This window comes from Streptomyces sp. NPDC057253 (assembly GCF_042669125.1).
Taxonomy (GTDB): Bacteria; Actinomycetota; Actinomycetes; order Streptomycetales; family Streptomycetaceae; genus Streptomyces.
On sequence record NZ_JBHUXV010000016.1, the window covers coordinates 85,382 to 128,017 of the forward strand.

General features: G+C 70.3%; 34 protein-coding genes, 2 tRNA genes and 2 pseudogenes. 22 read left to right on the forward strand and 16 right to left on the reverse strand.

Features of this window, described 5'->3' with window-relative positions:
- Positions 1 to 176: 176 nt before the first annotated feature.
- The 9 genes and pseudogenes from ACFULQ_RS11740 to ACFULQ_RS11780 form a co-directional block, all read left to right on the forward strand.
- Positions 177 to 545: a hypothetical protein gene (locus ACFULQ_RS11740; protein ID WP_383541555.1), complete on the forward strand. Its 369-nt coding sequence runs from the start codon at positions 177 to 179 to the stop codon at positions 543 to 545.
- Between the two features lie 428 nt (positions 546 to 973).
- Positions 974 to 1,153, forward strand: coding sequence for a hypothetical protein (locus tag ACFULQ_RS11745; RefSeq protein ID WP_383541557.1), 180 nt, complete (start codon positions 974 to 976; stop codon positions 1,151 to 1,153).
- A complete protein-coding gene (locus tag ACFULQ_RS11750) occupies positions 1,150 to 1,356 on the forward strand; it encodes a hypothetical protein (RefSeq protein ID WP_383541559.1) in 207 nt (68 codons plus the stop codon). The genes ACFULQ_RS11745 and ACFULQ_RS11750 overlap by 4 nt, the downstream gene beginning before the upstream one ends.
- A 137-nt stretch (positions 1,357 to 1,493) precedes the next feature.
- Positions 1,494 to 1,931, forward strand: coding sequence for a hypothetical protein (locus tag ACFULQ_RS11755; RefSeq protein WP_383541562.1), 438 nt, complete (start codon positions 1,494 to 1,496; stop codon positions 1,929 to 1,931).
- 62 nt (positions 1,932 to 1,993) lie between these two features.
- Positions 1,994 to 2,599 (forward strand): hypothetical protein, encoded by a 606-nt coding sequence (locus tag ACFULQ_RS11760; RefSeq protein ID WP_383541565.1) that lies wholly within the window; start codon positions 1,994 to 1,996, stop codon positions 2,597 to 2,599.
- Between the two features lie 179 nt (positions 2,600 to 2,778).
- A tRNA-Ile gene (locus tag ACFULQ_RS11765) sits at positions 2,779 to 2,853 on the forward strand.
- Positions 2,854 to 2,908: 55 nt separating this feature from the next.
- A complete protein-coding gene (locus ACFULQ_RS11770; RefSeq protein WP_383541567.1) occupies positions 2,909 to 4,102 on the forward strand; it encodes a DUF932 domain-containing protein in 1,194 nt (397 codons plus the stop codon).
- A gap of 63 nt (positions 4,103 to 4,165) precedes the next feature.
- Positions 4,166 to 4,396 (forward strand): hypothetical protein, encoded by a 231-nt coding sequence (locus ACFULQ_RS11775; RefSeq protein ID WP_383541570.1) that lies wholly within the window; start codon positions 4,166 to 4,168, stop codon positions 4,394 to 4,396.
- Positions 4,397 to 4,609: 213 nt separating this feature from the next.
- Positions 4,610 to 4,912: pseudogene (locus ACFULQ_RS11780) on the forward strand (transposase); the annotation flags it as partial.
- 93 nt (positions 4,913 to 5,005) lie between these two features.
- Here ACFULQ_RS11780 and ACFULQ_RS11785 read toward each other — a convergent pair.
- Positions 5,006 to 5,734 carry a hypothetical protein gene (locus tag ACFULQ_RS11785; protein WP_383541652.1) on the reverse strand — a complete coding sequence of 243 codons (729 nt, stop codon included), beginning with the start codon at positions 5,732 to 5,734 and terminating at the stop codon, positions 5,006 to 5,008.
- Between the two features lie 625 nt (positions 5,735 to 6,359).
- On the opposite strand from ACFULQ_RS11785, the gene ACFULQ_RS11790 reads away from it, so the two are divergent.
- The 3 genes from ACFULQ_RS11790 (at position 6,360) to ACFULQ_RS11800 (ending at position 7,638) form a co-directional block, all read left to right on the forward strand.
- Positions 6,360 to 6,839: a hypothetical protein gene (locus ACFULQ_RS11790; protein WP_383541573.1), complete on the forward strand. Its 480-nt coding sequence runs from the start codon at positions 6,360 to 6,362 to the stop codon at positions 6,837 to 6,839.
- A 69-nt stretch (positions 6,840 to 6,908) separates the two neighbouring features.
- Positions 6,909 to 7,169 carry a hypothetical protein gene (locus ACFULQ_RS11795; RefSeq protein ID WP_383541576.1) on the forward strand — a complete coding sequence of 87 codons (261 nt, stop codon included), beginning with the start codon at positions 6,909 to 6,911 and terminating at the stop codon, positions 7,167 to 7,169.
- A gap of 94 nt (positions 7,170 to 7,263) precedes the next feature.
- Positions 7,264 to 7,638 (forward strand): hypothetical protein, encoded by a 375-nt coding sequence (locus ACFULQ_RS11800; RefSeq protein WP_383541578.1) that lies wholly within the window; start codon positions 7,264 to 7,266, stop codon positions 7,636 to 7,638.
- 18 nt (positions 7,639 to 7,656) lie between these two features.
- Here the strand turns inward: ACFULQ_RS11800 and ACFULQ_RS11805 are convergent, their stop codons facing one another.
- The 8 genes from ACFULQ_RS11805 to ACFULQ_RS11840 all read right to left on the reverse strand — a co-directional run bounded on the left by ACFULQ_RS11805 (position 7,657) and on the right by ACFULQ_RS11840 (position 18,654).
- Positions 7,657 to 8,532, reverse strand: coding sequence for an NlpC/P60 family protein (locus ACFULQ_RS11805; protein ID WP_383541579.1), 876 nt, complete (start codon positions 8,530 to 8,532; stop codon positions 7,657 to 7,659).
- A gap of 81 nt (positions 8,533 to 8,613) precedes the next feature.
- Positions 8,614 to 9,630, reverse strand: a complete 1,017-nt coding sequence (locus ACFULQ_RS11810; RefSeq protein WP_383541582.1) for a replication-relaxation family protein — start codon at positions 9,628 to 9,630, stop codon at positions 8,614 to 8,616.
- 35 nt (positions 9,631 to 9,665) lie between these two features.
- Positions 9,666 to 12,884, reverse strand: coding sequence for a helicase HerA domain-containing protein (locus tag ACFULQ_RS11815; RefSeq protein ID WP_383541584.1), 3,219 nt, complete (start codon positions 12,882 to 12,884; stop codon positions 9,666 to 9,668).
- Positions 12,885 to 12,920: 36 nt separating this feature from the next.
- On the reverse strand, positions 12,921 to 14,804 hold the full coding sequence (locus ACFULQ_RS11820) for a VirB4 family type IV secretion system protein (RefSeq protein WP_383541587.1): 1,884 nt from the start codon (positions 14,802 to 14,804) through the stop codon (positions 12,921 to 12,923).
- Positions 14,801 to 15,889 (reverse strand): PrgI family protein, encoded by a 1,089-nt coding sequence (locus tag ACFULQ_RS11825; protein WP_383541589.1) that lies wholly within the window; start codon positions 15,887 to 15,889, stop codon positions 14,801 to 14,803. The genes ACFULQ_RS11820 and ACFULQ_RS11825 overlap by 4 nt, the downstream gene beginning before the upstream one ends.
- Positions 15,886 to 17,775: a hypothetical protein gene (locus tag ACFULQ_RS11830; protein WP_383541592.1), complete on the reverse strand. Its 1,890-nt coding sequence runs from the start codon at positions 17,773 to 17,775 to the stop codon at positions 15,886 to 15,888. The genes ACFULQ_RS11825 and ACFULQ_RS11830 overlap by 4 nt, the downstream gene beginning before the upstream one ends.
- Entirely contained in the window at positions 17,772 to 18,131 is a 360-nt protein-coding gene (locus ACFULQ_RS11835; protein WP_383541595.1) for a pilin, read from the reverse strand. Before ACFULQ_RS11835 ends, ACFULQ_RS11830 begins: the two co-directional genes overlap by 4 nt.
- 223 nt (positions 18,132 to 18,354) lie before the next feature.
- Entirely contained in the window at positions 18,355 to 18,654 is a 300-nt protein-coding gene (locus ACFULQ_RS11840; RefSeq protein WP_383541597.1) for a hypothetical protein, read from the reverse strand.
- Positions 18,655 to 20,199: 1,545 nt separating this feature from the next.
- Here ACFULQ_RS11840 and ACFULQ_RS11845 point away from each other — a divergent pair.
- Positions 20,200 to 20,991, forward strand: a pseudogene (locus ACFULQ_RS11845) (recombinase family protein); the annotation flags it as partial.
- 833 nt (positions 20,992 to 21,824) lie between these two features.
- Here the strand turns inward: ACFULQ_RS11845 and ACFULQ_RS11850 are convergent.
- Positions 21,825 to 21,900 (reverse strand) — tRNA-Arg (locus ACFULQ_RS11850).
- 323 nt (positions 21,901 to 22,223) lie between these two features.
- On the opposite strand from ACFULQ_RS11850, the gene ACFULQ_RS11855 reads away from it, so the two are divergent.
- The 5 genes from ACFULQ_RS11855 to ACFULQ_RS11875 all read left to right on the forward strand — a co-directional run bounded on the left by ACFULQ_RS11855 (position 22,224) and on the right by ACFULQ_RS11875 (position 29,002).
- On the forward strand, positions 22,224 to 23,831 hold the full coding sequence (locus ACFULQ_RS11855) for a dynamin family protein (protein WP_383541600.1): 1,608 nt from the start codon (positions 22,224 to 22,226) through the stop codon (positions 23,829 to 23,831).
- A 3-nt stretch (positions 23,832 to 23,834) separates the two neighbouring features.
- Positions 23,835 to 26,183 (forward strand): GTPase, encoded by a 2,349-nt coding sequence (locus ACFULQ_RS11860; RefSeq protein WP_383541603.1) that lies wholly within the window; start codon positions 23,835 to 23,837, stop codon positions 26,181 to 26,183.
- Between the two features lie 238 nt (positions 26,184 to 26,421).
- Positions 26,422 to 26,883, forward strand: coding sequence for a single-stranded DNA-binding protein (locus ACFULQ_RS11865; protein ID WP_383541606.1), 462 nt, complete (start codon positions 26,422 to 26,424; stop codon positions 26,881 to 26,883).
- Between the two features lie 307 nt (positions 26,884 to 27,190).
- Entirely contained in the window at positions 27,191 to 28,603 is a 1,413-nt protein-coding gene (locus ACFULQ_RS11870) for a Cys-Gln thioester bond-forming surface protein (RefSeq protein ID WP_383541609.1), read from the forward strand.
- Positions 28,604 to 28,636: 33 nt separating this feature from the next.
- Entirely contained in the window at positions 28,637 to 29,002 is a 366-nt protein-coding gene (locus ACFULQ_RS11875; RefSeq protein WP_383541612.1) for a hypothetical protein, read from the forward strand.
- A gap of 5 nt (positions 29,003 to 29,007) precedes the next feature.
- Here the strand turns inward: ACFULQ_RS11875 and ACFULQ_RS11880 are convergent, their stop codons facing one another.
- On the reverse strand, positions 29,008 to 29,841 hold the full coding sequence (locus tag ACFULQ_RS11880) for a hypothetical protein (protein WP_383541615.1): 834 nt from the start codon (positions 29,839 to 29,841) through the stop codon (positions 29,008 to 29,010).
- Between the two features lie 251 nt (positions 29,842 to 30,092).
- On the opposite strand from ACFULQ_RS11880, the gene ettA reads away from it, so the two are divergent.
- From ettA to ACFULQ_RS11895, 3 genes are read left to right on the forward strand one after another with little or no spacing between them, the layout of a single operon-like run.
- A complete protein-coding gene (gene ettA, locus ACFULQ_RS11885; RefSeq protein WP_383541618.1) occupies positions 30,093 to 31,757 on the forward strand; it encodes an energy-dependent translational throttle protein EttA in 1,665 nt (554 codons plus the stop codon).
- 2 nt (positions 31,758 to 31,759) lie between these two features.
- Positions 31,760 to 32,173, forward strand: a complete 414-nt coding sequence (locus ACFULQ_RS11890) for an acyl-CoA thioesterase (protein WP_383541620.1) — start codon at positions 31,760 to 31,762, stop codon at positions 32,171 to 32,173.
- The gene (locus ACFULQ_RS11895) at positions 32,170 to 32,838 is read left to right on the forward strand and encodes a hypothetical protein (RefSeq protein WP_383541622.1); all 669 of its coding nucleotides are present in this window, start codon (positions 32,170 to 32,172) and stop codon (positions 32,836 to 32,838) included. Before ACFULQ_RS11890 ends, ACFULQ_RS11895 begins: the two co-directional genes overlap by 4 nt.
- A gap of 27 nt (positions 32,839 to 32,865) precedes the next feature.
- Here ACFULQ_RS11895 and ACFULQ_RS11900 read toward each other — a convergent pair whose 3' ends face one another.
- From ACFULQ_RS11900 to ACFULQ_RS11915, 4 genes are all read right to left on the reverse strand, one after another.
- Positions 32,866 to 33,819, reverse strand: coding sequence for an ABC transporter ATP-binding protein (locus ACFULQ_RS11900; RefSeq protein WP_383541625.1), 954 nt, complete (start codon positions 33,817 to 33,819; stop codon positions 32,866 to 32,868).
- Between the two features lie 367 nt (positions 33,820 to 34,186).
- Positions 34,187 to 36,952 carry an FtsX-like permease family protein gene (locus ACFULQ_RS11905; RefSeq protein WP_383541628.1) on the reverse strand — a complete coding sequence of 922 codons (2,766 nt, stop codon included), beginning with the start codon at positions 36,950 to 36,952 and terminating at the stop codon, positions 34,187 to 34,189.
- Between the two features lies 1 nt (position 36,953).
- On the reverse strand, positions 36,954 to 40,148 hold the full coding sequence (locus ACFULQ_RS11910; RefSeq protein WP_383541631.1) for an FtsX-like permease family protein: 3,195 nt from the start codon (positions 40,146 to 40,148) through the stop codon (positions 36,954 to 36,956).
- Positions 40,149 to 40,335: 187 nt separating this feature from the next.
- Positions 40,336 to 40,749, reverse strand: coding sequence for a globin (locus tag ACFULQ_RS11915; protein ID WP_383541633.1), 414 nt, complete (start codon positions 40,747 to 40,749; stop codon positions 40,336 to 40,338).
- A 68-nt stretch (positions 40,750 to 40,817) separates the two neighbouring features.
- Here ACFULQ_RS11915 and ACFULQ_RS11920 point away from each other — a divergent pair, with 68 nt between their 5' ends.
- On the forward strand, positions 40,818 to 41,801 hold the full coding sequence (locus tag ACFULQ_RS11920) for a methyltransferase domain-containing protein (RefSeq protein WP_383541635.1): 984 nt from the start codon (positions 40,818 to 40,820) through the stop codon (positions 41,799 to 41,801).
- 12 nt (positions 41,802 to 41,813) lie between these two features.
- Here the strand turns inward: ACFULQ_RS11920 and ACFULQ_RS11925 are convergent.
- Positions 41,814 to 42,636: FHA domain-containing protein (locus ACFULQ_RS11925; protein WP_383541638.1), on the reverse strand; the 823-nt coding region annotated here is incomplete at its 5' end.

Genomic DNA, 42,636 nt, shown 5'->3' on the forward strand with positions numbered 1-42,636 from the left:
GTTCCGGTCTCCGGCCCCGCGCCGGCCCCCCCCCCCCCCCCCCGCACCCCCGCCCCCCCGCCCCCCCCCGGCGCGCGGGGCCCCCCGCGCCCGGCCCCCCCACCCCTCTGGTCTTGCAGCCCGCAGGACTCCCGCCATGCCGGGCGGGACCGTGACCAGCATGGAGAGGACTGGTCATGAACGCTCTGACCACACCTGCCGTGGCCACCCTGTACGACGCGCTGTTCCTGAAGGGCGGGTTCACGATCGTGACTCGACCTGACGGCAGTGCGTATGTCCCAACCGACGGCTACGCAGTGAGCATCACCGCAAGTCAGCACACGCTCTCGGCTGCTGCGCCGTTCAAGGAGTTCGTGGAACTGGTGCGCAGCGTCACGGGTCGATATGAGGACGCCAACGGACTGGGAGGTTGGCTGTCCGAAGGCCTGATCTACATCGACCCGGTTGAGGTCGTCCACGACCAGGAAACGGCCACCTTGGTCGGGAAGCAACGACAGCAACTGGCGATCTTCGACCTGGCAGCAGGCACGGAGATCGCGTTATGAACACCGGTGCACCGAAGGTGTACCCGGTCGCAAGGTGAGCCATAAGGCGGCCGCGCAGCTGCCGTCGGACGGACTGGAGGGGCCGGGCAGCTCCGGCTCCCCTTTCCGTGGATGAGGGCCCCAAGCCCGCCCACGGGGATGCCGCCCCGTGGCGTCCGCATCTCGACGCGGACGCCTGGCGCCTTGGTGGCCCTCACAGTCCCGGTCTTTGGAGAGGACAGGACTATGCCCAAGTTTGCCACGCAATCAAGGGTCGCGCGAAGGGCATGGGCCGCGTGCGAACTGTGCGGGCCCTACGGCATGTTGTACGCCTCCACCGCGGGTGGTTGCGTCGCCGGGTGGCTTCCCGAGCGCTGCGGCCGCCGCCGTCGGCGGCCCGCGTCGCACGACATCAGCCCCAATGCCTGCTCGTCGAAGCCGGCGTGATCATGAGCTACACGATCGAGATCACCCGCCACGTCGTGAGCTACCGCACTCGTACTGGCGTCTCCCCGCCCGGGGGACCATGCGGCGGCGAGTGGCTTGACGGCGACTTCCGGACGATCGAGCCGCCGTCGACGACTCACGAGTCGTACGGCGGGTGGGGCGCGGACGAGGTGCCGACGTGATCATCTGGGCGATCGACGCGATCGATCGGACCGGCGTGACCGAGTCGTCCGGAGACACCGCTCCCGAGCACGCCTGGCTCAGCGGCCGGTACGAGGACCCCTACGAAGGCGACAGCAAGGTCACAGAGACCTCCGCGCGGCTCACCGGCGATTGGTCGCCGCACCAGTGGGCCGACGTCTTCCGCACGGTCAACTGCATCTGACTCGCCCTCCGCCGAACTCCGGCCAGTCTGCCCGACGCGCTGGTCGGTTCAGATTCCTAGACCTTCGCACCAGTACGTCGCGGCTGACGAGGTCTGATCCGGAAACGGCTTGGCCACCTCAAGAGAAGGAAGAGTTGATGATGAACGAGCTGTACGACATCAAGGTCGGTCGCCGTGTCCGCCACGTGGATGGCGACGGCAGAGCCGGGATCGTCAAGCGGTTCTACGCCTACCCCTTGGTGACGGTCGAGTGGGAGAGCACAGGGCGTGAGTCGACCGAGAACATGGCCTATCTCCTTCCCGTGTTCCACAGGATCACGGTGTACGAGGTGACGACCGGCAGAGGGCACGCCCTCCGGATCGTGGCGCATGTCGACAACGATTTCCAGGGCGAACGCGTCGTGATCGAGAAGTGGCTCACACCGGCCAGGGCACCAGACGGCTCCCCCGAGCACCCCCTCGGGACTCTCACGTACCGACGAATCTGCGGCCCGGACGACTCCGTCGAGGAGTTGGAACCCGAGCGCGTCGTGGCCGAGGGCGAGCTCTACCCGGACGTCGCCGCACTCCTCTGACGGTTTGCCGGACAGCCGCCGAGAAGCCGCAATCCACCTGCTCGCTCGGAGGGAGGTACATCATGATCTCCGCCAACGCATCGGAGGAGACCCGCGAGCAGTACATATCCAACGTCCTCGCCACCTGGCGGGCCGCCACTCCGGAGCAACTGGAGCGAGGGCGTACCTGGTACCGCACTGCCCACGATCTGGCATCGCTGATTTCCGACGGCGACCCGCGTGCTGGTGCCGGCGTGATCGCCGCCCTGTCTGCCAACAAGTCCTGGTCGGAGAACACCCGGTTGGCACATCGGGCATACGAATTCGGCGTGCCAACCGGCCACTTCCAGGACGCACTGACCAAGGTCACCAGGATCATGGCCGGGGCGGACCCCGCGGAGGTTCTGCCCATGGAGCGCAAGACGGGGATGTTCTTCCGCTGCATCGCGAATCCGTGCGACCCGGACGCGGTCGTGGTTGACCGCCATGCCCACGACATCGCGGTCGGCGAGATCTACGGGCAACGCGACCGGGGACTCAGCAGTGCCCGCCGGTACGCGCTTCTGGCGCACTGCTACCGCGAAGCCGCCTTACGCCTCGGAGAGCTCCCCAGCACGGTGCAGTCCGTCACATGGGTCGTCCACACGGAACGTATCGCGAGCGCTGGTCGTCGCGGTCGTCGAATTTGACCTTGCGCGCTGGCAGTGCAACTCCGTGCGAGACAAAAGAGTTTGGCGCTGATCGGTAATTGGGCACCTCCGCGCACCGTATTTGAGTAGGTGGGCGCCGAACGTGCTGCCCCCCAAGCCCCCAGGCACTCTCGTACCTCTCCCCAGTTCGGGGGTGCCTGGGCCCATCTTCCCACTCTGGTTGCGTAGCTCAGTTGGTAGAGCGCCGGTCTTATAAGCCGTTGAGGTCGCGGGTTCGAGCCCCGCCGCAACCACTGGGTGGCCCCTCGTGGGCTATCTCCACCAAACAAATGAACAAGGAGAAGATTAATGGCGAGTGACGTCAATACCGCTTTCGCGCGCGAAAAGAGCGACCAGCTCGAAGCCGCGCGTGCGGAAGCCCGCGCCTTTCAGGACCGCATCGATCGGGGCGACATCGCACCGATTGGAGGTGATCGCTACCGCGTCATGACCGGCTGGGACGCGGGGGAGACCTTCACCGTGCAACGGGACGCCGAAGGGCGGATCGAGGAGCTTCTCGCCCAGCACGGGCTGGACACCACATCCGGGGGTGCCGCCCTGTACACGAGCACCCCGGCATGGCATGGTCTGGGCGCCGTGATCCCCGGCGGCATCACGGAAGTCGATGAGGTGCTCAAACTGGGCCGCATCGACTGGGCAGTTGACAAGAGGCCGGTCCTGTACGAATGGGACGACGGCATCCGCGCCGCCGACGATCGCTATGTAACCGTCCGCAGAGATACCGGTGGCGCCCTCGGCACAGTGGGAGGACGCTACGAGATCTTTCAGAACGAGCGCATTTTCCAGTTCCTACAGGATTTGGTGCAGCGCTACGACGCCGTCTGGGAGTCGGCCGGCGCGCTGCGCGGAGGCCGGAAGGTCTTCGTGACCATGCGGATACCCCACTCGATCGTCATTGACCGCGGTGGCCTCGATGACGAGATCGTCCTCTTCCTCGCCGCGATCAACTCCCACGACGGGACCTCCGCGGCCGAGTCCGTCGTCACGCCCTGGCGGATCGCGTGTGGCAACACCGAGCGCTTCGCGATCCGAGATGCCGTCCACCGTTGGGGCATTCGGCATACCAAGGGGGGTCTGACCACGCTGTCCGAAGCCCGCCGCAGCCTCGGTCTGACGATGGCCTACGCGAAAAAGTTCGAGGCCGAGGAGAACAGGCTCGTTCAGACCGGCCTGATGGTCGACGACTTCCACAAGCTGATCGACACCCTCTGGACAGTCGACGAGGACGCCGCCGACCGAGCCAGGACCGCCGCCTGCAAGCGGCACGAGGAACTGGACGGGATGTTCCGCGACCAGGCCGGGCAGCTGGGGCGCAACGCCTACGCGGCCGAGCGGACCATCACCGACTACCTCGACCATCGGATGAGGGTCGTCCCCCGCACCCTGAGTGAGGAACTGGCCCGCGCCCAAAGGTCGTTGGAAGGCGGCACCGACGATCTGAAATCCAAGGCTCACCGGGAGCTGCTTGTCCTGACGCGTTGAGATCGGCTCGAATCCAGTGCTCCCGCTCAACTCCAAAGACACTCACCCACGGAGGAGTTCCTCATGCAGACCTACACGTTCGTCCTCGATCAACCTCGACACCAGGACATTGCCAGGCCGGCTTTCGTGGTCGCTGAGGGCGACACCGCGGAGCTGGCCGAGATACGGGCCAGGGACCACCTCAGAGAGATCATCAAGACCGTGCATGGCTTCCGTCGCACATTGATCTTCAAGGGGGTTCCTCTCACGTCCCCAGATATCGACGGCGGGGCCTGGATCGACGCCCGAGACTGATCGGCTTGCTGAGTGACCGCGTTAGGCCAGGAGAGGCTTCAGCCTCGGCGTGGTGAGGCACCGTACGGTCGAGACCCCTTTGATAGCTCACCCGAACCAAGCTCCGGTAGCGGCTTCGTCTGCATTCCCCGCCACCGGTCCCGCCCCCTAGCGGGCGGAGCGGCCCTGGTGGCCGTGTCTGCCGGGTGGGTTGAGCGCTGTGCGGTTCATGGCCTGTCGCCGTGGGGCGTGGCGGATGAGCTGTGGGAGCGGATTGAGCCGCTACTTCCGAAGAAGGAACGACGGTTCCGGCATCCGGGCCAAAAGCCTTTGCCGGACCGGCAGGTGGTGTGCGGGACCTTCTAGTGCTCCGCACCGGGACTCAGCGGGATTACCTGCCCGGCAAGCTGGGCTTCGGCTCGGTCATGACGCGCTGGCGGCGCGCCTGCGGGACTGGAACGAGGTCGGCGTCTGGAGCGTCTGCATGAACTGCTCCTGGCCGAGCTGAGCGCAGCCGCTCGGCTGGACTGTTCCCGCCGACCCCGACGCGGCGGCCTGGGGTCACCTGGTGGCGGCGATGGCCATGCGCCCGCTGCCGCACCTGCGCTCCAACTGGGCCCTGCCCGGCGGTCAACTGGGGGTCTCGCCGTTGAACGCAGCGCCCAGCTTCACCTCTGCCCAACGGGCGTCCGTTTGCGGAACTACTCCGCCGCCAGCTCGCCAAGACTTGACGCACAGCCAGAGACTGCACTTGCCATCCTTGGTGACCATGGTCATCTCGCCAGACTCTGCGAATTTCGGCAGCTTCGGGCGGGGATTTCCTTGCGGGTCCGCCCCGAAGGCTACCTCTCTGGGTACGAGCCGGATCTGTCCGCGCTCCTGGGATTTCGCGGTGATACCCGGACCTTTGAAGGCGATGAAGCTTCCGCCGACGCCCTCTTCGCTCCATCCGACGACACCCTCGTCTTTGTGCCCCAAGCCGAGGACTCCGTACCCAAACCCGTGTCCCGGCAGAGAGACCTCTCCTACGACACCAGCTGCTGTTTTCAGCTTGAGCTGAGGATCCGTGTCAACTGCAGCCACATTGGCTGTTGCTCCCCAGACGCCGGCAGAGGCGGCAACTACGAAGTGCGATGAAGATGGAGGGGATTGCTCGACGTCGTCGAAAATTCCCACGACCCCACGTGCGCCGAAAGCCCATCCCCTTCCGACCACTCCATTACCTGTATGGCTCTGGCCGAAGACTCCGTGACCTGAGCCATTTGTCTCCCCGACTACGCCGTTGCCGTTAACGTCGTTTCCGCCGTAGACCCCGGGGATCCCGTCCTGTTGCGACTTGCCAACGAGGTTGTCCGCCATGGTCCCGTCATTCCTTTCTGCGGGTATCCCCCATTTCTTCGGTACGGCCGCAAGCAGCCGTCGGTTCGCCGTCGGCCGGGGATGTGTCCCTGCCACCAGTATCGGACCTAACTGGCCCCGTCGCACCCGGAGGCTGTCGGCGGTGCGGAGGAACCAGTGCGGGCGGCACGAGCTCCAAGGTCTTTGACGGGGGTGGGAGTTATCTCGTGAGGGCCAGGCTGTGCAGCCGGACGATGCTGAGCATGGCGGTGTGAACGCCCCCGCGTTTTAGACGGCAACCGCGAAGGGTCTTCCAGCCTTCATCTGCGTGAAGGCATGCTCGGCCTCGACGCGCGGATGGTGCCGTGGTGCGCCGGCGAGCTGCTACTGCCCGTAAACCCGGAGCAGCCGCCCACCGTGAGCTGCTCAACCGGGACAGGCTGCCCGGCCCTCGTGCCCCATGGTGAGCTCGGTCGGCGCGTGTGGGGTGGCACGAGTTGTCAGCTCTGGTGGTTGCGCTCAAAGCAACGGAGTTGCGGGCCGAACGAGCACAGGCCGCATAACGCCACCGCCCTCAACTGTCGTGCAAATAGCCTTACTCGATGTTTTCCCAATGGCTAGCTCTCATGAGAATGGAGGGAATTTCGTGGTGTCGTTTGCGCTTGATGAGGAGAAGGTGTTCTCTTGGCTTACTGAAATCGTGATTGACTATGAATTTTCCAGAGCATTTGACGAGGAAATTCAAAGCCGCAGTGGGGTGTTGCCGCCGCCGATTGGGATGGACTGGCAGCCCATTGAGCCCGGACGGGAAGACGATGTCTATCTACTGGTCCGTGCGGCGCAAGATGCGGACGTGATCACGAGTACAGAAGGGATGGTCATCACTTTCGAGTTCATCGACGACGGAGACAGGGGGTTCTTCCGGTGGATGCTGGACGTCGTCGCGCCGACCCCGCTCAAGCTGGCGACGCCGTCCGAAGGGATGCCGATGCTCGCGGAGTCGGACGTGTTCGGAGTCGAAGTGGCAGTGGTCATCCTGCGGGAGGCCGTCCAGGCGGCTAACCTCCTCGTGCAGCAGCTGTTGGAACACGTCGCGGCCAGGAAGACGCCAGGCCACAGCAGCTGATGGCCGTGCCGAAACACCTTCGGGCGTTCCGAGTGCGGGAGACTGCCGGAGAGCCTGGAGGTCGGACCCTTGCAGATCGACTTGAGCGCGGTACGGGAGACGGTGAGGGAACTTGCCGAACGGCTGGAGGAGCTCGACGGCACGGAGGTCGACGAAGCGCCGACGCGAGCCGGCGCCCGTCAGCGCACCGAAGTCAGCCGTAACCTCCAGTACCTCGCCCACCTCGGAAGCAAGAGCTCAGTGGACGTCATGGATGCCTTCTACGCGTTCAGGCAGTGGGACGGCGACCGACCGACCGGCAGGCGGGCATCGGATGAACCGCGCGACTGAGGCTCTGCTGCGTGAGGTCACGCGCCGACTTGAGCGGGCCGTCCACGAAAGGGACTGTCCGGCGATCGTTGCGCTACAAGGGGACCGGACCCTGGTGCTCTCCGACTACGACTACCTGCAGGACGACCCGACCGCCCACGCCTTCGAGCGCCGTGCAGCGGAAAGGGCACATGAGATCGAGGCCGTCCGATTCGCCTTCGCTGTTCCCCAGGTGTGGCTCTGGACCTCGGAAGCCGTGTACGGCCGAGCAGTTGCCAACCTGCCTCTGCGGGAAGGCGAGCAGGAACTAATCGCCTGGATGGGGTTCGATGAGGCTGACGGTGTGGACTACGGCTACTTGCCGTATGCACGCCGCCCGAGCGGTGACCCTGTCTTCGACGACGGCGACCACACGGTGATCGCGGTGCCTGCTCAGCCGTACGACAACTACCCAGGCCTCCACTTGCTCCATGCCCTGACGCAGGACTGACGTGGGCAATGGGAGGAACTAAGGCTGACGGAAAGCGGCCGGTCTGGTCGCGCCCGCATAGTCGTTCCCTGTGTACAGATATGGCTCGATCCGGATCTTGGTGCCCGGCCTGGGCGCGTCGATCATCTGTCCGCCTCCGATGTAGAGGCCGACGTGGTGGATGCCCTTGTCGGGGATACCGTAGAAGACCAGGTCTCCGGGCCGGAGTTGCTCCTCGGTGGGTATGTGAGGACCGAGGTCGTACTGCGATTGTGCGGTGCGGGGCAGGGAGATCCCGGCTGCGGCGTAGGCAGCCTTCGTCAGGCCGGAGCAGTCGAAGCCCGAGTCGCCGGTTTCCGGTCCGTCGCCGCCCCATTCATAGGGGAGCCCGAGTTGCCCCTGGGCGTAGTTGATTGCCTGAAGGGTGGTTGAGGTGGGGTTGGTGTCCGCTCCGAAGGCTGTGCCGCCGGCGTAGGACTGCGCTTGGGCGAGGACTTCCGAGACGTACCAGTCAGCGTGGTTGTAGGCCTTGATGGCGCGGGGGACGTCGCCCTCCCGGGCGCCGGAGTCGCAGAGGTACGCGGCCGCGGCGTAGATCGCGTCATGGGCGTCGTACGGCGAGGCCGCCGTCGCACCCTCGCTCGGGGGCGAATGCCGGGTGACGACCGACTGGAAGGTGGCTGGCAAGAACTGCATGGGACCACGGGCCCCGGCTTCGTTGCTGCCGCTGTGGACGCCAGGGAGTCCCGAACGGCCGTGATCGGACTCGACCTTGCCGATCGCGGCCAGCACGGTCCAGCTCAGGCCGGGGCAGGTGGTGGACGCCTCCATGTACAAGGACAGGAAGTCGAGCGGGATGTCCGAGAGGGCGGCCGCGCTGGGCTGCGTCGTGCTGTTGCCGAAGGAGGAGAGCATGCCTCCCGCTCCGGCTGCGCCAATAACTGTGATCGTCAGGAGAAGTCCGAGTACCGCCGCCGTGACCCTCCCCATGCCAAATCACCGCCTTGCACGTCGAGGCGAGGCGGGCGGTGGGACCGGTGGTGCGGGCGGAAGCCCGTTGGAGGGATTCGGGTCGAGTGAGTGCGTGGGGTCGAGCGGCGGTAAGTGGGGCCAGGCGATCGGGAGTTCGGTGAGGCGGAGCCTCCGGGACGTAGGTCGCCGGACGTCGAGCGGCTGCCAACACACGTTGGCGGGGTAGTGGAGGTCTGCGCTGGAGGTGGCCAGGGGGACCAGCGACGGGTCGTCGAGGTCGGCCAGGGCCGTGGTGAGGGCGTGGCGGACGTGGGTCTCGCGGTTGGCGGTGGGCATCCAGAGCAGGACGGGTGTGGTGATCCCCGTTGTTGTGGCCAGCTTGGCGTAACCGGTGAGTTTTCGGGCGACGCGCTCGGGGCGTTCGGTGCCGAAGTCGAACTCCAGGAACCATTCGAGGGCAGCGTGGCAGTTTTCGTCCTGCCAGATGCCATAGGCGTCGGGTCGGACGATGTCCCCGAAATGCCGTGTGCAGCGGCACTCCGACCACCAGGTGGTGAGGTGTCCAGATGCGTCAGCTCGGCGAGAGTGCGCGACGAGGCTGCTGAAGAAGCCGTTGGTGCCCACGGTGTGGGCCAGATGGAGAGAGTAGGCGATGCCGAGTGCTCGGTCGTGCCGGTAGCCCACTTCGCGTGGCTCAAGTCCTTGCTCGCGGGCGAGCAGGGTGGCTCCGGTGACGTCGAGGACGTAGTGCATGGGGGCGCTGCCGTAGGTGACGAAGGGCTGGAAGCGGTCGATCACCCGCCATTCGTACAGCCGCCGCAGCCGTATGTTCGCCGCGCGCGGCGAGGGCCACGCCATCTCGGTGATCTGGTGGGTGGTCAAGACTCGGTGCTCGTGGAGCATGCGAACCAGCCACCGGTCGCGGTCGGTCAGATGTGTGGCGAGGTGGGCGGCATAGCTGCTGGTGGCGGCCGTGTGTTGGCTGGGGCGTTGGGGGCGGTGCCCGCGCAGGGTGCGTTGGGGGGTCGGGTTGGTGATCAAGGGAGGATGCTCCGATCGCGTCGGGTGTGGTGACGTCAGGGGCGGCGGGGATCCCCTGGTTGGCCCGGGGAGGGCTTTCGAACGGTGGAGGGCTGGGGGCGGGCGTTGCGCTGCGCGGCGGCACGGATCTGCTTGGCGCGACCAGGGACGGCTGGTGGGAGGGGCTCGGTGACGACTGTGAAGGCCGGGGCCTCGGCGCCGTGCAGAACCGGTCGTACAACGGCGTGGAAGGCGTCGAGGTTGGACAGGTCGTGGGCGGTCAGCCGTGGTTCGATGTGGCGGACCAGGTGACGTGCGTCCTCGGGAGAGGCGTTGAAGAAGATCTTGGTGCGGGCGTTGGCGCTGATGCCCTCCTCCAACTCCTTCGGCAGCTGGCGCAGGTACTGGTGGGCGAGGGTCATCGACAGCCTGTAGCCGCGAGCCTCGGCGAGCATGTCCTCCATCGCGTACGGGAGGTTGAGGAAGTTGTGCGCCTCGTCCACGTACAGACCAGCGTCCAGGCGCTGGGTCTGGGGGAGGCGGGCTCGGCTGGTCGCGGCCTGCCAGGTGCGGGCGACGACGATGGAGCCCATCAGCCGGGAGGTCTCGGTGCCCAGCGCGTCCTTGGCGATGCGGACGAGGCAGATTCCACCGTCGAGGACCTGATCCATGTCGACGGTGGAGGCGCCGCCGGCGAGTGCAGCCCGTACGAAAGGCCGTAAGAGAACGCCGCGGAGTTTGTTCATCAGCGGTGCGGTCACCTGGGCGCGGAACGGGGCGGAGAGACTGTCGTACCAGGCCCAGAAGTCCCGGAGGATGTCGTCGCTTATGTGGCTGACGGCGCGTTGCCGGAAGGCGGAGACGGCCAGGAGCTTCGGCAGATCGGTGAGGACGGGCACTCCGCCCTGTGCCCGCAGGGTAAGGAGTCCGGCCCGCAGGATGTCGTCGGTGCGCGGTCCCCATGAGGACGCGTAGACGCGGGAGAAGATCGAGACAAGGTTGTCGACGACGCGGGCGGAGTCGGCACCTTCCAGGGGATTGAGGACGGGCGGTCGAGACCTGCTGCCGGCGTCGAACAGGATCACTCTGGGCCCGAGTTGCTCAGGAAGGCGCATCAGGAGGTCTGTGATCAGATCGCCTTTGGGGTCCACGACGACTACGCCGCGCCCGTCCTCGGTGTCGGCCAGGATCATCCGGGCCATCAACTCGGACTTACCCGACCCCGTGGCGCCGAGGATGTGTACGTGTTGCCGGGCATCTGCCACCCGGAGTCCGACCGGTCGGGGGCGACCGGTGTCGGTGAGACCGATGGGCCGAATGGAGCGGCCTGAGGTGGCGATGCCGGGCGGAGGCGGTACGGCGCGAGCGCCGGCGCGCTGCAGCCCGGGTACGGCTTCATCCCAGGGTAGATGTGCTACGGCGGCCAGCTCTCGAACCGACAGCAAGTCGCCCTTGCCCAGACGGCGTTGATTGAGGGGCAGAAGGGGGCGACGGCGCCGGGCGCGGCGGTAGTAGTTGTGCTCGGTGAACGTAGCGAAGGAACTGGCGATGGCATGACCGCGACCTCGTAACCGGTCGCGTGTCACGGCGAGTTGCTCGTCACCCACATCGGTGGGCACGGTCGCCGCTACTACGTAGCGGACACGAGTTTCGTACGGTGCGCTGCGCTGCTTCGCGACGATCGCGCGATCCTCGACGGACGTCTCCATCACGGTCTGCCGATTGGTGGAAGATGTGCGAGTGCGCGTGCTCGGGTGGGGGTAGCCCGGTGTCAGGAAGTCGAGCAAACGGCTCACCGGGCGGCCGGAGCGGCCGCGCGACCTCCGTGCGGCACGGCGGGCCCGCGCGACCCGGTGTCCGGTCACGGGCCGGGCCAGCACCTGGACCACCGCCTGCTCGTGTGCACCGAGGTCGACGGGGGCACCGAGCAGGGCACGGATCGGGTCGGCGGGGAAGTCGGTGCGAATCGGCAGGGCCTCCGAGCGGGCCAGACACAGCTCGCCTCCGGCAGCCTCAACGCTCTCTGCGGTCTGGAAAGCCGCCGAACGCGCCGATGCGGTGCGGGTGCGCGCGCCGGGCCACGCGGCCTCGATCGCACGCTCCACCATTCCCGGCGGAACGGTGCCCGGGATCCACAGCCGGATCCGGATCGCCTCGCGATCGAAGGCGTACTCCCACGCCACGTGCGGCTGGCCTGTCATTACACGACGCCAGGCCGGCCGAAGCAGCCCGAGCAGGTTCGCCCACAGCGCCTCAGCGCCCGCGGGATCCACGGTGGGCGGCGGGAGTACGGTGATGATCCGGGCGTTGATGGCGAGCGCCCGGCGACAGCGCCGTCGCCACCATCTGGCCGTCGCGCAGCAGGCGGATGCGACGACGAGGAGGCAGGCGGTCAGGACTGGCCACCAACTGCCCAGCCAGTGAGCAGTGTTGGCGAGGACCTGAGAAGTGGTGCCACCCGGGTCACGCAAGTAGTGGGGCAGCGGAGAAACGGAGCCGCTCAGCAGCGTGGTCGCCGTGCTGGCACGCAGTCGGCCGACGCGGCGCTCTGTGTCGACTTCCGCCTGCCACGAGCGGAACGTCCGGTTGCCCAGCTTCTTGAGGAAGTGGGGGATGCGGTTCGCGGCGATGCCCACGAGGCGCGGGCCGAGCACGGCCAGCAGATCGTTGCCCTCCTGTGAGTGCCACCCCGCAGAGGTGATTGCCGCCTCGTCGGGAAAGACATCCGCGATCCGGTCGCGCTCGCCGTCGAGCAGAGAGTCCTGACGTCCGCCGAAGCTGTAGACCCACTGGAAGTTGTCGGGTGGGTCGGGTTCGACCAAGGCACGGAACCGGTTGACTTCCTTCGTGTAGGCGTAGAAGTTCGTCTCCGGCCGGGCCCGCATGATCCGCAGCCAGGCTGACAGATAGACGTCGGTGAAGAAGTCTCCGGAGTTGTGCACGCGCACCCATGTGCCGTGGAACTTCCGCTTCCCGAGCTCGGAGATCATCGCCTGCTCCCACCCGGGCAGGTCGTCGAGGACGAAGCGGAGGTTGGCGAGGTGCTTGGCCCGGACTGTGCGCCACGTGTAGGTGCCGTGCCGCGCGTAGCAGACCTCGCGGCAGATGCCGGCGGACGGGCACGTGTTGTAGGTCCTGCCGTCCGGGAATCGACCCGCCCAGGCGGGCAGCGTCCAATTCCAGACGCCGATCGGCTTCAGTTCGCGGTTCCGGGTGAGGAGTTGTGCGGGGCGTGTGGGCGCAGGGGAGGGTAGCCCCGGCGGATGAGACGACATGAATGTCCTCGCGGGGAAAGAAAGAGGCGAACGGATTCAGATGGAGTCGAGGTCGATCTCGTCGCCGGAGAAGGTCTCTGAGGTTCCGGAGGGGAACTGGTCCCCGGGATCGAGGAAGACGTCCTGGTCCTGCGCGGTGGCGTCTTCCTCGGCGTAGGCCGCGAGTTCGGCTGGGTCGGTGGTCACCAGGTAGTGCTCGGTGGGGGAGGCGACGGCCTCGAAGGCCACGCGGTGGGTGCTCGTGGACAGCAGACCCTGTCCTCGGTCGGCGCTCAGCAGGAACTGCCGTTCGCCTGCGGAGAGATCGAAGACGCGCGTGATCTCCTCGATGGCCTGCGGGGCCTGACGCAGGAGGATCTGAGTCGCGGCGTTGGCCACGACCGCTTTACCGAGGTCGGAGCCCAGCAGATCAGCGGTGTCCTGCGTGGCCACGGTCAAGCCCGCCCAGCGTTTCCGTGCGGCCTTGGCCATCCGGAACAGGAAGTCCGCTCCCGCCGGCTCCTTCATGAGCAGCCACGCCTCGTCCACGGTCACGAATCGGGGGCGGCGAGCCGTGGGATTGGACACCTGCCGCCATACGGCGTCGAGCGTCAACAAGGTTCCAACTGGCTTGATTTCGTCGGCCAGATCTCGCAGGGAGAACACCACGAGATGGCCCTCTGACCGGGTGGTGGTGGGCCCGGCGAAGAAACCCGAGAAGGTGCCTTCGACAAACGGGTGCAGCCGAGCCGCCAGGTCCCCGGCAGCGCGATTCTTGGAACGGCGCAGTACGGAAACGAGATCGGTGAGCAAAGGCGCGGCCCGGGTCCAGGTACGCGGGTCCGAGGTGATTCCCGCCCGTTGGTAGGTCGCGGCGATCGCCCGGTCCAGCACAGCCCGCTCGTCGGCGGGCAATGCCGAGCCGAGCAGGACGGCAACGACGGTGTGCAGGAAGAGAGCCCGCCTGACCAACGCGTCCTTGGCCGCCGTACGACGTCCGTCGGGCCGTACATGCACTGGCAGGTCGAAGGGATTGAGACGTACGTCCTCGGCGCCTACGGGTACATATGTTCCGCCGACTGCGGCCGCGAGACGGGCGTATTCGTCCTCAGGATCGATGACGTACGCCTCCACACCCCGGTAGAGCGAGCGCAGCAACTCCAGTTTGACCAAGTAGGACTTGCCTGCACCGGAGCGACCCAGGACGACGGAGTTGTGGTTGTCCAGAGTGAACCGGTCCCAGTGGACCAAGCCCTGGCTACCGAGGTTGTAGCCGTAGAGCACACCGGCGGGAGCGGCGACCGAGGCAGGGTCCGTCGGCGGCAGATCGGGACTGGTGAAGGGGAATGCCGCCGCCAGCGCCGCCGTGTCGAACGTACGGCGCATGCTGATGAGGTCCAGGCCCATGGGCAGGCAGGTCACCCAGCCCTGGAGACTGCGGTACGTGGTCGGTTTGGCGTCCAGCAGCAGACTGGCCGCCAGGGCCCGCACCGCGGCGGCTTCGTCGGCGAGCTCCTCACGGCTGCCCGCGTGCACGGTCAGGTACAGGCCGAGGCGGAACAGCTTGCCCTCGCCACGGGCGACCCGCGCGGACAGGTCGTGGGCGTCCTCGGTCGCGGCTTCGACCTGTGGGTCGACCAGACGTCCGTGGTCGGTGTCACGGCGTCGGCCCGATTCGAGCTTGGCGAGCTGACGCTTGAGCCGGTTGGCGGCGGTGACAGGGTCGATCGGCTCGACGTGCAGGCTGACATCGAGGCGGCCGGCGTGTGTGAGCAGCGGTTGCAGCCAGCCCGGATTCACCTCGCGGGGATATCCGGTGACGGCGAAGGACGCCACCCATTCGCCGCCCACCTCCAGATGGCGGGGTGCGACGGCGAGGGCGTCCGGGGCGAAGGCGCTGGCGGCCGACGTGTTGCCGGGGGCTCGAGGGCGGCGTTTCACAATGCTGTCCGCGCACTGTGCCGGGCGTCCGTAGCTTCTTCCGCCGGTGCGCCGGTGGTGATGACCTCGTCGGCCCCGGCCAATGCGGAGGAGGCGGGCAGCAGACTGTCGGGATTGCAGGCGCCGGCCAGGACGGCGGTCGCCTGTCCGGCGTCCAGCAGCGTGATCCGCACGCCGACAGGACCGAGGAGACCGGCCGCCTCCTGGACACGGCGCAGCACACGAGTCTCGTCCGCACGTCGTACGGCCGGATCGGCGGCTTCGCCGGTTCGGCGGGTCTTGCGGCGCCGGGCGAGGGATGCCAGGGGTGAGGTGCCGTCGAGCGAGGCGTCGAGGCCATGATGTTGCGCAGGTTCGCGGAGGATGAGCAGGACCTGACGGCACAGAAGGGCGCTGCCGAGCGCCAACTGGTCGAGGAAGTCGGCGTGTTCGCGGGCGGCGGCTTCCAATGCAGGATGGGGGAGGGATACCGCGCGCCGGCGCAACTCACTGATCTGCGCAGACACATCCAGACGCACCGAACGTACGAGGATCTGGACAGGTGCGGTGAGTGAATGCAGGTACCGGCCGAACACGGCGACCAGAGCGTCCTGTTCAGTGGGGGTGCGCAGCGCGAAATTCACGGTTCCGCACACAGCGACCATCGCGATGCCGTCCGATCCGAGATCGATGACACCGGCCTCGCTCACGCCCTCGGCCGGGAGCCGTAGCGGGGCTGAGGCGGTGCCCTCGGCGCCTTGGTCGATGCTGTCGGTCTGCCGGGTGAGCCAGCTGGGCGGCGGAAGGATGCCGTCTGGGGCGGCGACCTGGATCCGGGGCACCGTACGTTGACGAAGCGCGGCCATTACCAATCGGTCCAGCGAGACCCCGTCACGTTTGCCCAGCGTCAGGAAGGCGGCGGTGGCCGCGATGGGCACGGCAGGAATCAGGAACACCAGCAGGGGCACGAACGCCCGGGTCATGGACCACAGCCCGTACAAGACGATGCCGGTGGTCGCCAGGATCGTCAACTGCCGAGCGGTCAGGTTGGCCACAAGGGTGTCCTCGCGGTCGATGTCTGTGGGGATGCGTACGGGCTGGGTCATGACCGGTCCTCTCCTGATCGGCTGCGCCTGGTGCGGCGTTGGGAAGGAAGCGGAGACCTGAAAGTGGTCGGTGGAGGAACGCTCGTACTTGGGCCCCGAACGGTGCCGGCCGGGGGTGTGCCTACGGGCGGGCGGAAGGCGGCAGGCGGAGGTGGTTGAGCGGCGCGGCGGGGCGGAACGCGCGGCTGGGACGTGGACTGTTCGAAGTGAGGATGGGTTGGCAGCGGGGGCCTGACTGTCATCCTGACCGGAGGCGTAGGTGATGCGGCGCCTGGGGCCTGGAACGTCGGCCTGCCGGGCGGCCGAGCCGGTCGCGGCCAGCGCGTGGCTTCGTTCGAGGCGCCGGCCCCGGGAGCCTGGAAAGTTGGCAGCGGGGGAGGTCCGGCGGCAGGACCGAGGGGCGTGCTCTGGCCGGCCACTGGGCGTATCGGCGGGAGAAACGTCGGCGATCCCGGGCTGCCGGTCGACCTGGACGGCGTACCGCCCATGTTCCGCCCGGAACCACCAGAAGGCGGGCTCGAGTTGGAAGGGCGGGGCGGGAGGGCCGGCCCGCTCGGCCCCGCGGAAGGCGGCGTTCGGCCCGCTCCTCCGACCGAAGCGGTGCGCCCGGCATGCGAGCCTCGAAGGAATCCGAAGGTCTTGTACATCACGTAGGAGCGCACCGCGCTGCCGACGAACGAGCGGCCGTGGCCGAGACGGACCGACCCCAGGATCCAGAATGGGATCTTGAAGACGATGTACATCAGTGCCAGCGTGATCAGTACGTTGACCAGCCCGCTGTCGTCGAGCCCGAACAGCCCGGCCACGCCGGAATCGCCGGGGGACAAGAACACTCGCGCCCCGGTGATCAGAGCGAGGGACTGGGCGACCTGCACGGCCAGCACACCGCCGAAGGCTCGCCACCACCAGCGGGCGACGCCGTCGGTCTGTGGCAGGACATGGCAAATCAGAGCCAGGGGAGCGGCGACGACCAGGATGATCGTCAGGGTCACACGGACCACGAAGGTCAGCAGCAGCGCGACCAGGACGCCGATGACCACCAGCCATACCAGGTTGAGGAAGATGTTGCTGTTGCCGGAGCTGAAGGCGCTCAGGACGAAGTTGCGGAGTGCGGGACCGGCGGTGTCCGCGTCGACTCCACCGGACATGGCGGCGCGGGACAGGGCGTTGGCCAGGTCCACTGCCTTGCCCGTGAGGAACAGCGACAGTGCGGCGGCGATGAAGGCCAGTGGAATCCGCGGAGCGATCTCCTTGATCGAGTGCCGCGTCTGGACCGTCTCGTGCCCCATCACCACGATCCCGGCGACGGCAATCAGCGAGGCGTAGCAGGCGAGGGCGATCTGCCAGGAATTCGTCCACAGCTCGCCCACACGCGGCAGTGAGCTGGGAGACGGCGTGGTCAGCAAGGTGTCGCTCAGCAGATCGAGCAGCGGATTGAGGGCGCCCGAGATCACCGACTTGAAGAAGCCCGTGATCGCGCCGCTGATGCCCTTGGCGATCCACCCGGATATCCCACCGGTGCCGTCACCTTCGGGTACCTCGGGCGGCGGCAGGGTGCGGGGAGTCGAAGCCGGCGAGGACGGAGTGCTGGGCTGCGGGATGCAGTCCGACGTCGGGCACGAGAACCCCTTGTCCGACGGTGCTGGGGTGGGGTCGGTAGATGTGGTGGGGGCAGGCGCCGGCCCCGGGCTCGGGACCGGGCTTGGGTCCGCGTAGGCGGAGAACACCGAGGCGAGTACTGCTAAAACCAAGGTCCCGAGCACCAGGGCACGGCGCCAGCGGAACCCTCGGCCACGGGTACGGGACGAGCCCGGCCGACGAACCGTGTCCGTCGGCGCGAGCTGCCGCAGCGAGGTGGCGACTTCGGTCTCGACCGTGGACATCATGCCCCCACGATTCCTTTGAGGATCTCGACGACAAGCGGAGCCAGTGCGGCCAGCCCGTATCCCCAACCGGCGCTCTTGAAGGCGATCTTGGCCTTCTCGACTTCGCCGGGGTCATTGCCCGCCATGACGTAGCGCACTCCGCCGAGGGTCAGGAACACTGTGGCAAGCCCCGCCAGGATGCCCATGATCCAGTTTCGGATGTTGTTCAGCACCTCGTTGACGGATGCGGCCAGCGCCAGCACATTCGCCACCTCTGCTGCCTGAGCTGAAGCTGCTCCCAGGAGGCACACGAGCAGCAGGGTGAATCCGGTGAGCAGCAGCCCCCCGCCGAGCCACCAGCCCGCGCCGTTCCTCAAGAAGGCATGGTGCAGCCTGCCTCGGAGGCGGAGGACGACACGCCTCGAAAGTCGGGAAACGGATGTCCGGCACATCAGCGCACCTCCGAAGACGGCGGGGACATTGCGGCGGGCGCTGAACTCCCGCATGCCAAAAAGCCGGGATCCGGGCCGGTTTTGGCCACGTCGAATGAAGGATTCTGGGATCGTCCGGGGAGCGGCTCTGTGTCTCCTCGGTCGCTCATCACGACGAACTCCCAAGTGACGCCACGGCGTTGCGGCGAGCGGGAACCGTTGAGGAGCACGGCAGTTCACCCATGACGGAACGGGCGACCGGGTCGTCGGAGGTGATGCTCCTGGCCTCGTCGCGGAGGAACGCGATCAGGCGTGCCTCGGCTCGACGACGGATCTTGTAGGTCGCGTTGGAAGTGGTCCGGTGCTGGGCGGCCCAGTCGGAGACGGTGATGTCGTCCAGCCGAGTCGCACCGATCAGATCGGCTTCGGTCCTGGTCAGGACCGACTCTCGGACTGCACGTGCCAGCACCAGATCCGGGTGTCCCCACGGCGGTCGCGGCGCGGCTGAACGGAACCCCGGGGAGACCGGAGTGGGGGCGCCGAGTGCGTCCCTCAGAGCGGCGGACCCCTGCCGGTAGGCCGCCCACCGTAGTCGTGCCAGTACCCGGGGGCGTGTCACGTCAATGGTCGTCAGTCCGCTCAAGAACCCCGCCAGCACTTCGGCTTGGATGTCGAATGAGTCGCCGGGAAACCCTTCGGTAAGCCGTCGCACCACTCCAGCCAGTGCGGGGAGCGCCATGCCTGTGCACCCCAGAGTCCAACTCGCCCCCTCCCGGCGGGAAAGGCTGACCAGGTGCATCCAGACCGCGTCACGTGTCAGACGGGGGCAGCTGGGACGCAATAGCCGGTCCCGCAACTCGTTCAGCGGGATCATCCGCTGCGGTAGACCACGGAAGGCACGGCCGTCCAGAGACAACGGCTCGGGGCCAGCGACCAACAGCGCGAAGCACTCCCGGGCTGTGTCAAGCGGTCGCACGCGATCCGGCTCGCGAACGGAACGGACTTGCCCGTGATGGTGAGCAGCCATGATCGGGCGCCTCCTCACGTAGGGAAGAGATGACGCCCTCAGAGAGCCAGGCTCTTTGCAAGAAACGACCAAGGGGAAAATAAAGTCGACCAATTGCTCAAACGGCATTCGGACTCAGCACGGTCCAGCGAGGCGAACGCTCCTTTAGTGCTGTTCTAGTAGCTGTTGACCTGAGGATTTAGTGATGATCTAGGTCTCGCTTGCCGTGCGGTCGAGCTGCTACGCCCTGAGAAATATCTTGAATTCGCTGTGGCCAAAACGGACCCGGATCCCGGTTCTTTTGGGTGTTGGCCATCCCCAGTCATCCCTGCCCGTGACCGCGCCCCGGAGTTCGCGTGGTCTGATGACGTCATCTCGCGGAGGCAGCCCCGTGCATCCGGACGATCCCAAGGCCGAACCACCCCGTGAAGCCTGCGACATCGAGACGGGGACGTCCCTCGATGCGGCGCTGGCTGGTCCGCCGAACACCCCTCATGACCAGGGGGTTTGGCGGTACACTAGTGATAGTGAGCGCGGCCATGTCCGGCAGTACGCCGGACATGTGACGTACCTCGGTGGTGCCGCAGGGGAGCGCTTGAGAGGCGAGCTGGCCGCAGTTCTTCATGATCTGCTCGTATGGGCCAACGACGCCCGAAAAGCCGCCGGGGATCCTCTTGAAAATCATGGGGAAGACACGGCATGACGACCTCAAGCAACAACTCTCCTGAAAGCAATCCGCCTGCTCCAGCGCTGGCAAGCCGGGCACTGCCATCTCAGCCGTCGGCGACCTCACCCCGCTCGGGACTCTCAGACCTGGCCGTCTCTCCTTTCGGTATGCCCACCGCCTTGCTCCGCGGCGAGGTCCGCGTGGCCTGGGTCGGGCGGACCTCCACAGAAGAACAGCAGGACCCGCGGCAGTCGCTCATCCGCCAGTTGGAGCGGAGCAAGTCGGCACTGCCCGCGGCCTGGGCGATCGTCTGTCACTTCTATGACGTCGAGTCAGGCCGCATGGAACTCGCTGCCCGCGGCCGCGGCACGCACTACGAGCGGTTCGACATCCCCATCGCGAGGGACGGCGGGATCACCGATCTGCTGGCCGAAGCCGCCCACCCCAACCGGCGATTCGACGTCGTGATCTGCGAGAGCACCTCGCGTGTCGCCCGGCGGATGTTCGAGAACCTCTCCGTCGAACGAGAGCTGGAACGGGCCGGTGTGGCGTTGTTCGCCTGGAACGAGCCCATCAAGCTCGACGGCGGTCGGGCGCAGCAGATCCTTCAGCGCCGTATCAACCAGTCCGTCGCCGAGTACGAGGTGTTCAACTCCCTGGAAACCTCCTGGGGCGGTCTGTGCACCCATGTGCGCGAGGGTTGGAACATCGGCAAGCCCCCACACGGGTACTGCGCCAAGCACTACCGGCACCCCAATCCCGTAAAGGCCGCGCGCGGAGCGACCAAGTCGCGCCTGGAGCCCGACGGCGTTGACGCCGAGACCGTCACTCAGATCGCCCACTGGCGCTACTACGAGCGCCTCGGCTACGCCACCATCGTCGACCGCCTCAACGCCGATCCCGACAGGTACCCGCCACCAGTCCCGCCCGGTGGTGCCTCCAAGGCGCGTGGTGCATGGAGCAAGTCGGCGGTGCGGGAAATCCTGTGCAACCCGAAGTACACGGGCTACCAGGTCTTCAACCGTCGCGCTCGTCGAAGCCGGAGTGGCGCCCACAACGACCCGGCACTGTGGGTGTGGTCCCCGGAACCAGTGCATGAGCCGCTGATCCCGAAGTGGATGTACGACGAACTCGGCGACCGGCGGCAGGCCAAACGCGGCTCCCGGGACGGCAACGCCCCCAACATCCATCCGCAGACACGCCGCACATACGTCCTGCGCGGCATGCTGCTGCATGCCTGCGACCGGCGGATGTTCGGCAAGCACCGCGACGGCATCACCTACTACAGCTGCCAGCCGCAGGCCAACAACCGAGGACGTCCCGACGCCTACGCCGGCCATCCCAAGACCGTCTACCTGCGCGAGGACGCCATCCTCGAAGCGATCTCCGCATTCCTCTCGGACCGAGTCTTCGGGGTGGAGCGGCGAGAGTTGCTCGCGGCGGAACTCGCCTCCGTCGACGACCGAGCAGCGAGACGACGGGAAGCCGATCGAGACCAGTTGCAGCGCACTCTCGACGGACTCTCGCGTCGTCAGGAGAACATCCTCCGCCAGGCCGAGACCGGCGATCCCGACGACCCTTTCGCCAAGGGGTTGCGCGAGAGCTACAACCGGCTGGAGGTCGAGCGGAAGTCAGCCCTCGTCGCCCTCGCAGAACTGGACGCGGACGCCGACGCAGGGCCGGCCCGGCCGACCCAGGAGGACGTGGAACTACTGGACGAGCTGCCTTACCTCGCCCTCAACCTCGTCCACGCTCCGGAGAAGCTTCTGAGACGACTGTTCGAGGTGGTCCAGCTCACGATCCGTCTGCACTACGACCCGACCGAGGCGACGATCACTATCACGTTGCCCGCCGACATGCTGCCCAAGATCGCCTGTACGGCTGAAAGGATGCCGATGACGAAGCCGGTTGCTCTGCAGACGCGAGCCCGGCGATCCGTTGTGCGAAGAGCAGGTACAGATGCAGTTGGCGCCCCCGGCAGGACTCGAACCTGCGGCCAAGCGCTTAGAAGGCGCCTGCTCTATCCACTGAGCTACGGGGGCCGGGTGTGGTGGCCTCTGTCTTGGGGTGCCCGGGTGTGGGCCGTTCCGTGACGTTGCCGGGGACAAGGATAGGGCTCCCGCGTCCTTGTCCCTGTTGCTTCGCCTCCGTGGCTCGATGTGGAGGTTCAGTGAAGCGGTCCTGATAATCGCAGGCAGGTACGAATCGTGCATCGCTTTTCCGCCCTCGCGCACCGGGTGTTGTGCACTCGTTATGCCTGGACTGTGCCTGCGTCCCAGTCATCCCTTTCGTCCCTCGGGTTCTGTCGGCGCGCAGACATGCTCATATGCTTCAGAATTCCCCTAAAATTGGGCATTCTTCACATGTGGTGACCTTGGACGTACGGCCTCAGCTGCTCGACGCACTCTCCGCCCTGCGCGACCGTGTCGCCGCCGCACGCTTCCCGCTGCCCCTGGCGGGGGCCCCACGCGCGCGTGCCAATCGCGACGAACTGCTCGCCCAGCTCGACGACTATCTGGTGCCCCGGCTGAGGGACCCCGAAGCGCCGCTGCTGGCCGTCGTGGGCGGTTCCACCGGCGCCGGCAAGTCGACCCTCGTCAACTCCCTTGTGGGACGCCGGGTGAGCGAGGCGGGCGTGCTGCGGCCGACCACCCGGACCCCGGTGCTGGTCTGCCACCCGGAGGACCATCACTGGTTCAGCGGGATGCGCGTCCTGCCCGACCTCACGCGCGTGTGGGTGCCCCACCGGGAAGCGGGGGACGAACTCCTGCTCCCCGGCGAGAACCCCGCGCGCGTGCTGCGCATCGAGACCGCCGACACCCTCCCGCCCGGCCTCGCGCTCCTCGACGCGCCCGACATCGACTCCCTGGTCGCCGACAACCGTGTCCTCGCCGCCGAGCTGATCTGCGCGGCCGACGTCTGGATCATGGTCACCACGGCCGCCCGCTACGCCGACGCCGTCCCCTGGCACCTCCTGCGCACCGCCAAGGAGTACAACGCCACGCTGGTGACCGTCCTCGACCGGGTGCCGCACCAGGTCGTCTCCGAGGTCTCACGGCAGTACGGCGCCCTGCTGACCAAGGCGGGCCTCGGCGAGGTGCCCCGGTTCACCGTGCCGGAGCTGCCCGAATCGGCCTGGGGCGGCGGACTGCTGCCGGCCACCGCGGTCGCACCGCTGCGGACCTGGCTCGTCCACCAGGTGCAGGACCCAGCGGCCCGGCAGCACACCGTCGCCCGTACGGCCCACGGCGTCCTCGCCTCCCTCAAGTCCCGGATGCCCGAGCTGGCCAGTGCCGCCGCCGCCCAGTACGCGGCCGCGCTGCGGCTCACCACCGCCGTCGAGGTGGCGTACGACAGCGAGTACGCGCGCGTGCGGGGGCGGCTCCAGGCGGGTGCCGTGCTCGCCGGTGACGCCCTCAAGCGCTGGCGGGCCTTCCCCCTCGACTGCACCGCCGGCGAGCTCCTGGACGCCCTGGTGGAGAGCCTCGGGGCCCTCCTGCTGTGCTCGGTCACCGCCGCCGACGAGCGGGTCGCCGAGGCCTGGCGGCGCGAACCGGCGGCCGCGGCACCGGAGCTGACCGACCGTGATCCGACCCCGGAGAGCGCCGAGCACCGGATCGGGATGGCGGTACGGCGGTGGCGGCGGGAGCTGGAGGAGTACGCCGAGGAGGAGGTCCGGGGCCTCGACCGAGGTGTCGCGCCCGACCCCGAGACCGTGGCCGCCCTCGTCGCCACCGCGCTGCTGGGCGGGCGCCGGGCCCGGGTCGCCGGTGAGGGGCTCGCCGAGCGGATCGGCGCCCGCGGTGCGCTGCGGCTGCGGGACCGGGGTGGACGGCTGCTCGCCGAGCACCTCGACCGGGTCGTGCACACCGAACGCGAGCGCCGGCTCGCCCCGCTCGACGCCCTCGAAGTGCACCCCGAGCCCCAGGCCGAGCTCATCGCCGCGCTGTCCGTACTGCAGAAGGAGAGGTGACCGATGACCGCCGTCACGGATCAGGACCACACGGAGCGGGCGGAGGACGCCGTATCGGAGGACGAGGAGGAGACGACGGTGGTGGCCGGGGAGGCGACGCCGGAGGCCGCGGCGGAATCCGGGACCGGGGGCTCGGCGGGCACGGGGGGCGAGGAGGAGCACGCGCGCGTGGAGGAGCACGCGCGCGCGGAGGCCGGGGACGGGCCTGAGGAGGGCGGGCGTGAGGGTGGCGGTGCCGGGGCGGGAGAAGGGCGTCCGGGGGACGGAACCACGCGCGTGAAGGACGGACACGCGCGTGGGGAGGACGGGCGAACGGGTGTGGACAAGGGCTCGGGCCGTGCGCGGGCGCGGGCGGGGCGCGTGGGTGACGAGCCCGGGCGGGCGCGCGCGAGGTCGGGGCAGGCCGGGGAGGCGTCCCGTGCCGGGCAGGAGCGCGAGAAGCCACGGCGCGGGCGTGAGGACGGTCGGGGCGGGCGCGAGGAGGGGCGGCACACGCGCGAGGAACGGCGGCGCGGGCGCGAGGACGGTCGGCACGCGCCTGAGGGCGGTGGGCGCCCGCGCGAGGACGAGCGGCGCGCGCGTACCGCGGGAAGTCGCGTGGGTGGGCAGGACGGGAGTGGTTCTCCGGGGGCGGTCGACGGCGGTGCGGGCGGTGACGGTGACAGCGGTGGGGCCTGGGACGACGGGCTCATCGCGCGGCGGGTCAGCGCCGAGAGCGAGCAGGTCGCCGTCGTGGAGGCCCGGGGGCACAACGCGCCGCCCGCCGCCCCGCTGGCGTACGACGGCTCGCTGCGCTCCCGGCTGGACGCGCTGCGGGAGCTGATCGGGCTCTCGCGGACCCGGCTCGACAGCCGGACGCTCGCCGAGGCCGGCCAGGTCCTGGACGAGGCGGCCGCCCGGCGCAGGCTCTCCGGGCAGCACACCGTCGTCGCCATCGCCGGCGCGACGGGCAGCGGAAAGTCGCAGCTGTTCAACTCGCTCGCGGGGGTGGCCATCTCGGAGACCGGCGTGCGCCGGCCCACCACCGCCGCGCCGATCGCGTGCAGTTGGAGCGACGGCTCGGCCAGTCTCATCGAACGGCTCGGCATCCCGCCCCGGCTGCGGCGGCGCCCGCTCCAGAGCGCCGAGGCGGAGGCGCAGTTGCGCGGGCTCGTCCTGGTCGACCTGCCCGACCACGACTCGGCCGCCGTCCAGCACCGCGAGCACGTGGACCGGATCCTGGCGCTCGTCGACGCCGTCATCTGGGTCGTCGACCCGGAGAAGTACGCCGACGCGATGCTGCACGAGCGCTATCTGCGGCCCATGGCGGGCCACGCGGAGGTCATGTTCATCGTCCTCAACCAGATCGACCGGCTGCCCGGGGAGGCCGCCGAACAGGTCCTCGACGACCTGCGGCGGCTGCTGGACGAGGACGGGATCGCGCTCGGGGAGTACGGCGAACCGGGCGCCACCGTGCTCGCGCTGTCCGCGCTCACCGGGGACGGTGTCGGTGAACTGCGGGAGTCGCTCGGCCAGTTCGTCACCGAGCGCGGGGCTCCAGCGCGGCGGATCGCGGCCGACGTGGACGCGGCCGCGTGGCGCCTGCGGCCCGTCTACGCGACCGGGCGGCGCACCGGCCTGAGCGAGGAGGCGCGCGACGACTTCGCCGCCCGGCTCGCGGACGCGGTCGGCGCCACCGCGGCGGGCGAGGCCGCCGAACGCGCGTGGCTGCGCAACGCCAACCGCGCGTGCGGCACGCCCTGGCTGCGGCTGTGGCGCTGGTACCACGACCGGTGCGAACCTCCCACGGGACGGCTGCCGTTGCGCGCCCAGGCCGACGAGGAGGCCACCGCGCGGCAACGGGTCGAGCAGGCCGTACGGACGCTCGCCGACCGCGCCTCGGCGGGACTGCCCGCGCCCTGGGCGCAGGCGGTGCGCGAGGCGGCCGTACGGGGCTCCCAGGGGCTGTCCGAGGCGCTGGACGAGCTGACGGCCCGGGCCGGGCTGCCGCCGGGCAGGCCGCCGCGTCCGGGCTGGTGGCCGGCGGCCGTGCTGGCGCAGGCTTCCATGACGCTGCTTCAGATCGTCGGCGGGGCCTGGCTGGTGGGTCAGATCGTCGGGGTCATGGCGCCGAACCTGGGGGTTCCGGTGCTGCTGATGGTGCTGGGCATCGTCGGCGGCCCGCTCGTGGAGTGGAGCTGCCGGATGGCGGCGCGGGGGCCCGCGCGACGGTACGGCGTGGAGGCGGAGCGGCGGTTGCGGGAGGCGGCCGCCGGGTGCGGGCGGGCCCGGGTGCTGGATCCGGTGGCGGCGGAGCTGCTGCGGTACCGGGAGGTGCGGGAGCAGTACGGGAGGGTCGTCGGGGTGGGGTGAGGGTGCAGCGGGTTCCGTGGTGGACCGGATTCTGTGGTGGACCGGGTTCTGTGGTGGACCGGGTCCCTCGTTCGGGTGGTGGGGTTTTCCACAACCCGTGGACGGTCCACAGGGCGCAGCGGGCTCGGCCCGGCGGAGGCAGTCTGGCTTCGCGGCGATCGCGGTGACGCGGTCGCCGTGCAGACGGCAACAGCCGTACGGGACGGGCCCGTACGCATGTCCGGGAGGGTTTTCCGCGATGAACGAGACGATGATCTGCGCGGTGGGCAACGTGGCGACACAGCCGGTGTACCGCGAGTTGGCGACCGGCGCGTCGGTGCGGTTCCGGCTGGCGGCGACCGCGCGCTATCTGGACCGCGAGAAGAACGAGTGGACGGACGGACACACCAACTTCTTCACGGTGTGGGCCAATCGCCAGCTGGCCACGAACGTGTCGGGGTCCGTCAACGTGGGCGATCCGGTGGTCGTCCAGGGCCGGTTGAAGGTGCGGTCGGAGGTCCGCGAGGGGCAGCCGTCCTGGACCTCGGCCGACATCGATGCGGTGGCGATCGGCCACGACCTCGCACGCGGCACCTCGGCCTTCCGGCGCACCCAGCGGGCGGAGGGCGCGGGGGCGGGTGCGTCCGCGCAGCCGGAGCCCGCCTGGGAGACACCGCCTGCCGAGAGCGAGGACCAGCGGGAGGCCGTCGCGGTGACGTGAGGCCCGGCGGGCGCCGCAGCAGCGCGCACGGCGCCGGCTCCGACCGACGTCACGGGGCCGGCTCTGACCGAAGTGCGGCTTATCGGCGAATGCGTTCCGGATGCTTCCGGTCGACTTGTCGATAAGCCCTGCCGGTGAAAGGTCCTGGCGATAACGATTCCGAGTCGGATCGATCTTCCGACCGCATCCCCGGGAAGAGCGGTGCGGCCGCGTCCCTAGGATGCCGAACACAGCTCTCGGGGCTACTGATTCTGCTGGTGGGACCGCCACCCCGCTCGTCAACGGGTCCTGCTCGAAGGGGAATTCCGTGTTTTCTGCGTTCTCTGCGCTGTCCGTGCGCGGACGGGGAGCGGCTCGCCTCGCGGCCGCCACGTTCGTCTCCGGCCTGCTCGCGGCCGGTATGGCGATGGCCGCCGCCGGTACGGCCGCCGCGGACGGGACGGCGCAGAACCAGAGAGGGGCGACCGCGACCATAGGGGGTCTGAAGACCTACGGCGAAGCGGTGATACACGACACCAACGGTGATCTCCAGGTGCCCGCCGGGCTGTTCGAGATGTCCGTCGAGGGCGGCGGCACCCTGCAGACCTACTGCGTCGACCTCTACAACCCGACGCAGAAGGACGCCAAGTACCACGAGACCGACTGGAGCGGGACCTCGCTGGGTGCCAACAAGAACGCGGGGAAGATCCTCTGGATCCTCCAGAACTCCTACCCCCAGGTGAACGACCTCGCGGCGCTCGCCGCCGAGGCCGGGGTCACCGCGGGACTGACCGAGCAGGACGCGGCGGCCGGGACCCAGGTGGCCATCTGGCGGTACTCGGACGCGGCGGCCGTGGACGCCCTCGACCCGCAGGCCGAGAAGCTCGCGGACTACCTGGAGAAGAGCGCCCGTGACCTCACCGAGCCGGCCGCCTCGCTGACGCTCGACCCGCCCGCCGTCTCCGGCCACCCCGGCGAGCTGCTCGGCCCGGTGACGGTGCACACCAACGCGGCCGGTACGACGGTCACGCCGCCGGCCGACGCGGCCACCAGCGGGGTGCGGATCGTCGGCAAGGACGGCAAGCCGGTCACCTCCGCGAGCAACGGCAGCGAGCTCTACTTCGACGTCCCCGAGGACGCGGCGGCGGGCGCGGCCGACCTCACCGTGCAGGCCTCCACCACCGTGCCGGTCGGCCGGGCCTTCGCCTCGGAGAGCCGCAGCCAGACGCAGATCCTGGCCGGTTCCAGCGAGTCGACGGTCTCGGCGACGGCGAGCGCGACCTGGGCGAAGCAGGGCGCCGTACCGGCCCTGTCGGCGGCCCGGAACTGCGCCAAGGGCGGCCTGGACATCACCGCGACGAACCAGGGCGACGAGGAGTTCGGGTTCGAGCTCATGGGCACGGAGTACGCCATCGCGGCCGGCGAGACCCGCACGGTGACGGTCCCGCTCCAGGAGGACCAGGCGTACGACTTCACCATCAAGGGCCCCGACGGTCTCGCGGAGCGCTTCACCGGAGTCCTGGACTGCCGCACCCGCAGCAGTGACAGGGGGACCACCACCCAGACCCTCAGCGAGCCGAGCCCCGCCACGGTGGCCGCGCCCTCCGCGGACGTCAACCTCGCCGAGACCGGCGGCTCCGCCACGACGCCGCTGATCGCCGGTACCGCGATCGGGCTGGTCGTGATCGGGGGAGCCTTCCTGGTGCACACGGGCAGGAAGCAGAACCGGACGCACGACTGACCCCGGCGCGGGGGCGCGGGCAGAATGGCCCTCATGACGAAGTCAACCGCTTCAGCGGCGCGTCACACGTCCTCGGAGTCCGTGCTGTCCCTGTGGTCGCAGGACTCGGTGCTGTCGATCGGCTCGGTGGGCTCGGTGCTGTCCATCGGTTCCGTCGGCTCGGCCCTGTCGATCGGCTCGATCGGCAGTGCCCTGTCCGTCGGCTCGATCGGTTCGGCCCTGTCCCTGATCTCCACGGGGTCCTGGCTGAGCAAGGGGTCGCTGTTCTCGGCGCAGTCGAGCTGGTCGGTGCTGTCCTGGCGCGGTGACCGGGCGCTGCTGCGGTCCGCGGGGGCGGCCGGAGCGGTCGCCGTGGGTGCCGCCGTATGGCTGGCCGTGCGCGGCAGCTCAGAGGGCTAGCGGCGTCAGCGGCCGGTGCCGTTCAGGAGGTCGGCGTAGCCGCGGGCCTGGGCGGAGGCGTTGCGGTGCCAGTCGGACTGGGTGCGGTGCTCCTCGGCCAGGGAGGGCTCGGCGGTGACGAGCTGGTCGTAGACGCCGGCGATCTCGTCGTGCACGTCCGCGATGGCGAGCCGGTTGGCGCGCACGGCGTCCGCGTGGCCGCGGTGGGCGTCGATGGCATGGGGATCGGCGCTGATGGGGGCGTTGGCCGGGCCGCGGGCGTGCAGGGCGCCGTACTCGTCGTTGAGCCTCGTGGCCCGTGCGTCCAGTTCCGTGCGCCGGGTGTGCAGGGCGGAGCCGCGGACGCGCAGGCTGGCCTCGTAGGCGTGCGAGCCGGGAAAGCGGACGGCGTCCAGGCCCGAGGTGACGGCGTGCGGCCGGTCGGGGCGCAGCCGGGCGTACCGGTCGTCGGCCTCGGCGGCCACGTCGAGCGTCCTCAGGTGCGGGGGCAGGGCGCTGCGTCCGATGGCCGCCCAGGCGTGCACGTCGCCGTACCACTTCTCGTGGGCGGACTGCCGGGTGACGCCGGCGACCTCGCCGATCTCGGCCCAGGTGGTCCCCCGCTCCCGCTCGGCGACCACGGCCTCCCGCACCACGTCCTCGACCCGGCGCTGCAACCGCAGTGCCACCCGCAACAGCTCTCCGGGCTCGGGGTCCGGCACGACGGGCACGGCGTCGAGAGCCGCGTCGGCGAGCTGCCGGAGCGTGAGGGCGAGCGCGACGCGGGACTCGTCGCGCGGGGAGAGACGGTGGAGCTCGGGGCCGGCTGGGGCGGAGGAGGCGTCCGGGGCGTCGGGCATGGCGTCAGGCTATCCCTGACAGTGATCACGAAGGGCACTGTTCTTCCAGATGCTCCCGGCCCTGCGCCCGGCCCTGCGCCTGGCCCTGCTCCCGGCCCCGTGACGGCCCGCGATGGGCATGTCCCCGACAGGGCGACCGAAACCCCAGGTCACAGCCCCCCGACCAAACGGGTTACCACCCGAGGGTGGACCTCAGGCAAGATGGGGTGTATCTGCCCACTGCCAGATTTCAAGCTGCCGGACGGTTTCTCTTGGCTGAGTACATCTACACCATGCGCAAGACGCGCAAGGCAATCGGCGACAAGGTCATCCTTGACGACGTCTCGCTGAACTTCCTGCCCGGCGCGAAGATCGGTGTGGTCGGCCCGAACGGAGCCGGTAAGTCGACCATTCTGAAGATCATGGCGGGGCTGGACCAGCCGTCGAACGGTGACGCGTTCCTCGCGCCCGGCTACACCGTGGGCATCCTCCTCCAGGAGCCGCCGCTCAACGAGGAGAAGACCGTCCTGGAGAACGTCCAGGAGGGTGTCGCCGAGGTCAAGGGCAAGCTCGACCGGTTCAACGAGATCGCCGAGCTCATGGCGACCGACTACAGCGACGCCCTGCTCGACGAGATGGGCAAGCTCCAGGAGGAGCTCGACCACGCCAACGCGTGGGACCTCGACGCCCAGCTGGAGCAGGCCATGGACGCCCTGGGCTGCCCGCCCGGCGACTGGGCCGTCACCAACCTCTCCGGTGGTGAGAAGCGGCGGGTGGCGCTGTGCAAGCTGCTGCTGGAGGCCCCCGACCTGCTGCTCCTCGACGAGCCCACCAACCACCTCGACGCCGAGTCGGTGAACTGGCTGGAGCAGCACCTCGCCAAGTACGAGGGCACCATCGTGGCCGTCACCCACGACCGGTACTTCCTGGACAACGTCGCCGGCTGGATCTGCGAGGTCGACCGCGGCCGCCTGCACGGCTACGAGGGCAACTACTCCAAGTACCTGGAGACCAAGCAGACCCGTCTCAAGGTCGAGGGCCAGAAGGACGCCAAGCGCGCCAAGCGGCTCAAGGAAGAGCTCGAGTGGGTCCGCTCCAACGCCAAGGGGCGGCAGGCCAAGTCCAAGGCCCGTCTCGCGCGCTACGAGGAGATGGCCGCCGAGGCCGACAAGATGCGGAAGCTGGACTTCGAGGAGATCCAGATCCCGCCGGGCCCGCGGCTCGGCAGCATCGTCGTCGAGGTCAACAACCTCAGCAAGGGCTTCGGTGACAAGCTCCTCATCGACGACCTCAGCTTCACCCTGCCGCGCAACGGCATCGTCGGCGTCATCGGCCCCAACGGCGCCGGCAAGACCACCCTCTTCAAGATGATCCAGGGTCTGGAGACCCCGGACTCCGGCTCCATCAAGGTCGGCGAGACCGTCAAGATCTCGTACGTCGACCAGAGCCGCGCCAACATCGACCCGAAGAAGACCCTGTGGGCGGTCGTCTCCGACGAGCTGGACTACATCAACGTGGGCCAGGTCGAGATGCCGAGCCGGGCGTACGTGTCCGCCTTCGGTTTCAAGGGCCCGGACCAGCAGAAGCCCGCCGGTGTCCTCTCCGGCGGTGAGCGCAACCGCCTCAACCTCGCGCTCACCCTCAAGCAGGGCGGCAACCTCCTGCTCCTCGACGAGCCGACCAACGACCTCGACGTCGAGACCCTCGGCTCGCTGGAGAACGCGCTCCTGGAGTTCCCGGGTGCGGCCGTGGTCGTCTCCCACGACCGGTGGTTCCTGGACCGGGTGGCCACGCACATCCTCGCCTACGAGGGTGACTCCAAGTGGTTCTGGTTCGAGGGCAACTTCGAGTCGTACGAGAAGAACAAGATCGAGCGGCTCGGCCCGGACGCCGCGCGTCCGCACCGCGCCACCTACAAGAAGCTGACCCGGGGCTGATCTTGCGGCACATCTACCGCTGCCCGCTGCGCTGGGCGGACATGGACGCGTACGGCCACGTCAACAACGTGGTCTTCCTCCGCTACCTGGAGGAAGCCCGTATCGACTTCCTGTTCCGCCCGGAGAAGGACTTCAAGCAGGGGTCCGTGGTGGCACGCCATGAGATCGACTACAAGCGCCAGCTCGTCCACCGGCACGCGCCCGTGGACATCGAGCTGTGGGTCACCGAGATCCGCGCCGCGTCCTTCACCATCGCCTACGAGGTGAAGGACGACGACGAGGTCTACGTCCGGGCCTCGACGGTGATAGTGCCGTTCGACTTCGAGGCGCAGCGGCCGCGCCGGATCACCGCGGAGGAACGCGAGTTCCTGGAGGGGTACCGGGACGACGACGAGGAGGAGGCCGTCGCCGCATGACGGTGCTCCACCTCGCCGACGAGTCGGAGGCGGCCGACCTCGCCGCCTTCCTCTCCAGGCTGCTCCACTACGACCGCTCGGCCGCGGTGCGCCTCCAGGGGACGGGCACCGCGCTCGCCGTCTTCGGGCGGCCGCCGTCCTTCGAGGTGCTGGCGATCCGGGCGGTACGGCTGGCGAAGCCGTACGAGAACGGGCTCGACGTCACTCTCGACGTGACCGTGTCCGCCGGTGAGCTCCTGGAGTCCGTCGACGAGAGCGCCGGCACGGCGGTCGTGCCGGGGGCGGTGACCGGTCCGCCGTGGGCCGGGGTGCTGCCGCCGCGCGGCGGGTGGCAGCCGGTTGCCGGACTGCCGGGGCCTGATGAGCTGCGTGCGCTGGTCCTCGCCGGGATCGCCGAATTCCGCTCCCGTACGGAGGAGTTGGGGCCCGAGGGTCGTACCCGGGCCGAACTCGACCGGATCGGCCGGGAGATCTGGTCCCGGTCCGTCGCGGACACCGGGCTTCCCGTGCGGGCCGTGCACGCGGCCCAGTCGCTCGGATTCCTGCGGCCCGGCGGGGAGTCGGGGCTCTTCTCCTCTGGAGCGTGGCTACGGCTGCGCACGCCCTACGGCTCGATCGCCGTACGGCAAGGGGGACTTGGGGCGCTTGGCGTCAGCGTGCGCTGATCCGGCCGGGTCGGCGCACGGCTGCGGTCAGCCCTCGCTGTCGTCCGGCCACACCCCGATGTGGTCCGGCTCCAGTTCCAGTGCGACGCGGTCCCGCATGCCGAGTGTCTCGGTGTACTCCTTCGGGAGCTGGAGGCGGCCCGCGCGGTCCAGCATCGCGTACTCCCGCGCCACCAACGTCTCGTGGCCCGTCGTCGCGTCGACCTCGCTGCGCCGCAGGACCTCCGTGGCCGTACGGCCGTCCCTGATGGCCACCGCGCGGCGGACCTCCGAGGCCACGGCCTGGTCGTGGGTGACGATGACGATCGTCGTGCCGAGCTGTTCGTTGGCCGTGCGGAACGCGGCGAAGATCTGTTCCGCGGTGTGCGAGTCGAGTTCGCCGGTCGGTTCGTCGGCCAGCAGGACCGCGGGGTTGTTGGCCAGCGCGACCGCGATCGCCACGCGTTGCTGCTGGCCGCCGGACATCTGGTGGGGGCGGCGGTTGCGGCAGTCGGCGACCTCCAGCAACTCCAGGAGTTCCAGGGCCCGTTCGGTGTGGGCGCGGCGGGAGGTGCGGGCGCCGGAGAGCTGGATGGGCAGGGTGATGTTCTGGGCCGCGGTGAGGTAGGGGAGGAGATTGCGGGAGGTCTGCTGCCAGACGAAGCCGACGGTCTTGCGGCGGTAGGCCAGGCGGTCCTTCGCGGTCATGGTGAGCAGGTCGTGGCCGGCGACCCTGGCCGCGCCGGCGGTGGGGGTGTCGAGGCCGGCGAGGATGTTCATGAGGGTGGACTTGCCGCTGCCGGACGCGCCCACGAGGGCGAGGAGTTCGCCCTCACGCACGAGGAGGTCGAGTCCCTGGAGCGCCTGGACCTCGACGCCGTCCGTGGTGAAGATGCGGACGAGCCGGTCGCAGGTGATCAGGGCGTCGTGGCCGTAGGCGGGCCGGTCGCGGGCGGCGGTCGCCTTCTGCGCCAGGTCCGTGAGGGTGGGGTTCGTGGTCATGGGCCGTCTCCTGGACTGTGGTCCGGCGTCAGGGCTGCACGGGGGCGGACGGGGTCTGCGCCACGGGTCATGGGACGGGCGAGGCCCGCGCCACGGGTCGTCGGATGGGTGGGGCTCGCGCCACGGATCATCAGGTGGGCGGGTCCTGCGCCACGGGTCATGGGGCGGCCGAGGCCTGTGCCACGGGTCGTCGGATGGGTGGGACCCGCGCCACGGATCATCAGGTGGGCGGGTCCTGCGCCACGGGTCATGGGGCGGGCGGGGCCTGCGCCACCGGTCATCGGGCGGGCGAAGCCTGCGCCACCGGTAATCAGGCAGGCGGGGCCCGCACCCCCCGTCACCGCGCAGCCGCGCCCCGCGCCCCCGTTCACCGCCCGTCCCCCGCCCTAAGTTCCGTCACCGACCCCCGCCTCCCCGACCACCACGCCTGGCCGACCCCCACGCCCACCGCCAGCAGCAGCACCGCCAGGGCCGGTATCGCCAGGGACGGCAGGTCCATGCGCAACTTCACCGCGCCCGAGGCTGGTTCGGCCGTGGGGAGGGCCAGGGCGGTCAGGTCGATGCCCGGGGCCAGCAGGCGGATCGTGGCCCAGCCCGTGAGGACGCCGCCGAGCGCGGCCAGGAACGCCTGCGGGAGGGACTCCAGGATCAGCAGGCGCCGGCCCGCCGCCCGGGTGAGGCCCATCGTGCGCAGGCGGGCCAGCAGGGCGGTGCGTTCGGGGGCCGAGCGGAGGAGGGAGAGGAGGAGGGCGAGGACGGCGTATCCGGTGCCGGCCGCCACCGCCGTCGTATAGACGCGTTCCGCGCCGGTCTGGAGGGGGGAGTCGACATAGGCCGTCCGCTCCTCGGACCGCAGGCGCACGGTCGCCGTCTTCGGCGCGGCCTCGCGCAGCGCGGTCCCGTCCAGGTGCTCGCCGGTCAGCAGCAGCCCGGTCGGCCGGGCCGCCGCCGGGCTCAGTGCCGTGCGGTTCACGATCAGGAAGTCCGGGCCCAGCACGGCCGCGGTGCCGTCGAGGACGGCGGCGATGCGGACGGTGAGGGTGCTGCCGTCCGGGAAGGAGACCGGGAAGGGGCGGGTGCCGTACGTCCGGGCGGTGGCCGCGGCCGCCAGGGCCGGGGTCGCGGCGCCGGCGGCCGTGGCCTTCAACTCGCCCTGCGGGAAGGCGCCCACGCCGGTCCGGGTCGACAGGGCCGCGTAGTCGGCGGGGTCCACCCCGACCAGGGGTACTGTCTGTGCCCCGTCGGCCGGCTTCGCCTCGAAGGTGACGCTCAGCGCGGTCACATCGCTCACTCCGGGAGTACGGCGCAGCCGGTCCGGGAGCCCGGACGGCAGCGGCGCCGCCGACTCCACTCGGGCGTCGGCGCCGACCGAGAGGAGCGCCGCGTGGTCGCGGGCCTCCCGCACGCCCGCGAGGACCGAGCCGCCGAAGGCCGCCGTGGTCAGGGCGGTCAGCAGGGCGAGCAGGGGCAGCACGGCGGAGGCCGAGGTGCGGCCCGCCCGGGCCAGCGACAGGTGCGCCACCGCCCCGCGCAGCCGGGCGGCGGGGCGGGCCAGGCCGCGCAGCGGCAGCGGGTACAGGCGGACCAGGACCAGCGCCGCGATCACCCCCAGCAACACCGGGGCCAGGGAGACGAGTTCGCCGGCCGTGCCCGAGGTGCCGCGGCGGCGCAGCGACTCCACCGCACCCGCGGCCAGCACCAGCAGCGTCAGCTCGACGACCGTACGGCGCCGGGACGGCCGTACGGACGCCACGTCCTCGCGGCCGGTGTGCACGCGGACCAGGCGGTGCGCGGCGGCCGCGCGCAGCGGGAGGGCCGCGCAGGTGACGGCGGTGACCGCGACGGCGGCCCAGACGGCGTGAGCGGCGCGGTCCGTGGGGACCGCGAGCAGCGCGGCGGCGAGGCCCAGGGCGCCCGCGGGGACGGCGACGGCCGCCGTCTCGGCGAGGAGCCGGGCCGTGAGACCGCGCAGGGAGGCGCCCCGGGCGCGCAGCAGGGCGAGTTCGCCGCGGCGGCGGTCGGCGGTGAGGCCGCCCGCCATCAGGAGGACGACGGCGGCGACCGTGCCGGTGCCGAACGCGGCGACGGCGACGAGCGGGGCGACGCTCTCGCGGAGCCGGCCGTAGGAGATGAGGACCTCGTCCAGGTCGGTGGTGACCTCGGTGCTGCCGTTCAGCTCCGAGAACTCCAGCGACGGACCGTCGATCTCCCGGCGCACCTCCCGCAGCGCCGGACCGGCCTCCAGGGAGGCGATCGCGGACCGCAGGGCCGGGATGTCGTGGGCCCGCAGGGTCTCCACGTCCGGGGCCAACTGCCAGTACCGCTCCGGCCGTCCGGAGTGGGCGAGCAGGGCGGGCGCGGCGTCCGGGGCGAGCAGCAGGGCGCCGACCCAGTAACTGGCGGTGGACGGCAGGGGTTCGCGGATCAGGGCCGGGGTGCGCAGGATGGTCTTGGTCGACCAGTAGGCGCCCTGCGGATCGCGCGGGCTGACGATGCCCGTGACCCGGACGGTGTAGGTGCCGACGTGCAGCACCGAACCGGCCTTGATGTGCAGGGCCTTGGCCGTCTCGGCACTGACCGCGGCCTCCAACTCGCTCGTCTCGGACGTCACTTGGTCGTCGGCGCGCGGCAACCGCCCCTGGGCGACGGAGGAGTGGGCGGCGAGGCCCGACTGCGCGACCAGCGTCATCCGGGCGGGGTCGCCGGTCGGCCGTGGCAGCCACGGGTCCAGTGCCGGGATGTCCTGGGCGGTGCGCACGCCGTACGCCGACTGGTCCCGGTCGAGGACGAGCGGGCCGGGTATCTGGGCGCGGACCTCGGTGTCGTTCTCGGCCAGCGCGTCCGGGCGCAGCGCGTCCTCGCGCATGCGGGTCGGATCCATCGGCGAGGGCGGCGGGGCGTACACCTCGATGCCGGTCCGGTCCGGGCGGGCCTGCTCGGCGGCCCGGCGCAGCCCGGAGTCCTCGTACCGGTCGACCGCGCGCGGGAAGGCGGCCGCGAGGCACGCCGTCAGCGCGACCAGCACGGCGAGCGCGCACGCGGTACCGGTGGCGGTCCGCAGCCGGGTACGGACCCAGGGCACACTCGTCCCGGAGCCCTCCGGACCGGTCTCGCCCGTCCTGAGCCACCTCATCTCACTCACCCCCCTCACGCAGCGCCCGCGCCGGATCCGCCCGGCGCAGCGCCAGTGCCGCTGTCACCAGGAGCGGGGCGAGGGCCACCGCGGCCAGCAGTACGGCCGCCCGTGCGAGCGGGAGCTGGACCAGGACCGTGGGCACCGGGCGGGTCGCCTCGTCCGTGAGCACGATCAGCGGGATCACCGCCCGGGTCAGCACCACGCCCAGCACGGCCCCCGCCAGCAGTGCCAGCAGCACCAGGACGCTCTGCTCCAGGGCGACCGCCCGGGCCAGCCGCCGACGCGGGGCCCCGAGGGCGCGCAGTACGGCGAACTCCGCGCCCCGCTCCCGCAGCGACCCGGCCGCGCTCACCGCGAACCCGACCGCGGCCAGCGCCGCCGCCACCCCCGCCGCCGCCGTGAACGCGGCCTCGGGGCCCGCGCCGAACGGGTCGTCGCGCAGTTGCTCGGCGAGCTCGTCCCGGACCACGACCTGCGTGGGATCGATGTCGGGCCGGTCCCGCAGCGCCTCGGCGACCCGGTCCGCGCCGCCCCGGCCGGTCGACAGCCACCACTCGGTCGGCTCCAGGCTCTCGCCGTACCGATCCTGCAACTCCCGGTTCACGGACCGCAGATCGAGCAGCAGGGCCCCGCCGTTCTCCGCGGCGGTGGGCAGCTGAGCCACGGAACGCACGATGTGCACCGACAGGTTCTCGCCGCCCAGCGGCACGTCCAGGCTTCCCCCGACGGGGACGGCCGCCGATTCGAGGAACCGCTGTGTGGCCACGGCCGTCACCTCGCCCGACTTCGGCTGCGGGGCCTTCAGCCGGACCGTGAGCACTCCCACGCTCCAGGAGTCGTCGGACGGGATGAAACCGGTGCCGTACGTGACCGTCGACCGCCCGGATCCCGAACTCAGGCGGGGCGGGGCGGGTTTGTTCTTGTCGTCCGGCGTGGAGGTGACTCCCTCGCTCTGCGAGGAAGCCTTCCAGTCGCCGGGCAACGTCAGGTGACGTACCGTCCCGTCGGTGCCCGTGGCCGTCAACTCGTCGACGGTGAAACGGTGTTGCTGGGCGCTGCCGTTCGGGACGGGCACGACCAGCTCCAGGTCGGTGAGGGTCACCGGGACCCCGGGCAGGTGGGCGTCCAGCGCGTGGGCCCGTCCGTCGCCGAGGAGTTGGCCCACCGGGAGCCGGTAGGGGGTGCCGTAGCGGTCCTCCAGGGTGAGAGCGACCTGGACGGCCGTGCTCGGGTCGGAACCGCTCAGGGCCGCCGTCAGCCGGAGCCGGGTCGTGCCCGCGGGCACCCGCACCCCTGCCGTCGCGCCCTTGGGGCCGAGCCCCTGGAGGAACGGCCCGGAGTGCAGGTCGGAACGGATCAGCATCGAGGTGCGCGAGGTGTCCAGCGCCAGCACCGTCGCCACCCGGCTGCCGGACAGCGGGAGTTCGGAGCGGACGGCGGGCGCGATCCGCCGTACGCCCGGGACGGCCGCGTACTCCTCGGTGCGGCCCAGACCCGCGTCGCCCGAGGTCAGGACGCGCACCGGGGCCCCGGCGCGGAAGTCGGCCTGGTCGGACTGCGAACGGTTCCAGGAGGCGCCCTGTCCGATCGCCAGCATGCCCAGCGCCACGGCGAGCACCAGCAGCAGCACCGGGCCTGCGCCGCGCATCGGGCGGCGGGCGATCTGCCAGCCCGCCAGGGCCGCGCTCAGGCCGCGCCCGCCGGCCGCCCGGCGCTCGGCGAGCCGGGCCAGCGGAGGCAGCAGCCGCAGGGTCAGCACGGTCCCGGCGAGCAGCGCCAGCGCGGGCGCCGCCACCAGCAGCGGGTCCACGCCGAGCACCCCGGAGCTGTCGTCGGTCACGGCACCGGAGGTCTGCCGGCTGAGCTGGAAGTACGCCACCCCGGCCACGGCCAGCAGCCCGAGGTCCGCCCCCGCGCGCACCGCACCGGGCAGCGTCCGCACCCGGCCGCGCGCGAACGACGAGGTCAGCGCTGGCAGGGTCACCGCCAGCGCGCACCCGAGCGCGATGCCCGCCGCCACCAGCCACACCCCGAGCCGCCCGTCCCGCGGTAGGTCGAGACGCAGCCCGATCCGGGCCAACGGGCCGCGTCCGGCCAGCAGCCGGGTCAGCGGGCCCGCCAGCAGCGGGGCGCAGACCAGGGCGGGCAGCGCGAGCAGCAGCGCCTCCAGGGCGGCGAGGCCCGCGATCCGCCCGCGGGAGGCGCCGCGGGCCAGCAACAGCCTGCTCTCACCGGTGCGTTCACTGCTCAGCAGCCCCGCCACCAGCAGCAGGGCGCAGCCCGCGAGCAGCACCAGCTGGAGGGCGACGATCAGAAGGGTGGAGCGGGACAGCAGCAGGGAGCGGTCGGTGCGGTCGAGGACCTCGGGCAGGGCGGTCGCCGCGGTCGTGGCGCCGCCGAGGGAGGGCTCCTTGCGCAGGGCCGCGTTCCCGGCGAGGGCCGCCTCGCGCAGCGCGTCGGTGCGCGCGGTCGTCACCGTCGCGAAGTCGGCCGAGGCCAGCCAGCCCGACGCCCCGACGCTCACCGCGCCGTCGGTCAGCACGCCGGGATCGGCGAGCAGGGGGCCGTACGTCGTGAAATCGAGCGTGTTGATGCCCCGCCCGTGCAGGTCGTCGAGGAGCCAGTACGGGTCGTCGGCGCGCACGGGCCGGTACACCCCGGTCACCGTCACCCGCACCGCGGGGCCGCCCAGCCGGTCGGTGACCGTGAAGCGGGCCCCGGGGCGCAGATCGAGGGCGAGCGCGGCGGCCTGCGGGAGCGCCACCTCCACCAGCCCGTCGGCCGGCCGCGGCAACCGCCCCTCGACCAGCCGGACCCGGCTGCCGTCGAGCGCCGCGAACTGGGTGAGATCCGGGTCCCCGGACCGCTCGGCCTCGGGCTGGAGCGACCGCGGCAGCGCGTACGGACCCGACCTGAGCAGCGTCCGCACGGTCACCGGCAGCCCGTCGAAGGTCTGCCGCGCCACTTTTCGTACGGCGGTGTCGGCGGCCTCGCGACGGTCCTCGGGCACGCTCGCCTTGACGACCAGCGCGGTGTCGGCGGCGTTCCGCGGGTCGTTGAGGGAGTGCCGCAGGGCCGCGTCGCCGATCGCGCCCGAGTAGGCGGTCAGGGTCGCCAGGACCGCAGTGGTCAGCAGGACGGTGAGCAGGGCGGCGGCGAGCAGCAGCCGGTGCGCCCGCCCACGCAGGAACACGAAACGTGCGATTCCCCCGAACCCCGTCACGCGGCCCCCCGCCCGTGTTGTGACCTCCGGGCGAGGATGTCAGAGGGGAAGGGTGCGGGTAAGCGCTTGTAGCCCGGACTTGACCCGATTGTGATCGGAATCCGGCGCACGGCGACCGGAATCCGGCAATCAGTGAACGATGGTCACGCAGAGGTGATCAGTCGGCGGTGTTCACCATCGAAGCGGCCGCGTACGTCAGGTAGTCCCACAGCTGCGTCCGATGCGCCTCGGACAGACCGAGCTCGTCGACGGCGACCCGCATGTGCTTGAGCCAGGCGTCGTGCGCCGCGCGGTCCACGGCGAAGGGCGCGTGCCGCATCCGCAGGCGCGGGTGGCCGCGGTTGGCGCTGTAGGTCGTCGGCCCGCCCCAGTACTGCATCAGGAACAGCACGAGCCGCTCCTCGGCCGGTCCGAGGTCCTCCTCGGGGTACATGGGCCGCAGGACCGGGTCCTCGGCGACTCCCTCGTAGAAACGGTGGACGAGGCGGCGGAAGGTCTCCTCCCCGCCGACCTGCTCGTAGAAGGTCTGCGTCTGAAGCGTGCCGCGCCGGATCTCTTTCACGTCATCCATGGTCTCAGACGGGCCGGACGAGGACTCGAGGCTTAGGACCTCCGGTGCCCAGGGTGCAGAGTGGAGGTATGAGCGCGCACGCTCTCGACCGGGACCTCGCCGAACTCGCCGCCTCCGCGCGGGCGGCGCTGGTGCGGGAGATCGACGCGAGCGGGGCCTGGGCCGCCGACCCGGTGTGGCGGGAGGCCTTCGAGGCGGTGCCCCGGCATCTGTTCGTGCCCTACTACTACGTCGGGGTCATGGGCGGCTACGAGCGGCGCTGGGGCGAGAGCCGGGACCCGCGCACCCGGGAGAAGTGGCTGCGGGGGGCCTACGCCGACGTCCCGCTGGCCACCCGGCTGCGCGACGGCGAGCTGGTCTCCTCCAGCAGCCAGCCCTCCCTGATGGCGATGATGCTGACCGAGCTGCGGGTACGGCCCGGCGACCGGGTGCTGGAGATCGGCGCGGGCACCGGCTACAACGCGGCCCTGCTCGCGCACCGGCTCGGCGACGACGACCTCGTCACCACCGTCGACCTGGAACCGGAGATCACCGAGGCGGCGCGCGGACACCTGGCCGCGGCCGGCTATCACCCCGTCGTCGTCACCGGCGACGGAGCACGCGGGGTGCCCGAGCGCGCCCCCTTCGACCGGATCATCGTCACCTGCACCCTGCCGTCGGTCCCGGTCGCCTGGCTCGCCCAGTGCCGCCCGGGCGCACGCATCCTGACCCCGCTCGGCACCGGCCTGATCGCCCTGACCGTCCAGGACGCCGGACACGCCGAGGGACGGTTCCTGCCCACGCCCGCCTACTTCGTGCCCCTGCGCGGCGCGGAGCGGCACGAGAGGGGGTTCGTCGAGCTGGGCGGGGTGCCGCGCCGGGCCCGGGAGAGCGAGCTGTACCGGTTCCTGCTGGCGCTGAGCCGGGACAGCCTCGAACCGCACGAGGCGTACGCGCTGTGGGAACGCGAGGGCGAGCCGAGCCGGGAGCGCTACGGCATCACGGTCGCCGGAGAGCGGGAGTGGGCCTGGCTGGACTCGCCGGAGGGACCGTACGCCTGGCCCCTCCGGTGACGCGGCCGGCTGCTAGCCCCGCCTGATCGTGATCGTGGTCCACGCGCCCACGTGGACCCGGTCGCCGTCCTGCAACGGCACCGGCACGAACGGTGTGATCGGCTCCTCGGCGCCGTTGACCGTGGTGCCGTTCGTGGAGTTCTGGTCGACGACCGCCCACGAGCCGTCCGGCTGCTGGACCAGCACCGCGTGCTGGTGGGAGACGCCGGGGTCCTCCGGCGGCACCGACAGGTCGACGTCGGGGGTGTCGCCGGTGGAGTGCCTGCGGCGGCCGATGGTGACCTGGTTGCCGGTGAGCGTGCGCTGCTGCTCGGGGGAGTACGCGGGCAGGTTCAGGCCCGCGGCCTCGGGGCCGGAGCGCTGCATCATCGCCATGAAGTACTCGCGGTCCGGGCCGATGGTCGCCGTCCAGGTCGCCGGGCCCTGCTGCTGGAAGGGGGGCGCGGGCGGGGCCTGGGTGGAGCCGGGCTGGGGGTAGCCGTAACCGCCGGGGCCGTTGCCGGGTCCGCCCGGACCGCCGCCCGGGCCGCCGGGGGCGGTGGAGGACGGCGGGGAGATGACCCAGTCGTCGGCGCCGCCGCCGAAGGAGGGGCCGCCGGGCTGCGGACGGTTCGTCTCCTGCGGGTAGGAGGGCGGGGCGGAGGCGCCCTGCGCCTGGAAGCCCTGCGGGGCACCGCTGGTGGCGCCGGGGCCGGCCGGCGGGGTGGGGCCGGGGGGGGGGGGGGGGGGGGGGGGGGGGGGGGGGAGTTGTCCTGGCCGCCGTAGATTTCCGCGGCGGTGGCGAGGATGCGGAGGCAGGCGGGGCCGTCCAGGGCTGTGTGGTTGATGGTGAGGA

Coding starts and splice junctions, on each gene's coding strand:
- ACFULQ_RS11740 (WP_383541555.1), top strand. CDS start 177: ATGAACGCTCTGACCACACCTGCCGTGGCCACCCTGTACGACGCGCTG.
- ACFULQ_RS11745 (WP_383541557.1), top strand. CDS start 974: ATGAGCTACACGATCGAGATCACCCGCCACGTCGTGAGCTACCGCACT.
- ACFULQ_RS11755 (WP_383541562.1), top strand. CDS start 1,494: ATGATGAACGAGCTGTACGACATCAAGGTCGGTCGCCGTGTCCGCCAC.
- ACFULQ_RS11760 (WP_383541565.1), top strand. CDS start 1,994: ATGATCTCCGCCAACGCATCGGAGGAGACCCGCGAGCAGTACATATCC.
- ACFULQ_RS11770 (WP_383541567.1), top strand. CDS start 2,909: ATGGCGAGTGACGTCAATACCGCTTTCGCGCGCGAAAAGAGCGACCAG.
- ACFULQ_RS11775 (WP_383541570.1), top strand. CDS start 4,166: ATGCAGACCTACACGTTCGTCCTCGATCAACCTCGACACCAGGACATT.
- ACFULQ_RS11785 (WP_383541652.1), bottom strand. CDS start 5,734: ATGGCGGACAACCTCGTTGGCAAGTCGCAACAGGACGGGATCCCCGGG.
- ACFULQ_RS11805 (WP_383541579.1), bottom strand. CDS start 8,532: ATGCTCTCCTCCTTCGGCAACAGCACGACGCAGCCCAGCGCGGCCGCC.
- ACFULQ_RS11815 (WP_383541584.1), bottom strand. CDS start 12,884: ATGTCGTCTCATCCGCCGGGGCTACCCTCCCCTGCGCCCACACGCCCC.
- ACFULQ_RS11825 (WP_383541589.1), bottom strand. CDS start 15,889: ATGACCCAGCCCGTACGCATCCCCACAGACATCGACCGCGAGGACACC.
- ACFULQ_RS11830 (WP_383541592.1), bottom strand. CDS start 17,775: ATGATGTCCACGGTCGAGACCGAAGTCGCCACCTCGCTGCGGCAGCTC.
- ACFULQ_RS11860 (WP_383541603.1), top strand. CDS start 23,835: ATGACCGCCGTCACGGATCAGGACCACACGGAGCGGGCGGAGGACGCC.
- ACFULQ_RS11865 (WP_383541606.1), top strand. CDS start 26,422: ATGAACGAGACGATGATCTGCGCGGTGGGCAACGTGGCGACACAGCCG.
- ACFULQ_RS11875 (WP_383541612.1), top strand. CDS start 28,637: ATGACGAAGTCAACCGCTTCAGCGGCGCGTCACACGTCCTCGGAGTCC.
- ACFULQ_RS11880 (WP_383541615.1), bottom strand. CDS start 29,841: ATGCCCGACGCCCCGGACGCCTCCTCCGCCCCAGCCGGCCCCGAGCTC.
- ACFULQ_RS11895 (WP_383541622.1), top strand. CDS start 32,170: ATGACGGTGCTCCACCTCGCCGACGAGTCGGAGGCGGCCGACCTCGCC.
- ACFULQ_RS11900 (WP_383541625.1), bottom strand. CDS start 33,819: ATGACCACGAACCCCACCCTCACGGACCTGGCGCAGAAGGCGACCGCC.
- ACFULQ_RS11905 (WP_383541628.1), bottom strand. CDS start 36,952: ATGAGGTGGCTCAGGACGGGCGAGACCGGTCCGGAGGGCTCCGGGACG.
- ACFULQ_RS11915 (WP_383541633.1), bottom strand. CDS start 40,749: ATGGATGACGTGAAAGAGATCCGGCGCGGCACGCTTCAGACGCAGACC.
- ACFULQ_RS11920 (WP_383541635.1), top strand. CDS start 40,818: ATGAGCGCGCACGCTCTCGACCGGGACCTCGCCGAACTCGCCGCCTCC.